This window comes from Laspinema olomoucense D3b, assembly GCF_025370785.1.
GTDB lineage: Bacteria > Cyanobacteriota > Cyanobacteriia > Cyanobacteriales > Laspinemataceae > Laspinema > Laspinema olomoucense.
Genome location: NZ_JAMXFA010000017.1, coordinates 1 through 57,671 on the forward strand (window position 1 = coordinate 1; position 57,671 = coordinate 57,671).

At 48.4% G+C, this 57,671-nt stretch carries 43 protein-coding genes (1 of these 43 running past the window's edge); 29 read left to right on the forward strand and 14 right to left on the reverse strand.

Going from position 1 to position 57,671, the window contains the following annotated elements:
- Nucleotides 1-194: 194 nt before the first annotated feature.
- Both NG792_RS14170 and NG792_RS14175 read right to left on the reverse strand, forming a co-directional pair.
- Nucleotides 195-488, reverse strand: a complete 294-nt coding sequence (locus NG792_RS14170) for a DUF3593 domain-containing protein (protein ID WP_261198303.1) — start codon at nt 486-488, stop codon at nt 195-197.
- Between the two features lie 79 nt (nt 489-567).
- Nucleotides 568-930, reverse strand: coding sequence for a DUF2499 domain-containing protein (locus NG792_RS14175; RefSeq protein WP_261198304.1), 363 nt, complete (start codon nt 928-930; stop codon nt 568-570).
- Nucleotides 931-1,101: 171 nt separating this feature from the next.
- Between NG792_RS14175 and csaB the strand changes: the two genes are divergently transcribed.
- The 5 genes from csaB (at nt 1,102) to NG792_RS14200 (ending at nt 7,028) form a co-directional block, all read left to right on the forward strand.
- A complete protein-coding gene (csaB, locus tag NG792_RS14180; protein WP_261235808.1) occupies nt 1,102-2,166 on the forward strand; it encodes a polysaccharide pyruvyl transferase CsaB in 1,065 nt (354 codons plus the stop codon).
- Between the two features lie 205 nt (nt 2,167-2,371).
- Nucleotides 2,372-3,022: a tRNA (guanosine(46)-N7)-methyltransferase TrmB gene (trmB, locus tag NG792_RS14185; protein ID WP_261235809.1), complete on the forward strand. Its 651-nt coding sequence runs from the start codon at nt 2,372-2,374 to the stop codon at nt 3,020-3,022.
- Between the two features lie 91 nt (nt 3,023-3,113).
- Nucleotides 3,114-4,535: an NCS2 family permease gene (locus NG792_RS14190; RefSeq protein WP_261235810.1), complete on the forward strand. Its 1,422-nt coding sequence runs from the start codon at nt 3,114-3,116 to the stop codon at nt 4,533-4,535.
- A 416-nt stretch (nt 4,536-4,951) separates the two neighbouring features.
- Nucleotides 4,952-5,839 (forward strand): DUF2382 domain-containing protein, encoded by an 888-nt coding sequence (locus NG792_RS14195; RefSeq protein ID WP_261235811.1) that lies wholly within the window; start codon nt 4,952-4,954, stop codon nt 5,837-5,839.
- Between the two features lie 256 nt (nt 5,840-6,095).
- Nucleotides 6,096-7,028, forward strand: a complete 933-nt coding sequence (locus tag NG792_RS14200; protein WP_261235812.1) for a YsnF/AvaK domain-containing protein — start codon at nt 6,096-6,098, stop codon at nt 7,026-7,028.
- Nucleotides 7,029-7,112: 84 nt separating this feature from the next.
- Here NG792_RS14200 and NG792_RS14205 read toward each other — a convergent pair whose 3' ends face one another.
- Nucleotides 7,113-9,923 carry a response regulator gene (locus tag NG792_RS14205; RefSeq protein WP_261235813.1) on the reverse strand — a complete coding sequence of 937 codons (2,811 nt, stop codon included), beginning with the start codon at nt 9,921-9,923 and terminating at the stop codon, nt 7,113-7,115.
- Between the two features lie 1,435 nt (nt 9,924-11,358).
- Between NG792_RS14205 and atpC the strand changes: the two genes are divergently transcribed.
- Complete coding sequence (gene atpC, locus NG792_RS14210) at nt 11,359-11,841, forward strand: ATP synthase F1 subunit epsilon (RefSeq protein ID WP_261198314.1); 483 nt, start codon at nt 11,359-11,361, stop codon at nt 11,839-11,841.
- A 99-nt stretch (nt 11,842-11,940) separates the two neighbouring features.
- Here the strand turns inward: atpC and NG792_RS14215 are convergent, their stop codons facing one another.
- The 4 genes from NG792_RS14215 to NG792_RS14230 form a co-directional block, all read right to left on the reverse strand.
- Nucleotides 11,941-12,951 carry a DMT family transporter gene (locus tag NG792_RS14215; RefSeq protein ID WP_261235814.1) on the reverse strand — a complete coding sequence of 337 codons (1,011 nt, stop codon included), beginning with the start codon at nt 12,949-12,951 and terminating at the stop codon, nt 11,941-11,943.
- 182 nt (nt 12,952-13,133) lie between these two features.
- Nucleotides 13,134-15,164: an NAD-dependent DNA ligase LigA gene (gene ligA / locus NG792_RS14220; protein ID WP_261235815.1), complete on the reverse strand. Its 2,031-nt coding sequence runs from the start codon at nt 15,162-15,164 to the stop codon at nt 13,134-13,136.
- Between the two features lie 231 nt (nt 15,165-15,395).
- Complete coding sequence (locus NG792_RS14225; RefSeq protein ID WP_261235816.1) at nt 15,396-16,085, reverse strand: ABC transporter ATP-binding protein; 690 nt, start codon at nt 16,083-16,085, stop codon at nt 15,396-15,398.
- 2 nt (nt 16,086-16,087) lie between these two features.
- On the reverse strand, nt 16,088-17,188 hold the full coding sequence (locus tag NG792_RS14230) for an ABC transporter permease (RefSeq protein WP_261235817.1): 1,101 nt from the start codon (nt 17,186-17,188) through the stop codon (nt 16,088-16,090).
- A 339-nt stretch (nt 17,189-17,527) separates the two neighbouring features.
- Between NG792_RS14230 and ribBA the strand changes: the two genes are divergently transcribed.
- The 6 genes from ribBA (at nt 17,528) to NG792_RS14260 (ending at nt 27,040) form a co-directional block, all read left to right on the forward strand.
- A complete protein-coding gene (ribBA, locus tag NG792_RS14235) occupies nt 17,528-19,219 on the forward strand; it encodes a bifunctional 3,4-dihydroxy-2-butanone-4-phosphate synthase/GTP cyclohydrolase II (RefSeq protein ID WP_263012756.1) in 1,692 nt (563 codons plus the stop codon).
- 66 nt (nt 19,220-19,285) lie between these two features.
- Entirely contained in the window at nt 19,286-19,513 is a 228-nt protein-coding gene (locus tag NG792_RS14240) for a hypothetical protein (RefSeq protein WP_261235819.1), read from the forward strand.
- A 34-nt stretch (nt 19,514-19,547) separates the two neighbouring features.
- Nucleotides 19,548-22,991 (forward strand): PAS domain S-box protein, encoded by a 3,444-nt coding sequence (locus NG792_RS14245; protein WP_261235820.1) that lies wholly within the window; start codon nt 19,548-19,550, stop codon nt 22,989-22,991.
- Between the two features lie 383 nt (nt 22,992-23,374).
- On the forward strand, nt 23,375-23,833 hold the full coding sequence (locus NG792_RS14250) for a response regulator (protein WP_261198329.1): 459 nt from the start codon (nt 23,375-23,377) through the stop codon (nt 23,831-23,833).
- 34 nt (nt 23,834-23,867) lie between these two features.
- Nucleotides 23,868-26,549, forward strand: a complete 2,682-nt coding sequence (locus NG792_RS14255; protein ID WP_261235821.1) for a response regulator — start codon at nt 23,868-23,870, stop codon at nt 26,547-26,549.
- A gap of 104 nt (nt 26,550-26,653) precedes the next feature.
- Complete coding sequence (locus tag NG792_RS14260) at nt 26,654-27,040, forward strand: four helix bundle protein (RefSeq protein ID WP_261198332.1); 387 nt, start codon at nt 26,654-26,656, stop codon at nt 27,038-27,040.
- A gap of 79 nt (nt 27,041-27,119) precedes the next feature.
- Here NG792_RS14260 and NG792_RS14265 read toward each other — a convergent pair whose 3' ends face one another.
- From NG792_RS14265 to NG792_RS14275, 3 genes are all read right to left on the reverse strand, one after another.
- The gene (locus tag NG792_RS14265; RefSeq protein ID WP_261235822.1) at nt 27,120-28,850 is read right to left on the reverse strand and encodes a class I SAM-dependent methyltransferase; all 1,731 of its coding nucleotides are present in this window, start codon (nt 28,848-28,850) and stop codon (nt 27,120-27,122) included.
- A 254-nt stretch (nt 28,851-29,104) separates the two neighbouring features.
- Nucleotides 29,105-30,271 (reverse strand): pyridoxal phosphate-dependent aminotransferase, encoded by a 1,167-nt coding sequence (locus NG792_RS14270; RefSeq protein WP_261198335.1) that lies wholly within the window; start codon nt 30,269-30,271, stop codon nt 29,105-29,107.
- Between the two features lie 83 nt (nt 30,272-30,354).
- A complete protein-coding gene (locus tag NG792_RS14275) occupies nt 30,355-31,440 on the reverse strand; it encodes a class I fructose-bisphosphate aldolase (RefSeq protein ID WP_261235823.1) in 1,086 nt (361 codons plus the stop codon).
- A 574-nt stretch (nt 31,441-32,014) separates the two neighbouring features.
- Between NG792_RS14275 and NG792_RS14280 the strand changes: the two genes are divergently transcribed.
- The 5 genes from NG792_RS14280 (at nt 32,015) to NG792_RS14305 (ending at nt 35,981) form a co-directional block, all read left to right on the forward strand.
- Complete coding sequence (locus tag NG792_RS14280) at nt 32,015-32,560, forward strand: general stress protein (RefSeq protein WP_261198337.1); 546 nt, start codon at nt 32,015-32,017, stop codon at nt 32,558-32,560.
- A 221-nt stretch (nt 32,561-32,781) separates the two neighbouring features.
- Nucleotides 32,782-33,648 (forward strand): SH3 domain-containing protein, encoded by an 867-nt coding sequence (locus NG792_RS14285; RefSeq protein WP_261235824.1) that lies wholly within the window; start codon nt 32,782-32,784, stop codon nt 33,646-33,648.
- Nucleotides 33,649-33,931: 283 nt separating this feature from the next.
- On the forward strand, nt 33,932-34,858 hold the full coding sequence (gene thyD, locus NG792_RS14290; protein WP_261235825.1) for a thylakoid membrane protein ThyD: 927 nt from the start codon (nt 33,932-33,934) through the stop codon (nt 34,856-34,858).
- A 552-nt stretch (nt 34,859-35,410) separates the two neighbouring features.
- Complete coding sequence (locus tag NG792_RS14300; RefSeq protein WP_261198340.1) at nt 35,411-35,599, forward strand: toxin secretion, membrane fusion protein; 189 nt, start codon at nt 35,411-35,413, stop codon at nt 35,597-35,599.
- A gap of 4 nt (nt 35,600-35,603) precedes the next feature.
- Nucleotides 35,604-35,981: a hypothetical protein gene (locus NG792_RS14305; RefSeq protein WP_261198342.1), complete on the forward strand. Its 378-nt coding sequence runs from the start codon at nt 35,604-35,606 to the stop codon at nt 35,979-35,981.
- Nucleotides 35,982-36,238: 257 nt separating this feature from the next.
- Here the strand turns inward: NG792_RS14305 and NG792_RS14310 are convergent, their stop codons facing one another.
- Nucleotides 36,239-36,430, reverse strand: a complete 192-nt coding sequence (locus NG792_RS14310; protein WP_015147765.1) for a hypothetical protein — start codon at nt 36,428-36,430, stop codon at nt 36,239-36,241.
- 542 nt (nt 36,431-36,972) lie between these two features.
- Between NG792_RS14310 and NG792_RS14315 the strand changes: the two genes are divergently transcribed.
- From NG792_RS14315 to NG792_RS14345, 7 genes are all read left to right on the forward strand, one after another.
- Nucleotides 36,973-37,626, forward strand: coding sequence for a COP23 domain-containing protein (locus NG792_RS14315; RefSeq protein WP_261235826.1), 654 nt, complete (start codon nt 36,973-36,975; stop codon nt 37,624-37,626).
- A 17-nt stretch (nt 37,627-37,643) separates the two neighbouring features.
- The gene (locus NG792_RS14320) at nt 37,644-39,305 is read left to right on the forward strand and encodes a WD40 domain-containing protein (RefSeq protein ID WP_261235827.1); all 1,662 of its coding nucleotides are present in this window, start codon (nt 37,644-37,646) and stop codon (nt 39,303-39,305) included.
- A gap of 26 nt (nt 39,306-39,331) precedes the next feature.
- Entirely contained in the window at nt 39,332-39,550 is a 219-nt protein-coding gene (locus tag NG792_RS14325; protein WP_261198345.1) for a hypothetical protein, read from the forward strand.
- 114 nt (nt 39,551-39,664) lie between these two features.
- On the forward strand, nt 39,665-42,187 hold the full coding sequence (locus NG792_RS14330; protein ID WP_261235828.1) for a trypsin-like peptidase domain-containing protein: 2,523 nt from the start codon (nt 39,665-39,667) through the stop codon (nt 42,185-42,187).
- Between the two features lie 58 nt (nt 42,188-42,245).
- Nucleotides 42,246-43,016: a pentapeptide repeat-containing protein gene (locus NG792_RS14335; RefSeq protein WP_261198347.1), complete on the forward strand. Its 771-nt coding sequence runs from the start codon at nt 42,246-42,248 to the stop codon at nt 43,014-43,016.
- Between the two features lie 205 nt (nt 43,017-43,221).
- A complete protein-coding gene (locus NG792_RS14340; RefSeq protein WP_261235829.1) occupies nt 43,222-46,431 on the forward strand; it encodes a CHAT domain-containing protein in 3,210 nt (1,069 codons plus the stop codon).
- A gap of 211 nt (nt 46,432-46,642) precedes the next feature.
- On the forward strand, nt 46,643-47,521 hold the full coding sequence (locus NG792_RS14345; protein ID WP_261198349.1) for an alpha/beta fold hydrolase: 879 nt from the start codon (nt 46,643-46,645) through the stop codon (nt 47,519-47,521).
- A 108-nt stretch (nt 47,522-47,629) separates the two neighbouring features.
- On the opposite strand, the gene NG792_RS14350 is transcribed toward NG792_RS14345, so the two are convergent.
- On the reverse strand, nt 47,630-49,282 hold the full coding sequence (locus NG792_RS14350; protein WP_261198350.1) for a DUF6930 domain-containing protein: 1,653 nt from the start codon (nt 49,280-49,282) through the stop codon (nt 47,630-47,632).
- A gap of 737 nt (nt 49,283-50,019) precedes the next feature.
- Between NG792_RS14350 and NG792_RS14355 the strand changes: the two genes are divergently transcribed.
- The 3 genes from NG792_RS14355 (at nt 50,020) to NG792_RS14365 (ending at nt 53,862) form a co-directional block, all read left to right on the forward strand.
- Complete coding sequence (locus NG792_RS14355) at nt 50,020-50,382, forward strand: HesB/IscA family protein (RefSeq protein ID WP_261198351.1); 363 nt, start codon at nt 50,020-50,022, stop codon at nt 50,380-50,382.
- 337 nt (nt 50,383-50,719) lie between these two features.
- Entirely contained in the window at nt 50,720-51,139 is a 420-nt protein-coding gene (locus tag NG792_RS14360; protein WP_261198352.1) for a tetratricopeptide repeat protein, read from the forward strand.
- 683 nt (nt 51,140-51,822) lie between these two features.
- Nucleotides 51,823-53,862, forward strand: a complete 2,040-nt coding sequence (locus NG792_RS14365; RefSeq protein ID WP_261235830.1) for an alpha/beta hydrolase — start codon at nt 51,823-51,825, stop codon at nt 53,860-53,862.
- Between the two features lie 339 nt (nt 53,863-54,201).
- On the opposite strand, the gene ispD is transcribed toward NG792_RS14365, so the two are convergent.
- The gene (gene ispD / locus NG792_RS14370; RefSeq protein WP_261235875.1) at nt 54,202-54,897 is read right to left on the reverse strand and encodes a 2-C-methyl-D-erythritol 4-phosphate cytidylyltransferase; all 696 of its coding nucleotides are present in this window, start codon (nt 54,895-54,897) and stop codon (nt 54,202-54,204) included.
- A gap of 193 nt (nt 54,898-55,090) precedes the next feature.
- On the opposite strand from ispD, the gene NG792_RS14375 reads away from it, so the two are divergent.
- Together NG792_RS14375 and NG792_RS14380 are read left to right on the forward strand one after the other, a co-directional pair.
- Nucleotides 55,091-56,065 carry a glycosyltransferase family 9 protein gene (locus NG792_RS14375; RefSeq protein ID WP_261235831.1) on the forward strand — a complete coding sequence of 325 codons (975 nt, stop codon included), beginning with the start codon at nt 55,091-55,093 and terminating at the stop codon, nt 56,063-56,065.
- Between the two features lie 195 nt (nt 56,066-56,260).
- Nucleotides 56,261-56,848 carry a D-glycero-alpha-D-manno-heptose-1,7-bisphosphate 7-phosphatase gene (locus tag NG792_RS14380; RefSeq protein WP_261235876.1) on the forward strand — a complete coding sequence of 196 codons (588 nt, stop codon included), beginning with the start codon at nt 56,261-56,263 and terminating at the stop codon, nt 56,846-56,848.
- 48 nt (nt 56,849-56,896) lie between these two features.
- On the opposite strand, the gene NG792_RS14385 is transcribed toward NG792_RS14380, so the two are convergent.
- Nucleotides 56,897-57,671 carry the 3' portion of a sugar transferase gene (locus NG792_RS14385; protein WP_261235832.1) on the reverse strand. Its footprint extends 653 nt past the window's final position, so only the last 775 of its 1,428 coding nucleotides appear in the window; its start codon lies off the right edge, out of view; its stop codon occupies nt 56,897-56,899.

Sequence of the window (57,671 nt, forward strand, 5' to 3'; positions counted from 1 at the left end):
GAGATGGGGGAGATAGGGGAGATGGGGGAGATAGGGGAGATAGGGGAGATAGGGGAGATAGGGGAGATAGGGGAGATGGGGAGATGTTCAACGTTACGACTTGCTATTGTTATCCTCCATCCACCCCATCTCCCCCATCTTCCCCATCCACCCCATCTCCCCCATCTCCCCCATCTTCCTCATCTACCCCATCTTCACCCCTCCTCAGGCGATCGCCCAAGTGCCTGCCGGAATCCCAAAACAATTAAAATATTAGAGAGGGTCAAAAATACCTCCGCCCCTCCATGTAACAGATCCACATTTGCTAAGGACTGGTGATAGACTTTGAGGGCATAAATCCCCACTGGAATGGTCACTGCAACAAATACCAACGTGCCGTAAAACCCAATTAATGCTAACCGGGGCATTTTCCCCGAACGAGTCATAAACCATAAAAATCCCAGATAGGGAAATAGGGAAACCGCAAACAAAGTATCTTTAGAAAGCATGGGTTTATCTTAAAAAGTTGTTGATTTTATATGGAAATTTCCGGGGAGAGAGTCAACAAATTCGCCCGGGTTGATTGGGTTATTTTTGAGGACCGATCGCCGGTTCCTGACTCTCCTCTATTACCGTAGAATCCTGAGATTTTTCCTGAAGTTTTGCCGATCGCCAAATCCACCAAGCGGCTAAACAGAGGGTACAGTTCCCCACCACCGTCATCGTCGCTTGTAGGGTTACCAACCAGTCTAAGGAGGTGGGATTATCAAAATAGTGCCAGGTACAAGCACACATCGCCCCCACCAATGCCGGAAGCATGGCAAAGGATAATCCTCGCCAATAGCGATCGCCCGTTAGTTCGCCATAGCGCCAAATCAGCCAAATTGCGGCGATCCACTCAATGACGCTGGAAACGTGAATCATCCAGGTGGGAAGAGAGAGGGCGTGCATGAATTTAATCGGTAAAAAATAGACAACACAATAGGCACTTCGCCCTTGTTGTGTTTTATTTTAACCCGATTGGGGAGGACTCCAACCTCTTGACAAGGGTGATGGGTTAATCCTGTTATGAGGTAAGCGCAGAAAATTTAATCCATTGCCGAGTTTGACAGGAGGAAGATTGTGGGGCCTATTCGGGCAGTCTGTTGTGGATATTATGGAAAAGGGAATGCCGGGGATGAGGCTCTGTTAGCCTCGTTATTGCAGATGCTGCCTGAAGGTGTCACCCCAGTGGTGCTCTCGGGCAATCCCCCCCAGACTCGCGATCGCTACCAAGTCTTTGCCTGTAATCGAATGTCTGCATTTTCCGTCTGGCAACTGCTGCGGCAATCGGATGTGTTTATTTGGGGGGGAGGCAGCTTACTCCAAGATGTCACCAGTGCAGTTAGCCCCTTATATTATGCCGGGTTGATGGGGTTGGCGCAGGGATTGGGATTGAAAACGATCGCCTGGGGACAAGGGGTCGGTCCTTTAAAACGCCCCTTCACCCGCCAGATTGCCAAACAGACTTTTTCTCGATGCACGCGGGTGAGTGTGCGCGATCGCGGTTCTGCTGCTTTACTTGCCGAATGGCAGATTCCCTTTACAATGGCACCGGATCCGGTTTGGGCGTTAGAAGGGAAACCCGTTCCCGGGTTGTGGGATTTACCCGCCCCTCGGGTTGCGGTAAACTTGCGATCGCATCCTCTCTTGACTCCCGCCCGATTAGACTGTCTCACCCGTGCCTTAATTTCTTTTCAAAAAGCCACTAATACCTGTCTGTTATTAGTGCCTTTTCAAGCTTCTCAAGATTTGGCGATCGCTCAATCCATTCAAGCTCAACTTCCCGGTCCTAATCATCTATTTATGCTTGAAGACCCCCGGGAACTCAAAGGACTCTTTCGCGGGGTAGAAATGACCATCGGAATGCGATTACATAGTTTAATTATGGCGGCTGCGGAAGGATGTCGCTGTTTCGCCATTAGTTATGATCCGAAAGTCACTCAACTCATGGCTGATTTAGAACTCCCGGGGTGGGAATTAGCTGACATCCCCGAAGACCCCCATATCATTAGTAAACTTTGGATAGAACACTATGCTAATGGTGACCCGCTTTCTGATATTTCCATTCAAGCCATTGTCGATCGCGCCTTGATTCATGAAGAACTCTTACATAATTTCTTTGCCAACTTTTTCACCAGTCTCTAGGGAATTTGCATCCGATGAGATACCCCGGCTCAGAAACCGGGTTCCTAGCCCAAATTTATGGTGGATTACTCCAGATTTTTTTACAGAAACCCGGTTTTTAATCCCGACATTTCCGGTCCTGAGCAGATTGTGCCTCTTGGCAACCTGAAGCAAAATGCGATAAAATTACACTCCCCATTGCCTAACTTTCTAGGAGGTCTTTAGATTGGTCCGAGTACGAGTCCGACAGCACGTTAATCCCCTCAGTTATGCGTATCAAACCCCAATTGTCCCCCCAACTTGGTCACAAATCTATACCAATCCAGCGAAACCTTTACATTTAGATATTGGCTGTGCTTGGGGGCGGTTTTTATTACAAATGGCGGCGATGGAACCCGATTGGAATTTTCTGGGAGTCGAAATCCGTGAACCTTTAGTAGAAACTGCAATCGCTGAACGGGATGAACAGCAATTAAGCAATTTACACTTTATTTTTTGTAATATCAATCACGCCTTGGCGCCCTTGATGGAAAGCTTACCTCCCGGGATTTTGCAGCGAGTTTCGATTCAATTTCCCGACCCTTGGTTTAAAAAGCGCCATCAAAAACGGCGAGTGGTTCAACCCGAGTTAGTGGAAAAGGTGGCAAAGTATCTCGTGCCAGGAGGGATGGTTTTTCTGCAATCTGATGTTCATGAGGTGGCGGTAGAAATGCGCGATCGCTTTGCAGAACATCCGGGCTTTGAACGACGAGGGGACGGGGAGTGGCTACGGGAAAATCCGCTGCCCGTGGCGACGGAACGAGAACAATCAACCCTAGATAAAGATGAGCCGGTTTACCGGGTTGTCTTTCTCAAAAAAGGGGAAATTACTGGATAAAAAGAGGAAAAGTATGGGGAGTTGCAATATCGGATGGGGCGGTCCTTTAGACTGGAAGCTGATTTTCTTTCTTTGAGGGAGGCTAAAAAATATGAATCCAGACGATCGCCCTAATCCGATTCCTCCCAACAGGAATCAGAATTTCCGAGTTGCTGTTGCCCGATTTTTCAAATTTCGGGAAAATCACACGAATTTTCGCACGGAAATCATTGCTGGGGTAACTACGTTTATGACGATGGCTTATATATTAGCCGTCAATCCAGCAATTTTATCCAATGCGATATTTTTAGAGAGTTCCGGGGATTTGTTTGGGGAGTTAGTCATTGCCACCGCACTGTCGTCAGCGATCGCCACTTTAGTGATGGCAGTGACATCTAACTATCCCTTTGCTCTTGCGCCAGGGATGGGATTGAATGCCTTTTTTGCCTTTTCTGTTGTCATCGGATTAGGCATTGAGTGGCGGGTTGCCCTAGCTGCCATTTTTATCGAAGGAATTTTGTTCATTCTCCTCACCCTTTCCAATGTGCGAAACCAAATTATTCAAGCGATTCCGGAATGCCTGAAACACGCGACTGCTGCGGGGATTGGCTTCTTTTTAGCCTATATTGCCCTGTCTGGAGATCCGGCAACGGGAGGGGCGGGAATTATTGTGGCAAACCCGGTGACGATTACAGGATTGGGAAATTTGAGGGAACCAGCAACTGTAGTGGCGATCGCCGGAATTGTGTTCACCAGTGCAGCAGTGGCGCGTCGCATCACCGGGGCGCTGTTGTGGGGGATTCTGGGGACTGCACTCCTGGGCTGGATTTTGGGCATTGTACCGCCTCCCCAAGGAATTGCGGCGTTTCCCCAGTTTCCCACACATTTGTTCGGACAGGCGATCGCGGGTTTGGCAGGGATTGGGAGTACCAATCTCTGGGATTTTATCGCGGTGACGTTTGTCTTTTTGTTTGTGGATTTGTTTGATACAATCGGTACTTTGGCGGGGGTGGGTATCCAGGCGGGATACATTCGGGAAAACGGAGAACTGCCCCGGGCGACAGAAGCCTTGATGGCGGATGCGATCGGCACAACTGCCGGGGCGATTCTGGGAACTTCTACGGTGACGACTTATATAGAGTCGGCGGCAGGAGTGGCGGAAGGGGGTCGCACAGGGTTTACCGGGGCAATCACAGCGTTGTTATTTCTCTTATCTATATTTTTTATTCCCTTGTTCCAAGCTATACCGGGGTTTGCCACGGCACCGGCTTTAGTGATTGTGGGGGTGTTGATGGCGGGAAATGTGAGGCGGATTCGGTGGGATGACCCCGCCGAGTCGATTCCGTCATTTTTAACGATTTTGGTGATGCCGTTGAGCTTTTCCATCGCAGAAGGGTTAGCGGTGGGGGCGATCGCTTATCCGTTGATCAAGACGTTTCAAGGAAAAGCCCGAGAAACTACTCTCACGCAATGGATTCTAGCCGGTATTTTTGTCTTACGCTTTGTTTATATGGCACTCACTCCCTCTCTGTAGAAATTCCCCTAGAGAGGAGGGGCATGGTATTTTGGTGCATTGAGGACCCGATAAAAGGGTGAGGGACTAACTCACCCTGAGTAACCCCCCCTTACTTTGTGTCAATGTCTTAAGAGAGAGGAAATTTTTGATAAATATATCTAAAGATACCTCATCGGATAGATGCAATTTAGCCGGGAATTAGCTGGAGTGCTGGGGTTCAATCCAGCCTACGGCGCGATCGCGAAGGAAAGAGGTTAAGAATTGACTTGAGCTAAGTAAATTAACTCAAAACCTGCTTTTTTTTATTCTTTTAAAAATTCTAAGTTAAATCGTTCAAAAGTTTAAGGAGTAGATCTCCCCGGAGGTAGAGGAATGTTTGGAACAATTCTACTTACAATAAAAGCGTAAACCAGAATGCAGGATACATTTTTATCATGGCTTTAGTGAAAATTCACGATTTTTATCCAAACTATCGAGACGAAATTTTTGGCGGTACAGATATTAAAGGAATGGATATCTATGCCGGTACAACCGATGAGAAAATCGGAACGGTTCACGACATTCTGTTAGATGATACCGGACGTTTCCGTTATCTGGTTGTCGATACAGGCTTCTGGATCTTCGGTAAAAAAGTTCTGCTTCCTATCGGTTCCGCTCGGATTGATTACGATGCTGGACGGATTTACGCGATCGGCTTAGTAGACAAGAACCAAGCCGAACAGTTGCCCGAATATGACGAACTGCAACCGATTGATTACGACTATGAAGAGCGGGTGCGGGGTGTCTACCGCGATCGCACTGCCGGAACTACTGCGGGAACGACCGCAGCAGCTACACCAGCAGTATCCGCTGCTGCTACCCGCAATCGCGATACCTACAACTACGATCAAGAACCTCATCTTTACGACCGCAACGATACCGACCACCGCAATATCAAACTCTATGAAGAACGTTTGATTGCCAACAAGAACCGTTACAAAGCTGGAGAAGTTTCTGTCGGTAAGCGAGTAGAAACTGAAGTTGCTCGCGCTGCGGTTCCCGTCGAGAAAGAGCGGATTGTCATTGAGCGCACCAGTGCTGGCATGAGCGGTGCCGAACCTGTGGCTCCCGGAACGGCGAATTTCCAAGAAGGCGAAATCGCCCGCGCCGAAGTTTACGAAGAAACCGCTGACATCCATAAAGAAGCCTTTGTCCGCGAAAATGTCGAAATCCATAAGGAAGTCGAACGCGACATGGTAGAAGGTCAAGAAACCCTGCGTCGGGAAGAACTGCAAGTCGATACCGAAGGTAAACCCGTGGTGGAACGACGCCCCCGCCAGTAAGATCCGGCTTTGCGATCTAACCCTAAACGGGTGCCGGTGAAAATCTCGGCCCGACCCCCTGAACCGGGGAATCGGGTCGGATACTTATCCGAACAGGTGCTCGTTTAATGAAATGGAAACCCCTCACCAGGGTGGCCTAATCTAACCTGAGTCAAGAGCCAATTACACCAAGGCTTTTGGCTCAGGTAGACTGACTAAAAATGGTTTTAAAATTTTGACAAGATTTTTCAAATAACACTAAAGGAATAGTCAAGTTATGAATGATCAAGTAAGGGAGAGAGGCGATAACCTTCAGTCGGCTCACAGCCTCGGCGAACTTCCCGCTCGATTGGATAACCTCAAAAGTCAACTCCTAAATTTTACCGTCCGAGATTCCGAAGGACAACCACTGGGTCGAGTTACGGATTTAACGGTAGAACCGGAGAACAAACTCAACTTAATTGTCTCCCGGGGAGACGATCGCCCCAGTGGGTTGGTGAAAGTGAGTAGCGATTTGATTGAAAAAATAGAATATGCCACCAATACAGTCTTTGTCTTACTGACAAGAGAACAGTTAGACGCCCTACCCGAATATCAAACTTCGCCCTACCGAACCGAAATTGACCCCTCGGAGTTACCCGGAGAGTGGGTAAACCCAGTTTCCTCGCCTCCAAGTCCCGGTACACTTGCCCTTGAGGAGCGATCGCATCAAATCGACTCAGCGAGTTCCTTAGCGGACTATAACCAAATCCGCAAAGAAGTGATTGCCAGTAATATTCCCTTACACGAAGAACGATTAGTGGTGAATCGCCACAAGCGGAAAGTCGGTGAGGTGGTGGTCCGGAAAGAAATTGAAACCCGGATGATTGAAGTCCCCGTGCGTCGGGAAAAGTTAATTGTTGAGCAAGTCAGCCCCGAGTATAAAAAATTAACTGAAATTATTTTAAGCGAGGCAGAGGGTTATCCCATCCGGTCCGATGAAGCGCCCGGAATCCTGCCTACCTCGTCAGTTATGCCCCAAGGGCAAGCCCAGAACCGAGTCAGCGGAGAATTTGACTCCCCGGAAATTGCTGCTCGAATTTTAGAAGAAATTTCCCAGCGACAACCGAACGGTTGTGGAAAAGTGCGGATTGAACTGGTGGTGGAAGAAGAACGGTTTCTCAGTACCTATCAGTCTTGGTTGGATAGCTATTCCAAGCCGCAATCCTAAATTCCCAGGAGTGAGTAATACAGCTAAGAACGGGCGGGGGTTTGAACCTCCGCGCGTTTTTTTTGCGGCTGGAATGGGGGGGTATTAACTCGCTGGGGTATAATCGGCCATCGCTTCCCCTGAAGGGTTATAGGCGATGATGCGATCGCGACCGGCAGTCTTGGCTTGATAGAGTGCTTGATCCGCACAGCGATACAAGGTATCCACCGTTTTCCCATCTTCGGGATACTGAGCCACCCCGCCACTAAAGGTTAGGTATAGACGCTCCTCCCCGATTACAAAGGGTTCTGCATGGAGGATTTGGACGACCTCACTTAGGCGTTTGGTCCCGGACTCCTTGTTAATGCCATACATTCCCACCACAAATTCTTCCCCACCCCACCGCGCGACGATATCCTCACTCCGAAAGGTGTTCCGTAAGAGCTTGCCAAATTGCCGCAGCACTGCATCTCCCATTGCATGACCGTGGAGATCGTTGACTTGCTTAAAGCGATCGAGGTCTAACATCGCCAGACACATCGGTTGTCCATGCAGTTGGCACAGGTGCAGGAACTTGTCAAATTCGGTGATAGATTTGCGCCGGTTCGCCACGCCGGTGAGCGGATCAGTTTCGGCCATGTTTCGCAGTAAGTGAATGCGTTCAAGACGGTTGAGGAGGCGGGTAACCAGTTCCGGGCCGACGATGGGTTTACTAATATAATCATCGGCACCGGCAGCAAACACTTGATGGACAATATCCGGACCCGTGTGGGCGGTCAGAAATAAGACCGGCAGACTGTTCCATCGCGGATCGTTGCGCACAACCTGACACAGTTCAATCCCGTTGAGGTGGGGTAATTCGATATCCAGAATCAGCAGATCTGGGGATGAGACTTCTAGGGTTTCCCAGAAGCGCTCGGAGTCAGAGAGGGTGATGGTTTTCATGCCCCAAGGTTGGAGGAAATGTTTAACCAGGGAGAGGATTTGGGGGTCATCATCCACGACCATGATTTTAGCTTCCGTGGTCTGAACTCCCTGCAAAACCTGCACAACCGCTTCCATGATTTGAGCGGGTCTCACAGGTTTTTGTAAAAAAGCACGGCCTCCGAGTCGAGCGACTTCTAATCGGTCTTCTACCCGACTTTGGTCGGCAACGACCAGAACGGGGAGAGGGGGGAACCCATTGGCGAGTTCGGAGAGTAAGGTTAATCCCTCTTCTTTATTGTTGGGGTTGATGGTGAGGGTGTCTTGGGCGGATAAATCTAATAAGACGGCATCGGGACGGCGATCGGCGATCGCCGTTCGGGCGCTGGCGATCGAGTCACTGTTGACCACCTCCATTCCCCACCCTTTGACCTCCAATCCCATCTGTTGGGACAGTTCCTGGTCCCCCTCAATCATCAGGAGCAGGGGTAGATCGTTGAGGGGAGTTCCCCCCCGGCGCTCGCTCTGGATGGGCGCTTGGTCGATCTGCGATCGCAGGGCCTGAACTAAGACCGCTAGATGCGCAGATTGGCTGGAATTGAGGGTGGGATTGTGCAGCAACTGCTCCACTTCCCGCGCAATTACTGAACCTTGAGTCAACCCAAAGGTCCCTAAAGACCCCGCCAATTTGTGCGCTTCCTGTTTTGCCTTAGCGTGCAATTCCTGGGGAAGTTCGCCATCTTCCAGGGCCTGGGTTGCCTGCTCGATCGCCGTTACTCGGTCCGCAATCCGGTCTTTGAACCGTTCCCAGACTTGGCCAATGGCCGCCACAATAGTCGGATCCTGTTTCGGGGAGCCTTGGGGATCTGATAAGTTCAGATGCAGGAGTTTAGCGACTTCACGAGCGAGTTTCTCCGCATCCAGGGGGTGATAGAGAAAGGAGGTAACCCGATCTAGGGTTTCCGACTGCTGTTGGGTGGTTGAGCTATTTCGGGTTTCGGGCAGTTTTCTCCCTTTGCCCAAGGGGGCGCGGGGGTAGCTGTCTACCCCTTTTACTCCACAGTAAATCACCGGAATCGGGGGAGCAGATTGCCCTTTATTGCCGATATGTTTGAGCAGTTCTGCCGGTCCGGGATGGCGCAGGTGTTGATCTAAAATGACTAGGGACCATTGGCGATCGCTCAGTTCCGTTCGCGTATCTTCTCCCGTATGAGTCACCCGGACCACCGCATCTCCCAGGCGCTGTTGCAACCAAAACCCCAACTCGTCCGAGAACCCCCCCATCAGGATGCGAGGCGTTTGTACTACTTTCTCCTCACTCTGGGGTTTGAGTCGATACCCCAACCCATAGACCGTTTCGATCGCATCTGCCGGAGCCCCACTGCATTTGAGCTTTTGCCGCAACCCTTTGATATGGGCGCGAATCGTATCTTCCGAGGGGGGTTCATCAAAGGACCATAAATGATCCAGAATCGCACTGCGACTATAAACCCGGGTGCTATTTCGCATGAACAGTTCCAACAGGCGATATTCCGTCGGGGTCAAAGTTACAGGTTGGTTGTTATAGGTAACGTCACAGTTACTCGGATTAAGTTGTAAAGCTCCCCACTCTAACACGGGGGGTAATGGAGCTGTTCCCCTGCGTAATAAGGCCCGAATTCGGGCTGTAAGTTCCGGTAAGTCAAAGGGTTTGACGAGATAATCATCGGCCCCGGCATCGAGTCCTTTAACTTTATCTTCTGTGCTGTCTTTTGCCGTAAGCAATAGGATGGGCATTTGATAGCTTAAGGTGCGTAACTTCCGGCATAAACTAATTCCATCTAATTTCGGCAGCATGACATCCAGCAACAGCAGGTCATAGTCAAAGGCTTCCGCTAATTCTAAGCCCAATAGCCCATCAGTGGCTACATCTACTACATGGTTTTGGTGTTTCAATGTAGTGACAAGTGCTTGGGCGATCGCTTCGTCATCCTCCACCAGTAAAATTCTCATAGCAGTTTATTGTAAGGGTATGAATTGGACTCCTGATGAGTCAGCCGCATAAAAAAGCATCTATTGTTAATCCGGGGGTTGCTTCCGGCAATTTTAAGTAAAAATTAGTAGTCAATCACCCCCCCTCCCAAAGAGGTCTCAGAATAAAAATCTCCACTGGAGGAGCTTGGCTGAAAGGGGATCGCACCGTTAAGTTGAGGGCTTACGATTGTCCCGGACGGTTCAAGCCTGGGGCTATTCTCAAGATATACCTGAGACTCTCTAATCCATTCCTGTCACTCCTCCAGAAAGATAGCCTCTGCTTCCATTGTAAGCTAAAGTCGCCTCATTTCGAGAAATTACGGGGATAAAATCTATCCCAAGTATCAGAAGAATTTTGAGTGTCAAGGAAATGAAACAGCAACTTTTAAGGGGAATTACGGAGAGATTTGGAGGAAGCAGTTTAAGGCAATTCACCCTCAGCAATCCTTTCTCCTAGGGGTTTTCCTTTTATCATTAGGTGATTGCCCCCTCTCTTTCCGGGACTGAGTTCACCCCTTCCCGTGAAATTACTAAGTATTCAACAGCACTGTTCATAATTATTAACACTTATCCTGGTCTTTCAAGGGTTGACTTTTAATTCACAATATAGATTTGCCTACATTAAGGGCGTTTATAGCACCTCTTGCAGCAGTTTGGCCTAAAAAGGGGAGGTAGATGCAAAGCCTGGGGCAGGGCTTGGCTCGACGGTACTCCAAAGCTCTCCTGGCGGGACCGATTGTCCAATCCATTTAGGGTCGCTATAGACTGGATGGGTAAACCCCGCCGAGGTGACCCGGGCAGACATTGTTCCCTTAATTTAAAGGCTCTGTCTCATATTTTATTGTTAAACAATAGACCTCTTGCCAAATTCTTTAAAGCCCCCCTTATTAAGGGGGGGAAAGGGGGATCAATCCTTTTTTTGCAAGAGGTCTAATACTGGGGTTAAGGTTAAAATTTTTAATAAAATTCACTGCTTAACTGAATGGGAAAGCAGCCCCGAGCGATCGCCCTATTCACCAGAGTTGAGCTGCTATGGGATCAGAGTGCGGTGACGGTACTCAGACAGGTCCGGGCATCTTTCTGAGCCTTCTGGTCAAGTTGATGGGGCTACATTCGAGCAATCTCACCTTTAGCCCACTCTGGATCCACAAAATCCCCGGCAGCCGGAGGCGGTCCTTACAAGAGTAAGTTTTTTACGCTTCACTGCACCTGCGGTCCCCGGACCAAGACATCGGGAAAGGTGAGGGTGGGGTGTCGGCGGTGAGGGGGCGATCGCCAATCTGCCCAGGGATAGTAGACATTTTAGGTCCCGACTGGATTCCCCGGACCGAACGGAAAAGCGCTATAATATCGCCGTTGACACCCGAGAACGTTGAAATCATTTGCTTATAAATATAATAACCCTCCCAGTCCTATGATTTTGAACGTTTATGTCATCACTCCCTCAAAAACCGTCTGGAATGCTCCGAGTCCCGAGGTGATTTTGCCCACAAGTACGGGTCAAGTCGGGATTTTGCCCGGTCATGTGGCGATGGTTACTTTTATTAAAGTCGGGGTCATGAGAATCCGCTATCAAAAAACTTGGATTCCGGTTTTTGTCCAGGCAGGATTTGCAGAAATTGAAGGGGATATTGTGACAGTTTTAGTGAATGATGCCGAACGGGGCGATCGCATTGGTTTAGAAAGTGCTCACTCTGAGCTAGAAAAAGCAGAGGAACAGTTGAATCAGGCTCAAAATTCCCTAGAAAAAATCCGCGCCCAACTTTTTCTAAAACAAGCTCGTGCCCGGGATGCTGCCGCCCGAGACTTTCCTTATTCATTGCAACTGGATATCCCGGATCCGATAGCTTTAAAAAAGGCACCCGTTTCTGCTTTGACAATGATTGAACATTTATAAAGGCTTTCAAAAACCCAGGATTTAGAGACAGTAAAAAGCCCACACCCTCAAGGGTGCGGGCTAGGCTGAAAATGAGGGCTTTTAAAACTCGATAGGGGATCATCCAGATTTTTGCGAGAATTGGCCCGGTTTTCTAGGAGAATGAGGGCGTTTTCCCAAGGCGATCGCCACTGAACCACTGACCACTAGCATTGCTCCAATTACGGCTAAAACCGTTAACTCTTCCGGCGTAATCGGCAGGGGAATTCCCCGGGAAATCACCCAGACTGCTATTAATGTAACAATGGGAGTGGTTGCCATAACTGCGCTGAGTTTAGAGGCATCCCAATGGGCCAAAGATTCCGCAAAAGCTCCGTAAGCCACTACGGTATTTACCCCACAGAAAATTAACATTCCCCACTCTAATGGAGTCAGGGTTAACAGGTTGATGGGGCTAGAAAAAGGCAGAAATAAGAGGGCGCAAATTCCATATAACAACAGCATGATCTCAGAGGAGGATAACTGTTGTAAGAGTTGTTTTTGGGCTAGGGCATAAACTGCCCAAGCTGCGGCGGCTATCACCAGAATGATATTGCCGATTAAATAAGTTCTGGGTGCAGCTAGGACGGTTTGTAATTGTTCATGAAAGAACACTGCAAAGCCGAGGGTTAAGATGCCTAATCCGGCCCATTGGCGCAGGGTATAGCGTTCCTTGAAAATGGCGATCGCCCCTAATCCCATTAACACGGGTGCTAACTGAATAAAGACTTGAGCATTGGCGGGAGAAGTTTGGGCTAATCCTTGTAAGTAGAGGGCATAATTAGCCGATAAAAAGCCCGTGGCGATCGCCAGTAATTTCCAGGAAGTTCCTCGCAATTTTTCCAGGGAGGGAAGTTGCTGACGCAGCCCTAAAATACCAAATAATATCCCAAATGACAAGGAAAACCGAAACCAAGTCACGGTGTAAATATCAAGGGCCTGAACGGTTATTTTAAGGGCGATCGGTAGCACTCCCCATAAAATGACCGTCACCAGGGACAGACCCAACCCCAACTGCCAACGCCCGGAACTTTCATGGAGTTTCATAGGGGATTGAGTCGGCAGGGGAGTGGGTTGATTTTCTAAACTCATTACGTTGATTTAAGGATGGGAAAAAGATGTCACTCTTCTATTATGCAACAAAAACCCGCACCCTAAAGGGTCTCGCTATACGGACAAAGCCTGCCTACGCAGGCTAATCTATATTTATAAAGCCGATTGGCGTTTTTAAGGGGGGTTGGGGGGATCTCTCCTAGAAAATTCTATTTTTTGGACTACCTCAATAAATCCAGTAACTCAGCTTCCGAGAGTTGTTTAATCCCTAATTCTTGGGCTTTTTTCAACTTAGACCCGGCCTCTTCCCCGAGGAGTAAATAATCAGTTTTCGCACTCACGGATTCTGTAACTTTTCCTCCAGCATTTTGAATTAAATCTTTGGCTTCATCCCGTTTGAGAGTGGGAAGCGTTCCCGTAATAACAAAGGTTTTACCAGCAAAAATAGCGGCAGATTGACTGGCTGGTTTTTCTTTAACTGGCGTGGCAGAAAATTGTAAGCCAGCGGATTTGAGTCGGTCAATTAAAAGTCGATTCGCGGGAACTCGGAACCAGTCAGCGACAGAATTGGCAATTTCTGCCCCAATCCCATAAACGCTTTCAATTTGGGCCGCCGATGCAGCAGATAATTGGTCAACGGTGGGAAATTTTTCGGTTAATAATTGAGCATTCACACTGCCGACATGACGAATGCCTAATCCATAGAGGACGCGGGACCAAGGTTTTTGGGTGGATTGTGCGATCGCCTCGACTAATTTCTGGGCGGATTTTTTGCCAAATCGTTCTAATTGAACTAAGGTTTCTACATCCAGTTGATAGAGTTCTGCTACAGAATGGACTAATTGACGATCGACGAATTGCTGGACTAGCTTTTCTCCCAATCCGTTAATATCTAAAGCATCACGACTCCCCCAATGAATGAGAGCACCGCGCAAAATTGCGGGACAAGAGAGATTGATACATCGGGTGACAGCTTCTGAAACGGGTTTAACCACAGGTTGTCCGCATTCGGGACAGTGAGTAGGCATTTGGAAGCGTTGAGCACCTTCGCGGCGTAATTCGGGCAGAATCCGGACGACTTCGGGGATGATTTCTCCGGCTTTTCTCACGATCGCCGTATCTCCGATATGCAGATCTAATTCGGCGAGGCGATCGCTATTATGCAAGGAGGCGCGAGAGACGGTGGTTCCCGCTAATTGCACTGGGATTAATTCCGCAACCGGAGTTAAAGCCCCCGTCCGTCCGACTTGCACTGTAACAGCTTCAATTTCCGTCGGCGCTTCTTCTGCGGGATATTTGAGGGCCACTGCCCATCGGGGGAATTTTTGAGTAAATCCCAGTTGTTTTTGCAGGGGGATAGGATTAATTTTCACCACCACCCCATCAGTCATATAAGGCAAATCTTTCCGTCTGATATCCCATTCATTATAATAAGATTCTACCGCCTCCAGGGATTGACATAAAGTGCGGTTAGGATTGACTTTAAACCCCATTTCTTGTAAGAGTTCCAGGGATTGCCATTGGGTATGGGCAACATCATCATCATCGATTCCCGGAATTTGCAAAGTATAAGCAAAAAAGTCTAATCGCCTTTGGGCAACAATCCGGGAATCCAGTTGTCTCAAAGTCCCGGCTGCTGCATTTCGGGGATTAGCAAATTGGGCTTCCCCCGATTGCGATCGCTCTTGATTGATTTTAGCAAAAACATCTAATCCTAAAAAGGCTTCGCCGCGTACTTCAACCAAGGGAGGCGGGTTTTCTAAGGTTAACCGTAAGGGAATTGCCCGAATGGTTCTAACATTTTGGGTAATTTCTTCCCCTTCTATGCCATCTCCTCGGGTTGCACCTCGGACTAATAAGCCATTTTGGTAGGTTAATGCTAAGGCTGATCCATCAATTTTTAATTCTGCCACATATTCAAAGTTAGGGGGGGTAACAATCCGTTGCCAGCGGTCCTGCCATTGGGAAAATTCTTGCAGATTAAAGGCATTTTCTAAGCTGTACAGGGGAATGTTATGGCGGACGGTTTGAAATTGGGTGGCGGGTTTTTCTCCTACGCGCTGGGTGGGACTATCTGGGGTGATGAATTGCGGATATTCTTGTTCGAGTTGTTGCAATTCTCGATAGAGGCGATCATAAACGCTATCCTCCATGAAAGGATTGTCTAGGACATAGTAGGCATAGCTGGCTTTTTGGATTTGTTGGCGGAGTTGTTCGATTCTCTGTTGTAGTTCTAGGGTTGGTTCTGGCATGGGTTTTTTAGGATTTATTGTTGTGGATTGTGATTTGGAAATATAGTAATTTTCACATTCATGATCTACGTCGATGGGATCCCCCCTAGCCCCCCTTGGAAAGGGGGGAATCTGGAAAGCCCCCCTTGGAAAGGGGGGAACCTGGAAAGCCCCCCTTGGAAAGGGGGGAATCTGAAAAGCCCCCCTTAGTAAGGGGGGTTGGGGGGATCAATCCATAATTTTGCAAGAGGGCTATTCTCTCGTTGTTAGATGTCCATCTTCCATTTTAAAGATGCGATCGGCGTAATGTTCAATGCGGGGGTCGTGGGTGACGATCGCCACGGCTTTTTGATGGGTTTTGGCAACGTTGCTTAATAGCTGAATCACTGATTGTCCCGTTTGGTAATCTAGGCTGCCGGTGGGTTCATCGGCTAAAAGTAAGGGGGGGTCGTTGGCGAGGGCGCGGGCGATCGCCACCCGTTGTTTTTCCCCGCCACTTAAGGCGGGGGGAAAGAAATTAGCCCGATGGGCGATGTTTAACTCCTCTAATAAAGTTTTAGCCCGTTGATGGGCGGCTACTCCCGATTTTCCATCTAAATTTAAAATCAGTTTGACGTTTTCTAGGACCGTTAGAAAATTAAGCAGGCGGAAGGTTTGAAAAATGAATCCAATGTTTTTCAATCTAAAGTCGGTGAGTTCAGTTTGCCGCAAACAGGTGACTTCGCAATCCAGAATTTTTATAGTGCCTTCTGTGGGTTTTCCCATACAACCTAACAACGAAAGCAGGGTAGTTTTGCCACTACCATTGGGTCCGCTAATCAGGACGAGTTCCCCGGCTTTTAACTGTAGGCTGACATCTTCAACAGCTTGCACAAAGTTAAGATTTTTTTGTCCATATATTTTGTGCAGATGTTCGGCTTTTAAGATAGGAAAATTGGGCATAATTAAGCTCTAAATACTTCTGCGGGATAGATATTTTTCAAAGTTCTAATCGGGGCCAAAGTGCCAATTGCTCCCAGGATTAAGCAGGCAATTAATACTCCAGCCGCATCCTGCCAGGTAAAGACCAATAATAACGAAGGAATCACTTCACTGAGCAATGGGGCAAAGGTAATATCCACAATTAATCCTAGGGAAAAGCCCAATAATGCGGCTAACATGGATTGTTTTAAGACGAGGCTTCCTAAAAAGTTTTGGGAGGCCCCGACGGCTTTTAACATGGCATAGTCTTCGCGTTTTTCGAGGACTGAAGTGTACATCATCAGGACAATTACTGTTCCTCCAGTAATTGCGCCAAATAAGACGATGGTCCAGAGAATAGGAAGGACGCCGATTTCCATTTCTTCCACATTATTTTCGGCAAATTTAGCTTTAGGAATAAAGACTAAATCAGGGAATTGCGTTTCTAAGCGAGAGAGGATTTCTGGGGAATCCGAGTCAAGATTGAGTAGGAAGAAGCTGCGGACATTTCGTAAGCCGAGTAAGCGAGGAACATCATCCAGGCGAGTAAAGGCAAATTGGCCGACAATTAAGTTGGTGCCTCGACTAATTCCAACAATTTTAAAGGGATAGCCTTGGAGGGAAATAGAATCACCGAGTTTGAGGTTATGGGTAGCGGTAAACGCTCGGTCTAAAATAATTTCTTGGGGTTGGAGATTGGAGGTTCCGGAACTAATTTCCGGTGCGCCCATTTGACTTTGAGGGTCAAAGCCGAAGAGATATAAGGTAACTGTTTTATCGGGAAATTCGGCGGGAGCAATGGCGCGCAGGAGACTATCCACGCTTTTGACTCCCTCTACTTGTAGCAGGGAATTGCCGAAGTTTTCGGGTAAAAAGGAAGAGGTTTTAATTAAATTTCGAGTGTTACGTTGACTGACCCAAAGTTCAGCTTGGGTGTGTAACACATAACTTTTGGAGCCAAATTTTACCCCTTGGTAAACCCCAAGTAAAAAGAGCATCAGCATGACGCTAAAGGCAATCCCCAGAACGGCGATCGCAAAGCGTCCTTTCGCTTCCCAAATCATTCGCAGAGCAACGGGAACCATAATCGAGTATCCTATCTAATCGCTGAAGTATTTATAACTCACCCGTGAAGGCTATCATAACGCGATCGCCCCGGAAATCCGACTCTCTCCCCAATAGCGCCCCCCCTTGCCCCTAATTTAAACCCGGAAGAACCCGCCTGATTTGCCCCCAATCCTGCTCAATCCGCACCGAGTCAGGGATTGACAGGGATTCAAAATCATGCTTAACCCTCCATCGCCCCAAACCATTCCGGTTTAATCCAAATCAGTCCAAAATTTCCGGTCGGGAAACGGGCTACAATAAACTTAGCTTGCCTAAATCAAAACATTACATTTACGCGAAAGATTTTATCTGTGGAATTGCCAGAAACCGCCGCAAAACAATCGTTTGAGTTTGACTCGATAGAAGACGCCCTTGCTGAAATTGGAGCAGGACGCTCAATTATCGTGGTCGATGATGAAAACCGGGAAAATGAAGGGGATCTGATCTGTGCGGCTCAGTTTGTAACACCGGAAATCGTCAATTTTATGGCGGTGCATGGTCGAGGGTTGATTTGTCTGGCGATGACCGGCGATCGCCTCGATCAGCTCGACCTCCCCTTAATGGTAACCACCAACACCGACACCAATCAAACCGCCTTCACCGTCAGTATCGATGCCTCTCCTCAGCAAGGAGTCACCACGGGCATTTCTGCCGAGGACCGCGCCCGAACCATCCAGGTTGCCATAAATCCCAACACCAAACCCAAGGATTTGCGCCGTCCCGGGCATATTTTTCCCCTGCGGGCCCGGTCTGGGGGCGTCCTGAAACGGGCGGGCCATACGGAAGCAGCCGTAGACTTAAGTGAACTCGCTGGACTCTATCCTGCCGGGGTGATCTGCGAAATTCAGAATCCCGATGGCTCAATGGCACGATTGCCCGAACTCATCGAATATGCGGCCAAATATAACCTAAAAATCATCAGCATCGCTGATTTAATCGCCTATCGCCTTCAACATGAGCGGTTTGTGATTCGGGAAACCGTGGCGGCATTACCCACGGAATTCGGCCAGTTCCAAATCTACGCCTATCGCAATACCCTGGACAATAAAGACCATGTGGCGATCGTCAAGGGAGACCCAGCCAATTTTACCGATAAAGCGGTGATGGTGCGGGTCCATTCCGAATGCTTGACCGGGGATGCCCTCGGTTCCCTCCGCTGTGACTGCCGAATGCAACTCCAAGCCGCCCTCAAAATGATTGAAAATGCTGGGGAGGGGGTGGTGGTGTATCTACGTCAGGAAGGCCGGGGAATTGGCCTAATTAATAAACTCAAAGCTTATTCTCTGCAAGATATGGGCTTGGATACGGTGGAAGCCAATGAGCGCTTAGGCTTTCCTGCGGACTTGCGCAATTATGGCGTAGGGGCGCAAATTCTCAATGATTTGGGGGTCAGCAAAATCCGCCTGATTACCAATAATCCACGTAAAATTGCGGGATTAAAGGGATATGGCTTAGAGATGGTCGATCGCGTTCCTCTGCTGATCGAGTCCAATCCGTTTAATTGCACCTATTTGGCAACCAAAGCAGAAAAATTAGGGCATATGCTCTTACAAACCTATTTGGTCACCGTGGCAATCCACTGGCAAGAATCGGAGCTAGAGGAGGGTCCTCCAGCCCAGGTCCAAGCCCGGTATGAACATTTAGAAAAAATCCGCCAACTCGCCGATGAGCACCATTTGGTGCTACAGGAGGAAAAACGCCCGGTCACGGTGGCCTTATTTGGCAAACCCCAGTTAACGTTTCACCTGGGATTTGACCAAGCGCATTTAGCGACAACGGATTGGTTTACCCATGCCGAACATCCATACATCCAGGCCACATTTCGGATTCTCGATCGCCTGATCCTCTGGGCAGATATTGACCAACTCCAGTTCCTCGTCTCCACCGGCGTCGATCCCCTGACCAATCTGGGGGTGCAACTCCAACGCCAGTCTTTTCCCTTGAGCAAAATGCCTTCGGAATTGTGCGATAGCTTACATCCTCAAGTGATCTATTGCTTTAAGGGGTAAGAGTAAAAACTGCCGGAATTAGGCGGGAGAAATGAGGGCGCAAATGAGTGAGGTTTCATTTTTAAAATGGAACTCGAATTGATGCGCAATCATGTAGTGGTCGCTACAATTAGGGGAATAAATCTCCCAGGTTTTCTGGAGGTGATTAAAGGGCTTTCCAAATTCTCACCTTCCTCCTGCATCAGCCGGTTGGGCGGAAGTCTTGATCATTGGGCAAGCCGTGGGTTGAACCTCAAAAAAGATTTGGGTAAAAATGCACGCTTTTCTTGTTACTTTAAAACTATAAGTTTTTGAGTAAACTTCCTTTATCCGAGTGTAAAGAGTGTCAATGGTGCGACCCATCCGACGATCGCCGATTTTCTTCTATAGCGTAGCTGTCTTAACTGTCATCATTGCCTTACTCCTGACCCTAGTCTTTAAACCCCTCCTGGCTTCAACTCTGTTTGTGTTCTTTTTTGTAGCCGTGACGGGGATGACATGGTATGGAGGAATTGGTCCAGGACTGGTGACAATGGCACTCTCTGTGTTAGCCCTGGACTATTTTGTACTCCTTCCCCTCCAGAGCTTAACACTGTTCAGTGGCAGCAACCTGTTGCGAATGGGGTTGTTTGTCTTAGTGACCCTGGCGATCGCCCAGCTAAATACCAAACTCCATCAAACAAAACGGCAGTTAGAAATTAGCTTGAATCAGCTTCAACAGAGTGAGGAACGGTATCGCCGGATTGTAGAAACCGCCTCGGAAGGCATCTGGATTTTGGATGAAGCAGGGCGAACCCGCTATGTGAATCAGCGAATGGCTCAAATGTTAGGCTGTTCTCCCGAGGCGATGCTCGATCGCTCCTTTTTTGACTGGTTTGACCAAGGCGATCGCCCCGAGGGATACAAGACCCTGACCCAACCCTATCCCGGATACGCCGAGCAATGGGATGGGCGATTTCGTCGTTCAGATCAGTCCTTGCTCTGGGCGATCGTCTCCATGAATTCCATTTTTGATGACCAGGGTCAATTTCAAGGGACCCATCTGATGCTCACCGATGTTACCGATCGCCAACAAACCCAAGAACGTCTGCAACTCTCTTTAGAAGCCGGAAGGATGGGATTTTGGGATTGGAATCTTCTCACCAACGAACTCGTGAGATCAGACAATCTGGAAGAAATTTATGGGGTGAGTCCGACTCAGGTAAAGGAGACATTGGAGGGGTCTTTAAACCTGGTTCATCCCGAGGACCGAGAACGAGTCAAAGCGGCGATCGCCCAGGCTGTGGCAGAAACCACCCCCTACAGCCTGGAATTTCGGATTCAGCCCTCACCCGACCAGATTCGCTGGATCTTAGGCAAAGGACGAGTCTTTAAAGATGCTCAAGGCAGAGCACTGCGAATAACCGGAATTGCGATGGACATCAGCGATCGCAAGCAAACTGAAGAGTCCCTGAAGCAGACTCAACAGCGCTTCGAGACCTTTATGAACTATAGCCCCGTTGCCGCTTACTTTAAAGACGAAGCGGGACGCTATATTTACGTCAATCCCATACTAGAACGGCTGTGGGACCGTCCCGAGGAGGAATGGCTGGGTCAAACTGACGCGGACCTCTTTCCCCAGGCGATCGCCCAGGAACTACAAGCCCATGACCGGGCAGTATTAGAAACTGACCAGGCCCTGGAATTTGTAGAAACCACCGAACAGCGCGACGGGATACATTATTGGATTTCCTGGAAATTCCCCATGCGCGAACCCTCCGGCAGACGGTTGGTGGCCGGAATTTCCCTAGATATCACCGATCGCAAGCGCACTCAAGAAGAACGGGACCTCCTCCTAGCGGACCTCGAATCCCAACAACAACTCCTGAGTGCCGTGTTGCAGCAAATGCCTGCCGGGGCGATCGTTGCTGAAGCCCCCTCCGGGCAGTTAGTCTTAATGAATCAGCAAGTTCGAGAAATTTTAGGCATTTCCGTCACTCCCCTAAACACGATCCCGGATTATCTCCATACTTCCTATCAAATTTTTCACCCCGACGGTAAACCATATAACCCTGCAGCATTACCCTTAGCCCGATCCATCTCTACCGGCGAGATGGTGGTTGAAGAAGAAATGGAAATCACCCGCACCGATGGGACCCGGGTCACTGTCCTCGCCAACTCCGGCCCGATTCGCAACGCCGAGGGCAAAATTGTCGCCGCAGTGGTGACCTTTTATGATATCACCGCACAAAAATACGCCCAAGCTGAAATCAACGGCTATGCCGATATAGTCAAAAATATTCAAGTCGGCTTAACAGTCTGGCAACTCACCCCCGGAGAAGAACTCCCTTCCTTTGAGCTGATTAGTGCTAATCCTGCCGCCAGTCAAGTGGCCGGAAGAGATTTAAACCGTGCTGTAGGAATGCGCATTGAGACTTTATTTCCCCATCTGGTGAAAACCTCACGACTTTTCGAGTTAAGAGAGGTTTTAAATAGCTCATCGGCGCGGGATTTTCCCGAAGTCATCTACAGGGACGATGCCGGAGGGGAACGCTATTGTTCCTTGAAAGCTTTTCCTCTCTCTAGTCGCTGCCTGGGGATAGCCTATGAAGATATCACCGATCGCAAACAAGCACAATTTGCCCTCCGCGAAAGTGAACAACGGTTTCGGACGATGGCCGATGCCGCCCCGGTTTATATTTGGTTATCCGGAATCGATCAGCAGTATTATTACTTTAATCAACCCTGGTTGGAGTTTACAGGGAGGACTTTAGAACAAGAAATTGGCAAAGGTTGGCTTCAAGGAGTACATCCCGAGGACCGGCAATTTTGCATTGATACTTATTGTCAAGCTTTTGAACTTCACCAATCCTTTGAGATAGAATATCGCCTGCGTCGGTATGATGGGAAATACCGTTGGATGTTAGATCGAGCAGTGCCTCGCTTTTCCCCGGATGGCCGATTTGAAGGCTATGTAGGTTCTTCTATTGATATTAGCGATCGCAAAATTTACGAAAGTGAAATTAAGCGTCTGAATGCCACTCTGGAACGCCGGGTAAGTGACCGAACCGCCCAACTGGAAGCCGCCAATCAGGAACTCGAATCCTTTGCCTATTCGGTATCCCATGATTTGCGTGCGCCCCTGCGACATATTAGCGGATTTGTGAACTTGCTCCGCAAACGGATCGAACCCTCTCTGGATGAAAATAGTCAGCGCTATCTCAATATTATTGTCCAGAGTACCCACCAAGCTGAAGAGCTGATTGATAATTTGTTAGCCTTTTCACGCATGGCCCGTTCTCAGATGCGCTTCATCAAAATTGATACGAATCAACTGGTGAAAGAGGTCTGGCAGAGTTTGGAGATGCAAAGAGGCGATCGTAAAATTATCTGGGAAGTTGCCTTCTTACCCCCCGTGAAAGGGGAACCCACCATGTTAAGACTGGTGTTCCAAAATCTCCTAGATAATGCCATTAAGTACAGCCAACGACGACAACGGGCTGAAATCACCGTCGGGTTCAATGAAAGTGACCTCGAATTTATCTTTTTTGTGCGAGATAATGGCATTGGATTTGATATGCGCTATGCTCACAAACTCTTCGGGGTTTTTCAACGCTTGCATAGCAATCCCGATTATGCGGGAACGGGCATCGGGCTGGCCAATGTTCGCCGAATTATCCATCGTCATGGAGGCCGCACTTGGGCCGAAGGTGAGGTAGATTTCGGTGCAACCTTTTATTTTTCTCTTCCTAAAGAACCCGAACAAGAGCAATTGGAATCCCCCTTTAATCCTCTCGGGTCAACCTCATCCTAGTCGGGTTATATAGCATTTTCCATCGTTAAGAGGTACATTTTTGGAGTGCATTAGTGAAGCCTGTAGTCACGTACAGGCTTCACTAACGCACTCCTTTAACTATCTGGACCTCATCGGAGTTGCTTGCGCTAACTGCCCCGGAAACCGAGTTTCGGCTCAGAAGCAGCCGGAACGGAAACCTGCGTAAATTTGAGAGAAGACCGCTGAGCTATCGGCAGAAACCCTTGGTAATATCTGGAGCGGACTCAGGGAACGAATTTGGGTAAAATTTTCAATCTTCTATAATAAAACACAATCATTGATTATTGTCTTCCCGGCAAAATCAGATAAAATTCGAGCGTCATATACCACTTAAACCCATCATGAACAAAGGAGAAAAAACGATGGACATCAAACGTATTCTACTGGTAGAAGATAATGCCAATGATATAGAGCTAATTTTAACGGGACTGGCGGAAAATAATCTAGCCAATGAAGTCATCGTTGTGCGCGATGGCGAGGAAGCGTTAGATTATCTCTTTCGGCGGGGTATCTTTAGATTGAGGCGAGAAGGGCATCCCATCCTCGTGATGCTCGACCTCAAACTGCCCAAAATCGATGGACTGGAAGTGCTGGCACAAATGAAGTCTACCCCGGATTTGCGGCAGATTCCCGTGGTGATTTTGACCGCTTCTCGTGAAGAATCGGACCTGATTGGCAGCTACAATCTAGGGGTGAATGGCTATGTCATCAAGCCCTTAGACTTCCACGAGTTTGTGGATGCTATCAAAAGCCTAGGACTATTCTGGGCCGTAGTCAATCAACCGCCTCCAGGCTCTTTGCCTGCGGTAGTGCGAGAATGAGTAACCCAACTAAACATAAAGATGGACGGTTAAAGTGCTGCATATCCTACTGCTAGAAGATAGTCTGCTGGATGCAGAGCTAATTGAGGCCCACTTGCAGGAGAGTGGTCTCAAGGTGGCCTTGAAGCGGGTAGACACCTGTGAAGCCTTCCAAGATGCTCTGGAAAGCGGGCCGTTTGACGTAATTTTGGCGGATTATTCCCTCCCCTCTTTCGATGGATTTTCAGCCCTGAAAATGGCGCAAATGAGATGTCCGGACCTGCCTTTTATCTTTGTGTCGGCGACGTTGGGGGAGGAAGTTGCCCTAGAAACCCTGAAAAGTGGGGCTACGGATTATGTGCTTAAGCAGCGGTTAGAACGATTGGTTCCCTCGGTGCAGCGAGCAATTCGAGAGGCGAGAGAACATCGCGATCGCCTCAAGGCTGAAGCAGCCCTCCAAGAAAGCGATCGCCGGTTTAGAATGGCCCTGAAAAATTCATTTATCTGCATTTTTCAACAAGACCGGGACCTGAAATACCAATGGATTCACAATCCCCAGGGAACCCAAACAGCAGAGGAAATCGTTGGGGAAACCGACTACTTCTTATTTCCCGAAGCGGATGCGGACTACCTCAGCGCCCTCAAACGAGAGGTGATTGCCACGAGAACTCCCACTCGCGTCGAAGTCTCGGTCACCGTGTTGGGCGAACTCCGGGACTACGACTTAATTTTAGAACCTGTATTTGACCAGCAGCCAAATCAGGACAATCCCCAGGTGGTGGCGTTGATGGGTACCGCCTTGAATATTACCGAACGCAAGCGATCGGAACGAGAACTGTATCGTCGGGAACAACAATTCCGAGCTTTAGCAGAAAATGCACCAGATATTATCACCCGCTTTGATCGACAACTCCGCCACATTTACATCAATCCGGCGATCGAAAAAGCCACCGGAATCCCTCCCCAGGAGTTTATCGGCAAAACCAATGCCGAGTTAGGATTTCCTGAAAAACTTTACTTACAGTGGTCCGGACATTTAGAACAGATTTTTGCCACCGGAGAACCGGGTTTTCTGGAATTTAATTTTCCCTCGGCAACAGGAACCCGAACGTATCAATCCCAGGCGGTTCCAGAATTTGACTTAGAGGGCAATGTGGAGTCTTTACTATGCATTAGTCGGGATGTGACGGAAAGCAAGAAAGCCGAGCAAGTGCTGCGAGAAAGTGAGGCCCGGTTCCGACGCTTGATGGATTCCAATACCATTGGCATGGGATTCTGGCAGGGGAATTGCATTACGGTTGCTAATGATGCCTTTTTGGAAATGATGGGTTATTCCCAAGAGGATTTGCAAAGGGAACCGTTGAATTGGCGCACTATCACGCCGCCGGAATATGCCCATCTGGATGAAAACGCTAGTCGGCAAGCGCGTCAAAGGGGCTATACCGAACCCTTTGAAAAGGAATTGTTTCACAAAAATGGCACCCGGATTCCGGTGATTTTGGGAGGGGCGATTTTTGACAATAATGCTGATGCGGGGGTCTTTTTTACCCTGGATTTGACCGATCGCAAACGGATGGAAGAGGCGCTACAGCAACAAGCGGAGGCGTTAGAACGGGCGAATCAGGTCAAGGATGAGTTTTTAGCGGTCCTCTCCCATGAGTTGCGATCGCCCCTGAATGCGATTCTAGGATGGTCTCAGTTACTGCTGACTCGCAAATTTGACGAAGCTACGACTCGCCGTGCTTTGGAGACAATCGAACGGAATGCGCGATTTCAAACCCAACTGATTGAGGATTTGCTAGATGTCTCTCGCATCCTCCGTGGCAAGCTGACTCTGAAAGTCACGCGGGTGAATTTAGCGACCCCAATCTACGCGGCGATCGAAAGTTTGCGTCTGGCGATCGATGCCAAATCCCTTCAACTGGACTATTCCCCAGATCCCACTGTCCCCCCGGTGATGGGAGACTCCAGCCGCTTGCAGCAAGTGGTGTGGAATCTGCTGTCTAATGCGGTGAAATTTACCGAACCCGGGGGTCAAGTCCGCCTCCGCCTCACCGGAGACGATCGCTGGGTGATTCTCCAACTCCAGGATACCGGAGTCGGCATTTTGCCGGAATTTCTCCCCCATTTATTTGAATATTTCCGCCAAGCGGATGCTTCTAGTACGCGCAATCATGGGGGTCTGGGGATTGGTTTAGGACTGGTGCGCCATCTGGTGGAACTGCATGGGGGAACGGTGAGTGCAGAAAGTCCGGGGGTAGGACAGGGGGCGACTTTTACCGTAAAACTCCCGGCGATCGCCCTCAAACCCAACACTGAAACCCCCTTGCCGCAGTCCTCTCCCCAGGGGGAACTCACTGGAGTGCGGGTCCTAGTGGTGGATGACGATGACGACTCCTTGGAGTTTATGCAGTTTGTCTTAGAACAGTCGGGGTGCCAAGTCCGGGCGATCGCCTCCACTATGGAAGCCCTCGCTGTGTTTTCTGACTGGCAACCGGATCTGGTAATTAGCGATATTGCCATGCCAGAGGAGGATGGGTATAGTTTTATCCGCAAAATTCGGGCAATGGAGAGAAACGCCGGAGGACAAATTCCTGCTGTAGCCTTGACAGCTTATGCCCGAGAAGAAGACCGCAATGCGGCATTTTTAGCCGGATTTCAAGAGCATTTAAGTAAACCCATCGACCCCAAAGCATTAATGGCGGCGATCGAATTGTTAACCCGACCTATTGAATAGTTTTAGATGGGGGGGATAGGGGAGATGGGGAGGATGGGGAGGATGGGGGTGATGGGGGTGATGGGGGTGATGGGGGTGATTAAGGCGATTGGGGAGATTGGGTGATGGGGAAAGAATTTATTAGGAGTCATGAAGATGTCGTTGTGTATCAAATGTCATTTGAGGCGGCAATGAGAATTTTTGAATTATCAAAGAGCTTTCCGGTAGAAGAACGGTACTCTCTGACGGACCAAATCCGTCGTTCTTCACGTTCTGTTTGTGCAAATTTAGCTGAAGCTTGGCGAAAAAGAAGATATAAAGCTGCTTTTCTTGCCAAACTTAGCGATTGCGAGGCAGAGGCCGCCGAAACTCAGGTATGGTTGAAATTTGCCGTCAAATGCCGATATTTAGAGATAGAGCAAGGAAGAGAACTCTACAGAATCTACAATCAAGTTCTAAGCGGATTAGTTAATATGATTAACAATCCCAATCCCTGGCTAATAGGCAAGTAAAGAAACTCCCCATCCTCCCCATCCTCCCCATCCTCCCCATCCTCCCCATCCTCCCCATCCTCCCCATCCTCCCCATCTCCTAATGAGAGAGTTTCTCTAGAAAAATCTGCCGATCATCGCGGTAGATGACTTTGAGTTTTTCCTGGAAAACTGTCATGAAGGCATCAATCCCTCGTCCGGTATTACAGTGGGGGCGATCGGGAAATTCAAAGTGATAGTCATCAAAAATAATCATGCCGCCTTCCTTGATAAGTCCCCAACTTAACACGGCATCTTGGAGGACATCAATGGCAAAATGAGAGCCATCAATATAGACGATATGATAGGAATTTAAGGGGAGCGATCGCAATACTTCTTGGGAGAATCCCACTCGTTTATCGACTTTGTGTTTGGCTCCACTTTTTTCGATGTTTCCGTCAAATCTCTCTTCTACTGATTTCTGTACCGTTGGGTCATTCTTTTTACTGTCCACTACCCCTTCAAAATTATCAATACAGGTAATCCGCGCCGTTTCATGGGTCAGAATATTATCCAACAACCAACAACTCGCCATGCCTTCAAAACAGCCCACTTCTATCACTCTCAAGTTAGGCGTATTCGCATATTTCCGGAAATTCTGTTCCCATATTGGCATGACTCCAGTAAAACAATCGGCGCTGATGTTATAGCCTTTTTGAGCAAATTTGAGGGTATAGGGAATCGTAGATAGTTTTTTCAGGAGTATTTCGTTATTGGGCTTAAATTCTAGGGCTTTCTTTAAAGCAATTTCAGCTTGATAAACTTTTTCGACGTTACTGGTAAATAAGCCTTGATAGTACAGGGACATCCCCAGGTTATAATGAGCATGACTGGAACTTGGCTCAAGTTCTACCATTTTTTTTGCGGCATTGGCGGCTTGGGCATATTTGCAATTCGCCCAACTTTTTTCAATAACACGCTGGTAAATGGTGCGGATTACTTCCTCAGATTGGGGGGTATAAATGGCGGATAAAATATAACGAGCGGAACCATATTCTGGATGATGGGGGGGGATTTGGCTTAAGAGTTCGGCGGCTTCTCTCAATTGCCCTTGGGCCAAAAATGCCATTCCTAGGGGGTAGGTGATAGAAATTTCAGGAACGAGTTCTTGAGCTTTATAGAAGCAGAAAATTGCGTCTTGAAATTCTCCATAATCGCAATGTTTTTGGGCTTTATTGCGATAATAATTTCCATAGGTTTCTTGGAGGGTAATATTCTGGTTCCAGTGGGGATGGTTTAAGAGGTTTTGGGTTAAAGCTGCTTCTAATAGGTTGAGGGATTTAACATGAAATATGGGGGTTAAAGCGAGTTGGCGTAAGACTTCGATGAGCAGGGGTTGGTTGAGGTTAGAAGAGTTGGAGGAGGCGAGTAATTCGGCAGTGGTGATTAACCGTTCGCTGAGGGTTGAGTCCAGGATGCCGAGGTGCAGGTAAAGTTGCAGACGGGCGAGGTGGTTATTGATATCATTGGGGGCGATCGCACTGATGCGATCGCGCAAGACTAAGGCACTTTGCCAGTCCCTGACGGATTCCTGCTGGGTGGCGATCGCCCCTAAAAGCTCATAAATCTGCTGTGCCCATTGTTGAACTTGAGGCGGTGTTCCCTGGGACAATACCGCATTCCAACACTGTTCGGCTTCTGTTTGCTTTCCTTGCAGTAACAAGGCAATCCCTAAATACCAGTAATTGACAATTACCTGGGGCTGCGCTTGAATGTTTTGTCGGGATATGGCAATTGCACCCTCATAGTCTTGCTTTGCGAAATATTCCGTAACCATCGGTTGGACTTGCATGATTTCTCTTCCTATCTGTTCTTAATCAAGGGTTCAGGTTTCTACGATGAAATTTCCCCTATCCTCCAGGGATTTTTTTGAGGTCCTTTTTTTTAAGGGAACGATGTTCTGGCAGATTCAGGAAACACCCGCCTCCAAAAAATGGCCTTTAGTGAATTTTGGGGAATTCTCTAGGATACAAAATAATCCCAAAGAATCCAAAAAAAAACCGGGCTTTTGGCAAAACCCGGTGGATTCAAAACCTGGATCAGCCCTTACAAATGTTGCTGCAAGAATTTTTCCAATCTATCCAACCCCTTCTCAATGGTGGGTAAATCAGTGGCATAAGATAAGCGGATGCAGTCATCATCCCCGAAGGCAATTCCGGGAATGGCAGCAACCTGGTGAGATTCCAGTAAGGCATCACAGAATTTCAGGGATTTCATCCCGGTTTTAGTGATATTGAGAAACACATAAAAGGCACCTTCGGGTTCGGGACAACTGATATTGGACATCCCCCGAATTCGTTCTAAAACCGCTACCCGGCGCAGGGCAAAGGCTTGGAGCATTTCTTGGACACAATCTTGCGGGGATTCCAAGGCGGCGATCGCCCCATATTGAGCAAAGGTACAGACATTGGAGGTGCTGTGACTTTGAATGGTACTCGTTGCCTGAATCAGTTCCGCATCCCCCGCCAAATACCCAATCCGCCAACCCGTCATTGAGTATGCCTTGGCGAACCCATTACTGATAATGGTGCGTTTGAAGACTTCTTCGGAAACCTCACCGATACTCAAATGCTGGACATTGTTGTAGAGGATTTTCTCGTAAATCTCGTCGGAAACCACTAAAATATCCTGCTCAACCACCACAGCAGCTAAGGCACGAATCTCGTCGGGGGAATAGACCATTCCCGTGGGATTAGAAGGGGAATTGAGAATAAATAGCTTGGTTTTTGGGGTGCAAGCGCTTCGCAGTTGGTCAGGGGTAATTTTATACCCACTTTCGGCAGTGGTGGAGACGATCACCGGGCTACCCCCGGCTAAGGTGACCATTTCTGGATAACTCAACCAGAAGGGGGCTGGGATAATCACCTCATCCCCGGGGTCGAGAAGGGCCAGCATGAGGTTAAAGAGAGAATGCTTGCCGCCATTGGTAACGATGACATTTTTGGCGGAATAGTTAAGATGATTATCGGTTTTGAGCTTCTGGGCGATCGCTTCTCGTAACTGGGGTTCACCGGCAGCGGGTCCATATTTGGTTTTCCCGGCATTCAATGCTTTTTCTGCTGCAATTTTGATATGGTTTGGGGTATCAAAATCCGGTTCACCCGCACTAAAACTACAAACATCTATCCCATCGGCTTTCATCGCCTTAGCTTTGGCGGCGATGGCCAAGGTCAGGGATGGCGTTACCTGTCCAACTCTTGCTGCCAGCTTCATTTGCCTACTTCAACTGAGAATAAATTTAAGGATATGCTTCAAAGCTCAGAATATCCTACTCTACCCACTCTGAGGCAAGGATGTCAGGCGATCGTGACATCGGAGGACAGATAAACTTCTTGGATGGCATGAAACAATTTGACGCCTTCCTCAAAGGGTCGTTGGAAGGCTTTGCGTCCGGAAATTAACCCACAGCCCCCAGCCCGCTTGTTAATCACGGCGGTTCGCACGGCTTGGGCGAAGTCGTTGTCCCCGGCAGAACTGCCTCCGGAATTAATCAATCCGGCACGTCCAGCATAGCAGTTGAGCAGTTGGTATCGGGTCATGTCAATGGGATGGTTTGAGGTTAAATCGGTCTCGACTCGCTGATCGGTGCGTCCGTATTTTTCGCCCAAGGCTTGGGAAACTGCCCCATATCCGCCATTGCATTCCGGTTGTTTCTGTTTGATGATATCGGCTTGGATGGTGACTCCGAGGTGATTGGCTTGTCCGGTGAGGTCAGCGGCGAGATGATAGTCTTGGTCTTGTTTAAAGGCGCTATTTCGCAGGTAACACCAGAGGATGGTTGCCATGCCATATTCGTGCGCTTGGGCGAAGGCGGCGCTAACTTCCTGGATCTGCCGGGTGGATTCCGGGGACCCAAAGTAAATGGTTGCGCCGACGGCAACGGCCCCTAAGTTCCAAGCTTGTTCGACGCTGGCAAACATGATTTGGTCATATTGGTTGGGAACGGTGAGCAGTTCGTTATGGTTGAGTTTGAGGATAAAGGGGATTTTGTGGGCGTATTTGCGGGAGACGCTGCCGAGGACGCCTAGGGTGGTGGCAACGGCGTTACAGCCTCCGGCGACTGCTAATTTAATAATGTTTTCGGGATCAAAGTAGATCGGGTTGGGGGCAAAGGAGGCGGCGGCAGAATGTTCGATGCCTTGATCGACGGGGAGAATGGAGAGGTAGCCGGTATGGGCGAGATTTCCGTGGGAATACAGTTGCTGCAGCGATCGCAATACGGGCACTGGGCGATCGCTACTGGCTGCCACTCGGTCAATCCAATCCGGTCCCGGCAACTGAAACATCTGTTTGGGAAGTTTGGCCTGATATGTGAGCAAATCTTCTGCTTCATCTCCCAGGATCGAGGCGATCGCCGAGGGTGTTGATAGGGTAGTTATCATGGTATTTTACCTCACAATTTTCTAAACTCCACTGTTTTATCCTATCGTTTCCTTCTGGAGACTGTGGCCTGATGCAGTCATTAATAAGGCAGATTTTTCTGTTAATAAATCCTCTTTTTTGCCGCAACTGTAGCAACTTCATCCGGTCTGATCCGAGGATTGAGTCGGTGCTGATTTATGTCATTAGATAGAACACAACTCCCCAAGGTGAGGGGTAAGATGGACCCTGTTATCCAGCTAAAACCAGCCAAATTTAAGAAGATTTAGGCATGGAATTAAGGCAAGGAAGGTTAAGCGGACTTGTGCAAATATCGGGGGAAATCACTTATTAAAATCGGGAAAACTCAGGGGCGATCGCCAACTTACCGGGGCACATTTTAGCCACCCTAAAACAATTGGCCAATTATATCATAAGCTGCCCAAGAGCGCCCCAGGAAAGGTAATGGGCTACCCAGTGAAAAGACAATCCCTTGGGGGGATTACTTCCCGAGAAAAGGTCCTATTGATTTAGACCCCTTCGGAAAATAAATCAACCCTCACAGAACAACAATCAAAGATAAATCAGGAGAAGATAATGGCTTTAGCATTACAAAAACGGGCGATCGGTGTATTTGAAGATAGCCAAACCACAGAAAATGCCTTGAATGCTCTCCGGGAGTCAGGGTTCTCAATGGAAAACATTTTAGTTGCTACACAAGATAATATCCCCGATGATATGGAGAGTCCCGATAGTGAATTTTTGGAAAATCGCACTGTTGAAGGATTAGGAAAGGGGGTCTTGAATGGAACGGTTTTCGGGGCGATCGCTGGTTTATTTAGTGGCCTGACTACCTTATTTCTCCCGGGACTTGGGCCGATCGCCATCGTCGGTCCAGTTGCCACCATCGCCGGTTTGACCGCCGCAGGCAGCTTTTATGGGGCGCTAGGGGGTGCGATCGTCGGGACGGTTGCCGGAGACAAATTGACCACAGGTCAGGCCAATATTTATCACCAACATTTGACCCAAGGACATTATTTAGTCCGGCTAGAAGGGACTGATGAAGAAATTAGTCAAGCTGAAGCTATTTTGAGCCAGCATGATATTCAAGAATGGCAACGGTATCAATCCAACGACACTTGATGATTTTTGAGTCAAGCCCCACTTTCATTTTTTTCAAATTATCGTTCCCTTTTTTGTTACTACAAAGGCTTTGGTTTTGTAAAATTTTCTCTATCAAAAGTTGAAAAAAAAAGGAAAGGAAAATCATAGTATCTCTTTCATCTGATAGAGGATGAACTCTCAAATTTGCTCGACCATGTTCATTAATTCAAGAGAGCTTAAATATCAAAGGAGAATAACTCATGAGCAGCACACCGATAAATAATATCCAGAAAATCCTCGGCCTAGGTGCCGCCGTATCATTAGGCGCAGCGGTACTTCCTGTAACCTCGATCGCAGCCCCAGAGGGTGCACCCCTTGACCAGACGCAAGCTCAAATTGCGCAATCCCCCGCTTGCCGTGCAGTCGATGCAGACCCCGGTTTAAACATTCGCTCCCAACCTGGGGGAGAAATCATCGGGAGTGTCGAGAATAACAACCTGATTGCTCTACAAAACCCGAATCCCCAAGGTCAAGACTGGGTAGAGATTCAAGCGCCTATGAATGGCTATGTGGCCGCCGCTTATCTGAACTACTGTTCAGAAGCAGCAGCTCAACAGCAACCCATTGCGAGAGTTGACCAGCAAGGAACAATGAGTCAACAACCCGCACAAACCCAACCGGTACAAATGAATCAACCGGGTCAAATGAATCAACCCGCACAAACCCAACCGGGTCAAATGAATCAACCGGCACAAATGAACCAACCCATGAACCAACCGGGTCAAATGAACCAACCCATGAACCAACCGGCACAAATGAACCAACCGGGTCAAATGAACCAACCCATGAACCAATCGGGTCAAATGAATCAACCGGATCAAATGAACCAACCGGGTCAGACTCAAGAATCCCGGACCCAGACGGAAGGTGAGAGTTGTCGGGCAATCAGTTCCGATGATGGATTGAACGTGCGATCGCAACCCGAGGTGGAAAGCGAAGTCATCACCACCTTGCCTGATGACACCCAAGTGCAAATTCAAAATTCCGGTGAAGATGGATGGGTGCCGATTTCCGAACCCATTCAAGGGTATGTTGCCGCCGAAAACCTCATTATGTGCGGTCAGTAGAGGTAGATTTTCAAATCCCTGACTAAATATAACTAAACTCGGGGAAAGAGCGAGTATAAATCCCCAATGTTATCTCATTCTTTCCCCGCAAAATGCCCCTTTCTGTTTGCAGAAGGGGGTAATTTGCCGTCATTGCAGAGGGCTTTCCAGAAAGGGGCGAAAACGCCGTTTCTGGCCCCTGAACGCTAAAACCATACCCGCATCCTAGTCCAGAAGGAGCAAACCGCCTACTATAGTTAAGAACCATTCAGTAAATCTCAACCTAACCTAAAACCTAAAGCTTATGAAAATTGCGATCGCGGGTGCGACAGGATTCGTCGGCAGTCGATTAGTGGAGAGACTCCAACAAGCGGGTGATCAAGTCTTGATATTAACCCGCAATCCGACCAAAGCCAAGCGCGTCTTTCCCGATGCCGCCTTCCCCAATTTAGAAATCGTTGCCTATACCCCCACGGAATCCGGTCCCTGGCAACAAGCACTCAGCGGGTGTGATGGGGTGGTGAATCTTGCCGGTGCTCCCATCGCGGACGAACGCTGGACCCCCGAACGCAAACAGGAGATTCTCCACAGTCGCAAACTCGGAACGCGCAAAATTGTCGAGGCGATCGCCGCTGCCAATCCTAAACCCTCGGTCCTCGTCAATTCTTCCGCCATTGGATACTACGGTAGCAGCGAAACCGCCACCTTTGAGGAAACCAGCGCATCCGGTAACGATTTTCTCGCCCAAGTCTGTCAGGAGTGGGAAAACGAGGCGCAGCAGGTGAAGCAATCCGGGACTCGTTTGGCGATTATTCGGACCGGCATCGTGGTTGGCAACGGGGGGGCGATCGCCAAAATGCTCACACCCTTTCGACTCCTCGCCGGAGGCCCTCTAGGCAGCGGTCATCAATGGTTTTCCTGGATTCATCGTGAAGACTTGGTAAACCTGATTCTCTTAACCTTACAACGGTCCGATATCCAAGGCATCCTCAACGGAACCGCCCCCAACCCCGTTCGCATGAACGAATTATGCCACATTCTCGGACAAGTCCTCCATCGCCCCTCCTGGCTACCCGTCCCCGATTTTGCCCTTCACCTTATCCTCGGGGAAGCCGCACAAGTCGTCCTTGAAGGACAGCAAGTGTTACCCAAACGCCCCCTAGAATACGGCTTCGAGTACCGCTATCCCACAGTAAAACCGGCTTTAGAAGAGGTTGTATCTCACGGGTAACAGCAAGGACAAGAATAAAAGCTAAAATTCTTCGAGGGTTTGTAGTAACGACTGAAGTCTTTATCCCCTGTTCGTCGGATAGATCAGGACTTACCCAGCTTTTGAGAATCTACCCTAAATTGTAGAGGCGATTCGTTTGGATGCCTCTACATTTAGCGCAGTTCTTGATAAATTAAAGCCGTCTCAACCTCTGGGAGTAAAATGTTTGGGTAGATGGACTTATATTACAAAAACGACGCAGGCGAGTGGTTGATTATCAACTACAAAGCAGGGGACAGAATCAAACTCAAAAGCATTAACTTAAGTTTCTCGATTGAACAAGTCTATCGCGGGCTTGATCTAACCCTAGACCTAAAAACTTGAGTTCAAACGATCACCCTCAACGAACTAACCCCAGACCTCAAATTCAGGAACCAGAAAAAATAGCCAAATTTTTAATTATGATTGACCCAAATTCCCAGCCCTCTCTCGCCCAATGGAGCAAAGCGAAATATTTAAAAAATTCTTACTCCAAAAACTGTTGATGTAGGTACTAAAATAAAGGCCAAATTTATGGAAAAAGTTATTCACAAAACCACGAAGAAACAACAAACTAGCGACTTTCAATACTGGCAAAATCAGCCCCCCCTTAAACGCCTCGAAGCCCTAGAACAAATCCGCCGAGAATACCATCAATATAAATACAATGCTGAACCCCGACTTCAAAGAGTTTATACAATTATTAAACGCCAATCAAGTTAACTATTTGATTATTGGGGGTTATGCCGTTGCCATTCATGGACACCCTCGCTACACCAAAGATATAGATATTTGGGTAGAAATGTCATCAGAAAACGCCGATAAAATCATAACGGCCCTTGAGCAATTCGGCTTTGGTAGCCTGGGCTTATCTGCCCAAGACTTTCAAACCCCGGATCAAATCATTCAACTGGGTTACCCCCCCAATCGCATTGATCTCATTACCACCCCTGACGGCATTGATTTTGAAACCTGCTATCGTTCAAAAACTGAGGTTATTGTTGACGATATTCCGGTTCAATTTATCGATCTGGACAATCTAAAAAAGAATAAAAAAGCATCTGGCAGACTACAGGATCTAGCCGATCTAGAAAATCTGGAATAATATTGAGCGAGTCAAGGATACTGCTTGCTAAAAACGGCTCTATCTAGCATAACAGGGTCTCAGACAAAACCCTCACCTCGTTCTTTCCAAATACAACCCCTTGATCTACCCCGATCGCCCTTACCCCACTGCAACCCCACCCACAACCCCCAAGAAAGAGTTGTTACCCCCCAAAAAAAATGTGGCTGTACCTGAATTCAGGACAGCCGCCCAAGCTTACTATTCTGGGTAGAATGTGAAGTTTTCTTAACTTCCTACTAATCGAGGGCGTCCCCTAATTCGGGATCCGCTTCCAAATTATCCGGATCGACATAGTGGCAGGAATTTTCGACGCAAATCAGCGCCCAGCCAGAATCTTCAATGCCCATCAGCTTATAGGAGGCTTCTTGAACGAAAAATCCTTTATGATTACGGGTTTCGGGTTTGACAGTAACGTTATCCATAGTCATTTCTACTCAACTCCTTGTTTAAAATGCAGATTTGCGATTAACCTGTTTTTAAAGGTTTATCGCTAAGTTCATCAAATCTTATCATTAAAATAACCTTTTTTTTATTAAGTTTTTCAAAAAAACATTAATAAATATAAATACTCATCGGGTCCGGGGTTTAGATAACTTGAGGTTGATTACCCAAACTTAGGGATATAGAACAAAAGTGATCGATTAAAGGGACATTTCCGTTCCACTCTGGGCCGATCGCCGGGGCTTATCGGAAATCTTAAAACTTTGTTAAAACTTGAATGAGCATTGTCCAGGGGCTGAACTGGCAAAGGGTTGTCACCCTTTCTTGGGGTCACGTGCTTCAGGGGAGTGGTCCTCAATTTGTCCGGAAAAAATCGCCGTGGGAACGAGTTGGGAGGCGGGGGAGTCGGGAATGCTCCAGAGGGGGAACTATTGGAGTCACATCCGTGATTACGAACTTAAGTCACAAGGGTATCATTTCATGTTAAACCTAAAATTAAGATCGTGCAGGAGAGGGGATGCCGTAACTGATGAAGAGGCCATTATTAACAGTAGTAATCCGAGGGAGTAAGGTCAGGACGATCGCACCCTTGCAAACCCTGACCACTCAAGCATTAATACCTGTCATCCGAGGGAGTCAAGTTGGGGCGATCGCCCTCTTGCAGACCCTGACTGCTGCGACCCTGACCCTCGCACAACCTCAACCCCCGGTAGAAACGACTAGCTTTTTCTGTGGGACCGTTGAAGGAATTCCCGCCACAATGGCACGTACCCCTAACGGGGAAATGCCGATGGTGATTTGGGATAAAAATGCCATCAAAGACCCGGAGATTAACGCGCAACAACAGTGTGAGGAAGTCTCCAATCGCTTCCAAACCTACTATGACAACGGGACCCTAAACTATATCACCAGTGGGATTATGAATGGGGAACTGGTCGCCTGTGTTGCACCGGGAGAAAATGCACCCTGTAGCGGGATCTTGTTTCCCCTCAGCGGTGGCAGCAATCCCCGAGGAATGTTGCAACGGATGTTCCGAATTCGGGTGGCATCCGCCGGACCGATCGCGGAAACGACCGATCGCCTGTACATCAGCTTTGATAAGTATTTAAACGGGGAATATCCTCAACTTCCTTCCTTGGGAAGTCGGACCCCCCCAGTCCCCCGTCGAGATGTTCCCCAATAACCGGGAGGCAAAACAGTATGCAATGGTCTAAGGCGGGTCTATCAGCGGCAATCCTGGGGGTAGGGGCCGTAATTTTAGTAGCACAGGCCCCCATTTCCCTACCCCAAACTCAGGGCATGGAAGAACAGGCGATCGCCGCAATGGGTCGCGATGTGTCGGTAGTGATTAATGGCCAAAATCCTGGTTCTGGGGTGATTATAGCCCGCAATGGCAATACTTACACCGTACTGACGGCCAAACACGCGATCGCCACCCCGGATGAATATGCCATTCTCACTAGCGATGCTCAAACCCATCCGGTCGATTATGGCACGGTCAAAAAACTGCCCGGGGTTGATTTAGCAGTGGTGGAATTCACCAGTCCCAACCGCTACCGAGTCGCACATTTCGGCAATTCTGATGAGGCAATGGAAGGGGCGACCATTTATGTGTCGGGTTGGCCCCATCCGGGACGAGTGATTACAGAACGGATTTATCAGGTGGCAAAAGGGACGATTTCCGGTCGTCCTCTCACGGCATTAGAGGATGGGTATGGGTTGATTTATACCAATATCACCCGTTCGGGAATGAGTGGCGGTCCGGTGTTTGACAATCAGGGCCGGTTAATTGGCATTCATGGACGTGCAGAAGGGGAACCGATTTACAATCCGGATACGGGAGATACGGTGGATGTCAAATCCGGGTTTAATGTGGGGATTCCGATTAATACCTTTGTGAGTCTGGCGGGGGAAGCAGGGATAAATTCACCTCACTTAGGAGATAATTTTGCCCCGGCAAGTCTGACTCTCCCGGCACATTCGTCTTTGGTTTTGACGGTGGCGGTGGCCCCGGACAATCAGACGATCGCCAGTGGGAGTAAAGATGGCATCATCAAACTTTCCAATGGAAATACCGGCGCAGAAATCCGCACCCTTACCGGCCATACCAATGCAGTAACGGCTCTCACGTTTAGTCCCGATGGGCAAATTTTAGTGAGTGGGAGTGAGGATGGAACGGTCAAACTGTGGAACCGGCAGTCTGGGGAACTGGTGAGAAGTTTCCAAGGCGATCGCTCCTTTGTGAGGGCAGTGGCCTTTAGTCCCGATGGCACTCTCTTGGCGTCCGGCAGTGCGGAAGATACAGACATTAAACTTTGGAATCCCCAAACCGGAGAGTTAATTCGCACCCTCCCCGGACATGGGGACTATGTGAATAGCGTGGTCTTTAGTAACGATGGCAAACTCCTAGTGAGTGGCAGTACGGATAAAACCATCAAACTCTGGAATCCCGACTCGGGAGAAACAATCCAGACTCTCACGGGGAATGCCAACCGGATTACATCCGTTGCCACGACGTCTTATGGCAACCTCCTCGCTGCCGCCAGTGCAGAAGATGGACTGATTAAAGTGTGGAATCTTCGTACCGGGGAATTGCTACAGACGTTAACGGGTCATACGGGAACCGTTTATAGTATTGCTATTGACCCCTACGGTCATATTCTCGCCAGTGGCGGAATTGATGGGACGATCCAGATGTGGAACCTTTATACGGGGAACCGGGTGCGAAATCTGGAGGTGAGAAATTCAGGGATTAGCAATCCAATTCCGGTGTTTTCCGTCACCTTTTCTAGGGATGGTAAAACCCTGGTCAGTGGTGCAGAGGATGGCACGGTTCAAGTGTGGCAAATTCCCCAACGTTAACTGTATTTTAGAATTGTTTTAATCTCATGGTTGAAAATGGGTATTCGGTCATTTATTTAGTTTTATTAAGGTATGCAATTGTAGCAATTTTTCCTAATTTGTTGAACTCCAAACGGTGGCGAAACGAGGGAGAGTCTCGTTGCCAAATCCATGAATTATCTGTGGTAATGGGGAATGGGCAAACGGGCAATCGACTGTTTTTACACCAGGGAAAACCCTTAGCGGCATCCAGTCCTGACGGCTAAACTTTTGTGACAGGTAGCTACGTTCCAGGGGGTTCTGGTGGGGGTGGTCAATTTTTGAGCGGTTGGCGATCGCCTCCTTAAATCCTTAAATTCAACTCGCTTACAAAGGAAAACATGAGTCGCACTTTTAGTCTGCATTTTCATCAAACCACAGCAGCAATTATCATTCCCGCTGTGATGTTCAGTGTCATTCCGATCGCCTTGAGTCAAGTTACGCAAGCTGACATTGCCACCCCTACGCAGGAAGTTACAGTAGTCATCAACGGCCAAAATCCCGGGTCGGGAGTGCTGATTGGCAAGCAGGGTAATACCTATACGGTATTGACTGCAAATCATGTGGTTGCCAGTCCTGATGAGTATCAAATTGTCACGGCAGATGGGAAACAATATCCGCTCAATTATACCACAGTTCGCAGATTGCCGAATTTAGATTTAGCCTTGGTTGAGTTTACCAGTGACCAACAATATGCGATCGCCCAGATGGGAGATTCCCATATCGCTCAACCGGGAACTTCCGTGTATATTGCAGGATGGCCCCATCCGGGAATTGCCATTACAGAACGGATTTTTCAAATGACACCGGGTCAAATTTCCGGGCGATCACCGTCGGAAACCGAGTCCGGATATGAATTGATTTATACTAATATTACGCGATCGGGCATGAGTGGCGGTCCCGTTTTAGATACTTTGGGGCGTCTGATTGGGATTCATGGACGCGCTGAGGGACAAGCAATTTATAATCCCGATACGGGAGATACGGTGGATATCAAATCCGGGTTTAATTTAGGCATTCCCCTGGATACTTTTATAGAATCGATTGAAGCGATGGACTCCACGGTTTTATCCACCAACCCTTCCTTTGCTTATCCCCTTTCTAAACAGGGCGATCGCCTGTTAGCTGCTAACCAAATTCAACCGGCAATCGCCCAATATCAAAGAGTTTTAGCCCTAGATCCGAATTATCTACCGGCGGTATTAGGGATGGGACAAGGGCAGTATGAAGCGGGAGACAGTTCAGGGGCGATCGCCCAATTTCAGAAAGCCATTAATTTAGCAACGGAGGCGATTTCCCAAGTTCAATCCAATCCTAACTCCTCCCCTCAAGAGCAACTCTTATTAGTACAACTCAACGAAGTCCTAGGGAACGCCCAAGTTGCACTAGCGAGTGCCTTATATGCCAGTGGCGAGCAGGAAACAGCCCTTTCCCTCGTCTTTGAACTGTTGAAAAGCCCAGAAAATTGGCAGGGGAGAGTAACCTTGTTGCAACCCAATTTTACCGGGTCTCGCCTCCAAGCTGATGCCCAAGCTGTTGCCGCTGCGGGGCAACAAATTGTCACCCAAGGAGTAGATTATTTACCCACAAAATTCAACCTTGCCCAAGCGCTTTATGAGCGGGGTCAAGTGCAAGAGGCGATTCCGTATTTAGAAACTTTATTTCAGGAAAACCCCCAGGACGCGCCTGGAAAAATAGCTTTAGCAGCAGCATTAAATGCTACGGGAAATCGGGAACAGGCAAACCGTTTGGTTTCTGAGTTGCAATCGGAATATGGGGGTCAATTTCGAGATGAAAATTTCGAGTTTTTGTTGATGGGACTGTGGAGTAGTCGCCTCCGGGAAGATGTCACAGAAATTTTAGCGTACTATCGCCCCAGTGGAACCCGCGCAACTTCTCCCGAATTTTCTAACAGTACCCTGTTACATTCTGCCGAAGATAGCGATCGCGCTTATATTGAGTTTCTATCCCTCTCGCGCGATGGAAAAATCCTCGTCAGTACCAATGGCGAAGGCACGATTAACGTCTGGGACATTGAAAAAGGAACCATTCGTCATACATTCTCCTGGACAGGCAACATCCGGGATGCGATCGCCCTGAGTCCTGATGGAAGGTTGCTTGCTGCGGGCATCTGGGACGATACCGATAATACACCGAAAATTCAACTGTGGGATACTGACACCGGCGAAGCAGTGCGAACCCTCACTCACCCCGGCACTGACGGAATTAGCGCAGTCGCCTTCAGTCCCAACAGTCAAACCCTTGCCAGTAGCGGCAAGAACATCATTTTATGGAATGCGAATACCGGACAAGTGCTAAACACCTTGGCGGGGAACTCACCTTACTCTAGCTATTCCCTCGCCTTCAGTCCCGATGGCGAGATGATCGCCAGCAGCAGTGTAGAACTGATTCAACTTTGGAATTCCAGCAGCGGCGAAGAGGTGAACCGAATCGAACTCTTAGGGGAACATATCGTCAATGGACTGATATTTAGTTCCCAGGGTAATCTCCTCCTCAGTCAGACGGATAGCGGGATTCAGTTTTGGAATCCCAGCAACGGGAGTGCAGTCACTCGCATCCCCCAGGGTCAAAAATACGCTTTGAGTCCTGATGGGCAAACGTTGGCCCTTTGTGCGGGAAGCGAAATTTCCCTCGTCAATGTCGCCTCAACCCAGGTGGTTCGGACCTTGCTGGCCCCCTCAAGTTGTTACCAACTGGTGTTTTTACCCGACGGCAAAACCCTCGTCAGTGGCGGAGATGGCGGTAAAATTGAGCTATGGGATCTCAATACCCCAACCACCCGGAACCCCACCCTAACCCTCCCCAACGCACAGGGGAGAGGACCCCAGGGAATTGTATCTTAAATAAACTGAAATAAAAATGGATCTATCGGAGGTATAATGATTAGTCATGAGCAGAAAAGTGAAACCAAAACTATTCGTTTTGACGGTTCTGTTCCTATCCCTGGGGTGGATGGGACTCACTCGCGCCGAAAATGCGACTCACCTCCAGCAATTGCGGCAAACAAATCAATGTCCCAATTGTGATTTGCGCGGAGTCAATTTGTCTCGGGTTCAACTCAGAGGGGTGAATCTCACGGGGAGCAATCTCACCGGGGCCGATTTCAGCAATGCTGACTTAGAAAATAGTGATTTACGCGGGGCGAATCTCACCGAAGTTAATTTTAACGGAACTATTCTCTCCGGTGCTCGCCTCGATAGCACTACCCAAATTGATCGTAAATGGCGAATGGTGTGGGAAATCGTCTCTCAAGGGGCGCGGGAACGGGATATTTCCGGGGCAGACTTATCCTATGCCTATCTCCAAAATGTCAATTTCAGTGGGGCAAATTTGGCGGGGTCTAACTTAACTCAGGCTGAATTAAATGGCTGTAACTTAAATAGTGCGAATTTAAGCCATGCTAACCTCACCAACACCAATTTAAGCCGCGCTAATCTCACGAATGTCAACTTAAAAGGGGCAAATTTACAGAATGCCAATTTACAGGGGGCTGATCTAAGTGCGACAGACTTAAGCGATGCGGATTTGCGGGGGGCTGATTTAACCCGTGCCGACTTGCGAATGGATTCGGTTTGGGGATATACTCGGTTACGCGGGGCCAATCTGGATGGGGTGAATGTCTGTGATGCGGTGATGGATGATGGGCTGAAAGTTGAGTTAAATTGTCGGTAAGGTCATTGAGGGGCGATCGACGCTATAACAGAATAACCGAAATAGAATAGACGAGGAGGGCGGTACAAGATTGGGAAGAAAAACGGGTTTTTTTTACAAAATTTCTGCCAATCTCCACCCCAGACAGGGCCAAAAACCCGGGTTATTGTCCCTGAGATCTGATACTATCCCGATGCTCTAGTCATGTTAACCTCAAGGTAGCGAAATGCATTTCCCATTCAGTCGTCTCACTCTCATTCCGGCGATCGCCTTGCTGTCGGTCCCTGCATCTGGATTCTCTGCGCCTCTGTGGGCGCAAATCCCCCCAGTGAACAGGTCCGAACCCTCCAGCGAACTTCTCAATGATACCCCGCGCCTCCTGGAACAGGGAATCGAGCAATTTCGCCAGGGAGACTTTCAAACCGCCTTGCAAACCTATCAACAAGTCTTACAGCGACATTCCCTCGAAGGCGATCGCCTCCAGATGGCGGCTGCCATGACTCAGATCGGGGAAGTTTATACTGCCTTGAGTGATTATACTAAAGCCTTAGAACAATTAGAAGCTGCCTTAACCATTCGCCAGGAATTGAACGATCGCCCCGGGGTGGGAGAAACCCTCAACCATATCGGTTTTGTGTACAGTCGCTTAGGAGACTATCCCCAAGCACTACAACAGCATGAACAAGCGTTAGAAATTGCCCGAACCTTGAACCAGCGCTCCATTGAAGGGGAAGCATTACATCACATCGCGGCAGTGTATGCCGCAACGGGAGAGTATCAAAAAGCCGTGCAATTGTATCAAGAAGCCCTCGTGATTCGCCAGGAAGTCGGAGACAAACGAGATGAAGGACGGACTTTGAATAATCTCGGTGGCGTGTATTATAGCCTGGGAGAAGCCCAACGTGCTTTAGACTTGTATGAACAAGCGCTAAAATTGCGAGAAGAAGTTGGCGATCGCGCGGGAGTAGCTCGGTTATTAAGTAATATAGGACTGTTATATCGACAATTTGGCCAAGGCGATCGGGCCTTGTCTTACTATGAACAAGCCTTACCTATTTTAACAGAAATTGGCGATAAATCTAGCTTAGGCAATACCTTAAATGGATTAGGGGTACTCTATGAAGAACGAGGAGAGTATCAACAAGCCTTGTCCGTTTACAATCAATCTTTAGCCCTTGCCGAAGAAATAGGCGATCGCCCCGGCATGAGTAAAACCCTCGATAATGTAGGGGGAATTTATTATAGCCTCGGGCAGTATCCCCAGGCTTTAACTTTCTATGAACGGTCCTTAAGCCTCCGCCAAAGCCTGGGCGATCGTCCCGGCATGGGAACGATTTTAAATAATTTAGGCGGGCTTTATTACAGTTTAGGAGAGTATCCCCAAGCCTTAGAATTATTGCAACAAGCCTTAACTATTCGCCAAGAAATTGGGGATAAATCAGGAGAAAGCCGTAACCTAGATGCCATTGCGATCGTCCATGAAAAGCTCGGTCAATATACCGAAGCCTTAGACAGCTATCAACAAGCCTTAGAGATTGCCAACGCTATTGGCGACCCCACCGCCCAAGGCAATGCTTTAGAACATATTGGCGGTGTTTACCTGAGTTTAGGACAAACTGCCCAATCCCTAGAATTTTTACAACAAGCCCTACAAACCTTTCAACGCATTGGCGATCGCGTCGCCATCGGACGGACCCTCAATGGCATTGCTTCCGTCTATTATCGCCTGAAACAATATCCCCAATCCTTGGAATTTCTGCAACAAAGTCTCAAAATTTTAAGAGAGACGGGAGATAAAGCAGGAGAAGCGATCGCCCTGGCTAATTTAGGGAGAATTTTCCAAGAACAAGAAGATATACTTTTAGCCACCGCTTTTTATAAAAAAGCAGTTAACCTTCATGAATCCACCCGTCAAAACCTCAGAGTTCTGTCCATAGAACGGCAACAATCCTTTACCGAAACCGTGGCCGATACCTATCGTCATTTATCCGATTTATTGCTGCGCCAAAATCGTATCCTTGAAGCACAACAAGTTTTAGACTTATTAAAAATTCAAGAACTTGACGAATACCTCCAAAATGTACAAGGTAACGAACAAACCGCCTCCGGAGTCCAGTTTTTACCGGAAGAAGAAAAACTCGCTGAGGAATATCTCACCCTTCAAGAACAGGCGATCGAACTCGGGCAAGAATTAAGTCAATTAAAAACTATTCCCGAAACTGAACGCACCCCCCAACAGCAAGAACGAATTGCTGAACTTGAGGGCATCCTGCAAACCCTGCGCCAAAAGTTTGACCGCTTTATCGAAAGTCCCGAAATCATCGAAATTGCCGATGAAATTGCTCGCCAAACCAGTGGAGAGAACCTGGACTTAACCAATATAGCCCAATTGCAAACGGCATTGCAGCAGTTAAATCAAAAGGCAGTCTTACTCTATCCCCTCATTTTGGAAGACCGCATCGAACTAATTTTAATTACTCCTGATACTCCTCCGATTCATCGCTCAGTTGCCGTGAATAAAGCCAATTTAAGCCGGGGTATTACCGAGTTTAGAACCGCCCTCACCGTTCCCTCTAAACGAGCTAATTCGGGTATCCCTAAAATAGCAGGAAAGCAGTTATATAATTGGTTAATTCAACCCTTTCAAAGTGAACTCGATCGCCTAGAAGTCGAGACCATTATTTATGCTCCTGATGGACTTTTACGTTATATTCCATTAGCCGCATTGTATGATGGAGAAAAGTGGCTGGCCCAGCGGTATCAAATTAATAATATTACGGCAGCTTCATTAACCAACTTCAATGTTGCTCCTCCAGAACAACTCAAAATTTTAGCCGGTGCATTTACCCAAGGAACTTATAGCGTTGAAGTGGGAACGCGACAATTAGCCTTTTCGGGGTTACCTTTTGCCGGAAAAGAAGTAGAAAATTTGGCGGCGACTATTCCCGGGACAATGAAACTCATTGATTTGGACTTTAACCGAAGTGCTACCACATCGGGAATGAGCGATCGCAATGTGATCCATTTAGCCACTCACGCCGCCTTTGTCAACGGGCAACCGGAAGATTCATTTATCATGTTAGGCGATGGCGATCGCATCACCTTGCGCGACTTAGAACAGTGGTCCTTACCCAACGTCGATTTAATCGTCCTCAGTGCCTGTCAAACCGCAATGGGAGGACAAATGGGCGACGGAACAGAAATCCTCGGATTTGGCTATCAAATGCAAAAAGTCGGTGCCAAAGCTGCAATCGCCTCTTTATGGTCCGTCGATGATGGCGGAACCCAAGCCCTCATGACCGCTTTTTATAATAGCTTAAAAACAGGAGAAAACAAAACCGCCGCCCTTCAAAAAGCTCAACTCGCGTTACTCGAAAGTGATTATAGTCATCCTTATTACTGGGCTTCTTTCATTCTAATTGGTAATGGATTTTAAGGGAATTCAATAATTAGACCTCTTGCAAAAAAAAGGATTGATTTCTCCAACCTCCCTTGAAAACGCCCAATCGGCTTTTTAGAATTTTTCAACTCGGTGTAAGTCCTGAAAGTGTCCAGTTTTACAGACAGAATGATGACCTTAATGGGTATAATTTTAGACCCGATATAGATTACACTGACTGAATCAAACTTACAACCGGGATAAAGATATGACCAGTGCCGTAGAAACTTGGACTCACAACACGATCGCCGTCAATGGAATCACCCTGCATTACGTCACCCAAGGGGAAGGACCCTTGATGCTAATGCTCCACGGCTTTCCCGAATTTTGGTATTCCTGGCGACATCAAATCCCCGAATTTGCTCAAGATTATAAAGTCGTTGCCGTGGATATGCGCGGCTACAACGATAGCGATAAACCGCAAGATTTATCAGCCTATCAAATCCAAGAATTAATCCAAGATATTGAGGGAATTATTACTGGATTGGGGTATGAAAGCTGCGTCTTAGTCGGTCATGATTGGGGAGGGGCGATCGCCTGGTATTTTGCCTACAGTTATCCCCAGTTAGTCCAAAAACTCATCGTCCTTAATATTCCCCATCCTGCCAAATTTGGCGAAGGACTCCGCAGCAACCCCCAGCAAGTCTTCAAAAGTTCTTATGCTTTTTTCTTTCAGCTTCCCCTTGTCCCCGAATTGCTCATTCAATTCAATGATTATCAGGCCATTGAAACAGCATTTCAAAGCATGGCTGTGAATAAAAACGCCTTTTCCCCCGCTGATATTACCGCCTATAAAAATGCCGCCGCCAAACCCGGTGCCCTGACTGCCATGCTCAACTATTACCGTAAAACCTTATGGGAATTAGTCTCTGATAAAGAGTGGAACCTCTTAGAAGTACCCACCCTAATGATTTGGGGGGAAGATGATACCGCCCTCGGGAAAGAATTAACCTATGGGACTGAATCCTACGTTCGGAACTTACAAATTCGTTATATTCCCAATTGTAGCCATTGGGTACAACAAGAACAACCCGAACGGGTGAATCAGTATATGCGGGCATTTTTATCCGAAAGCCTGGAAAAATAACAGTTCAAACCACTCCCATCAGTTTAGGGTTAAAGCATCCCCTAGAAGGATATAACCCCAGGGATAGGGGAAGTACAGCCACTGCCCCTATCCAGGTGTAAGACCCATTTAAAAGGGCATAGGCATCAATTGTAGGGTTCCCAGATTGATATCTTTTGGGGAGAGCGATCGCACCTCAAACAATGCCAACATATCCTTCTGTTGAGGATTGCCACGGCTTGCTCCCGTCAACCCCATTGCAATCACCAAACCACAATATCCCTTTGTTTTCTTACAGCGCCCATCCCATTTTTTGCGCGCCGCCACGTGAACCGGGTCATCTTCCATAAACTCCCCAAACAGATGGAGATCCCCATTTTCAGTTTGTAAAATGCCCAAATCAAAGCGATTACCGCCCATAGGGTCTTCACCCGGATTAAACCCGATTCCCCTCACTCCCCCAGCTTTTTTTAAGGTTTCAATCATCGTTTTAGCCTTCGGTCGAGAGGTTTGAATCAAGATAATCGGCAAGCCATCTCCACTGGCATGAACTTGAGCTGATTGATAATAAGAAGCGGAAGCCTCTAGGTCTTTCAAAACTTCCCAAGGAACCACCCCGAGACTGAGAAACGAGTTCGGTGGCACCAAATCATCGCGTAACAAGGGTTCATCATCATCCTCGTCATCCTCGTCATCCTCGTCATCCTCGTAGTCCCTGGCACTAACACTCATCTCAAACAGTTTGGCAGCCAGTTCCGGCATGGTACTCACCGTCACTGCCACATTCTCGGGACCCTGGCGAGCGCCCCCTTCGGGAACCGGAATTTGATAGCGTTGACTTAAGTTAGGGAACTTTCCGCCAGTCAGCTTGCGGCGGACACTGCGGAAGAAGCGAGCAAACGCATCCAGGGCCAGAATCGTCAGCAGCGCCTCCTCATCATAGAGAATCGCTCGCATTCCTTCTAAGGGATGAAGATTGCCAAACGTCGGCTTGATCTCGCTGGGGGGGAGGTCCGAGAGGTCGATCTCGTCATCTTCTTCAGCGCTTTCAAAGGTAATAAACAGACAATCTTGGGATAAAAAGGCTTCTTCTAACCGTTCCGGGGAGTCATTGGCAATCACCCGCTTTCTAAACTGCGTGAGGGATTCTAGGGACCGATATAAGAGAATTCCATAATCTAATCCCAGCATACCCATGACACAGGCATACAGGGTTCCCATGTCCCACCCTTCCAGTTCAATCGAGATAATTTGATGATCCGCCAGAGATTGCCAGGGACCTGCCTGCCAGACTTGATGGGCTTTTTCTTCTAAACTCTCCACATACTGGGGGGGTAACAGAGGCGGTTTGCGATCGACCACATCCTGAAACCCGCGAAACAGTTCATCAATCAGGGGTAGGTCCGGCACATACTCAATGGAAATGCCAAGGTCCTTAAGGGCCCCCCTCAGAAAAAACTGGATTTCCCGGTCCTTGACTACGATTTTCTGGGGCCGCCCCGGAAGGGCGGGACTGTGAGGGTGTTCCATTGCCCTAAGCAAGGTGCGCACCACCGCTTCGGGACCCGTATCGGGGGATACCACATCCATCGAACGAACCATTCCTTGGGATCCATCCACCCACATAATGCAGTCCCCGCCGTTTTCTGAATCAAAATCCGATAAAGCCGAGGAGCCAATGGGAAGAGGTTCGGACATCGGACGGCGATCGCCTTCCCAGACCGAGGGAATTTGTTGAAGTTTTTGTAAGCGACGAAAGGTAGAGGGGTTTAAACCTGCCATAAACAATTCAGTATAGGGTGTACACACAGAGGGTTAAAATAGCCACTTAACAGGTCAATCAGTGAATCTAAATCAATTTAAAACGAGCTTGAATTCTCTAATCCCCGGCCCTAGGGCTTCGGTAGAGTCTTCCATAAAATCGGACAAAAAACCCGGTCTCTGGCTCTAATTGCCTGCTAAATACTACAGAGGAGGACAAGAAACCCGGTTGTCTTTCCTCTACTGTACCGACCTCTTCAGATAGGGGCAGCGTGAGCAATTCCCTCCTTCCCGTCAAGATATTTCTTCCTGATTCCCCGCCTAGGTAAGGGAGAGATGGGGAGGGGAGTTAGGGGGTTTAAGTCCATCTGATGGTTAATTCTCTTCACCAACTTCCTATCATTCAAAACAATTCAAAACAACAATAAAAACTCCTTGAATGTCTCAATACCCTACAAAAATTAGGGGGGAGGTGGGAACATAGGCAGGACTAGGCATCCATTCGGAATTCACACCACATTGAGAACACTTCCCAGCTTGTTAGGAACAGGCTGATTTTGTCTTTTTTATCCTTGCTCCTTTCTCCGGTGTGTTATCCCATAGTTACCCTATCCCTAGGTTCCCCTACTGCCATGCTGCATTCCTCGCTACAATGAACTCAGAAGAGACTAAAGCCCTCTCAGTATAGAACAGCAACACAGACAACAGCATAGCTAGAACAGCACAGTTAGAACCGGAATAAGGAGACCAGTAAACTCATGACACAAGCAACACAACCTCAACAACGCGGAATTCTCGTCACCGATTCTGCCATCAAGCACATTAAGTCCCTGCAAAGCCAACAAGGGGGGGAAAACCTTTGTCTACGAGTTGGGGTGCGCGGGGGTGGCTGCTCAGGGATGTCCTACACGATGGATTTTGAACAGCTCGATAATATTCAACCCAACGATGAAGTCTTCGAGTATGAAGAAGGCTTCAAAGTGGTTTGCGATCCCAAGAGCTTGCTTTATATCTATGGCATGGCCCTTGACTACAGCAATGCCCTGATCGGTGGTGGTTTCCAATTCACCAACCCCAACGCCACTCAAACCTGTGGCTGTGGCAAATCATTTTCTGCCTAACTGGCACCTCCCCATTTTAACTTCTTTTGCAATCGCCACCGTCGCTCCTCATTCTCGTAGACTCTAAGCACCCAGGTCAGCCTTCTGACCTGGGTTTACTATTTTCGGGCTTCAGTCGTCTCCTTGTCAAAGGCAGAATCAACCCAGCACAGAGAAACGACTAAAGTCGTTACTACAAACATCTCCCCAATCTCCCAATCCTCCCCCATCCCGATGGCGGTCCACCCAGGACCAAGGACATAAGACCAATGACATAAGACCAATGACCTCTCCCCGGAATTGAAAAACCAGGCGGCCTTTTGGATACAATCGAACAACTGCATGAAAAGAACCGCTTATGACTGAAACCGTTGAATCTCAATTTACCAGTGGCGTGGAACGCTACAAAGCTGGTGAAGGCCCAGACACCCTGATTCCGGTGTTCCGGGATATCTGCGATCGCGCCCCGAAAAATAGTCCCGCTTGGACTTGTTTGGCGTGGCTGTATTTATTAGCCGATAAACCGACTCCGGCATATAAGGCAGCTCAAAAAGCGGTCAAACTCAATCCCCAAGATGCTCAAGCTCAGGTTAACTTGGCCGTGGCGATGCTCGATAGCGGTCAAAAAGGCGTCCGCACTCACATCGAAATCGTCCAACAACTGATGATGGTTGCCGCTGAGTTGCGCGATGAGGTGAAGGACAATATCGAGGAGGGATTGAACCGAAAACCGGATTGGAAGAGTTTACAACGGGTCAAAAACTGGCTGTTTGAATAAGCTTCCCTTTTGGACTGAAGTGCTAAAGGCGATCGCACTATCCTAGACCCTTCATTTAATTTTTAACCTTCAATGCCTGCATGAGAACCCTCTCCAATCTTCATGCAGGCTTATTTATTTTTACCCCACTCCTCATCCGGGTAGGAAAAGTCGTTTTGAGCCAGTAGCCTGCGCTTCTCAGGCTTTGTCTGTATAGACCCACCCTTGAGGGTGTGGGTTTTTGCAGACCTTTGACTACTGGATTTAGTATGAAGTCTTCACTACGAACAAAAGAAGGCATTTCTTCCCCTCTAACGTTTGTAGAACTGACTCAAGCTTGATGGTGCTTCACTCCCGTGGGAAATCAACCCTCCCCCACATCCTCCTCAAGGGACCTAGGCTATTTTCCTTTTTTCCCCCCTAAAAAACTGTCCACTACCCTGGTTTTTAACCGGATATCTTTCTTTTGTAGAGTAGAACAATTAATAACCCTCAACCCAGGCTGAATTTTCGGTTAAAGAATCCTATGAACTAATTCTTTAACTCAGTCTTTGCCCTCCTGGATTAACCTCCCTCATGGAGTTTATAAACTTTTCGGAAAATTTAGGTCAGATTAAAAAGGTTTTTCCGTGCATCATTTCCTTCAAACTGCCCTAAATCACTCCCATCGATATCACTTCATCAGCATTTACCCCCTTTATCTTATGATTCTTTCTCGCCAATATAGTGATTTGCCCTTGACTTGGGATACAAAATCCTCAGAAACTTTACAAAATGACTGTCAGTGGCTTGAATCCCTTGTTAAAAATTCGCCTCCTTTTTCCGACGGATGGGTGAAAGCCCGAATCGTGCAGCTGGCCTATAATTGCCCGAACTTTCTGGATTTTCCGGTACCGAAAAACCGGGTAAACTCTTCCCAGCGCCCGACCATGACAACGGCCCAGCTTTTGGCCTACGGCGGCAAGCTTTCAGAAAAAGAAATTGTTGAGGCGTTACAGTGGGAATGTCTTCAATACTGCCAAACTCACCCCGTCGCCGACTTTCCTTGTTTTCGGGCAACGGTGGATGAAAACTATGTGATTGCCACGCTCAATAGCTGGTGCGATCGCCATTTTTCAGAAAAGTCGGCTCGTAATTTTGAGGTCTACCAAGACTTAGTTTACCCTAATGTCTTTTTAGTCATTAGCACGGCTCCCATTTCCCTCTATGTAGACCGTCAATTACCTCCCCCCGACCGATTCCGGGCCTTATTTAATGTGGATGAATTCGCGGAAATTGTCGGGGAGGGATTTTGCGATCGCATGACTCTGCGCACCCACGGATATGCCACCTCTGCCGCCACGTTTTATGATTTATTCATGAAAGAGGCCAGTGCCTTAAATCGCGAAGAGTCTGCCCGAAATAGCCGATTAAAAGACAATCATTTTTATATCGGATATCATTGGCCAAGTGAACAACCCTTTACCAGTCCGGGATTATGGAGTGATTTCTCCAAAAATTGGGGCGTTGTTTTGAAATTCTCCTTTGTGCTTTCCGGATTTGCTGGCATTATTGGCACCGGATTATATGGGATGGTCAAACTGCTGGGCCTTCCGTTGTTTAAAGGGTTAGAATTCCTCCCCCTGATTGGTCCTATTTGGAAGGGGATTCAGTTGAGTGCGATCGCCCTGCAATGGTATTGGGTGGTTCCTCCCCTGTTTATCCTCTGGGTCATTTTGATGCAGTGTTTGCGGGTGCTGGTTTATCAGCGCGATCGCTACCGGGCGATTCACTATGGTGCCCCGGATTTAGCCGAATTCTTTTGGCGCTTAGACCGCGCTCTGAATCGAAAAGCTGAAAAAACAAAGCAAACTCCCAAAAACGGAGCATTCACGCCGGTACTAGGCTCGATGGAAACGGAAAATCAGGGTTCTCTCTCCCTGCCGAATCAGGCTGTTTCCGGGTCTCCCTCTGGGATTGCGGTGAATTTGGTGGGTCACAGCATGGGGGGACTGCTGCTGGTCAATACCTTGCGAATTTTGTCCGATCGCTTTGGCAAGGATGACGGGGACATTGAGGATCCAGATGGGTTAGAGTTTAGCAAGATTGGCGATCGCCTCCGCCTGGATAAATTAATTTTGGCCTCCCCAGATATCCCCCTAGAATTCCTCCGCGAGGGTCGCAACAACTACGTGCGGTCCGCCATACGTCGTTGCCGTCAAATTTACCTGATGTCGAGCGATCGCGATATTATCCTGCGCTATATGCCAACCCTCGGCAACTGGTTTAGTGAACCCAGTATCGAAATGTCCGCCTATCGTCTGGGAAATGTCTACCTCAAACCCTTAGACGATCGCTACCCTAACAGCAATTACCGCCCTTACATTCGCAATGTCTTGGTCTCCCACGAAGCGGCAAGTCCCACTTCCGCTTATGACCTATTTGAGCGCTTTAACTATATCGACTGTTCCGAGACCATTGGCGTGAATGGCATCTTTTGGGCGCTTAAGTCTCATCGAGGGTTGGCGATCGACCTGATCAATACCCTGATGTTTGTACTCAGTCTGAGTTATAGTCGTCTCTTCGGCGAACTGGATTTACATGGCGGCTACTTTTTAACCCACACGGACACCTTCAAAATTTTGAAGCTGCTGATCAGTGTCAATGGCGAGTCTGAAGCAGAAATCGCAGCGGGGATTGAGGAGTTGATTCAAGGTACCCGAATCCGGTTTTTACCCCGTCAACCCTTTTTGACGAAGGATTAATCCACAATCCGGTTGTGATCGGGCTATAAAAACCCGCACCCTGTTCGCGCAGCGTTCCGTAAGGAAAGGGTGGGTCTACACGGACGTAGACGCGCTAGCGGCTTCGGTGAAGGGTAGCCTGCCTAAGCGCTATCGCGCAGGCTGCGCCAAACGCAGGCTAAAAGCGAAAACCACCTTTTGACAACCGGATTTGAAATTAGCCCGCGCAGGCGGGCTTTGTACGCTTTCCTCCCCACCCTTCAGGGTGCGGGTTTCTTTTGACAACCGGATTTGGAATTAGCCCGCGCAGGCGGGCTTTGTACGCTTTCCTCCCCACCCTTCAGGGTGCGGGTTTCTATGTTATTTGAGTTCAGGACGTTGTTGACGCAGGATAAATTCAGCGATCGCCAAATCCATTGGAGTGGTCACTTTCAAATTAGTCTCTTCCCCCGGGACAATTTGCACCGGCAAGTCACATTTTTCAAATAATGCCGCATCGTCGGTAACCTCCCATCCCAGGGATTTTCCGCGATCGTGGCACTGTTTTAATAAGGCGACGTTAAATCCCTGGGGAGTTTGGGCGGCCCAAAGTTGCTCGCGATCGGGGGTCTGTTCAATGGTTTGGGAGTCCCGGGCGACGATTTTAATGGTGTCTTTGACCGGAATCGCGGCAATTAACCCGGGACAATGGCGAAGGGACTCGGCACAGCGATCGAACAGGTCTGGGGTTGCCAGACATCTGGCCCCATCATGAATTAACACATGGGTGGCTTCTGGGGGAAGTCCCTGTAACCCGTTATAAACCGATTCTTGGCGGGTACTGCCGCCTTGGATGAATTGGACAGGTTTGCTGAGGGGATTGGCGGCTAAAATCGCTTCAAAGTCGGGCCAGTCTTCCGGTTGACCGATTAACCCAATCCAATGAATTTCGCGGGAGGCATCCGCCGCCTCTAGGGTCCAGGCAATCAAGGGGCGATCGAGCAATGACAGGAGGAGTTTATTGCGGTTGCTGCCCATTCGTCGCCCCATGCCAGCGGCGGGTATCAATAAATGCACGGTGGTTCCTCTAAAGCGTTTGGTTACAAAAATGGCGCGTGAATCATAATAACTAGAGTAGAGGCGTAGGGGCGATCGCGACGTTTTTTTAGGCAGTTTCTGGCCGGTGGTAGGGTTGAGTCCGAAGATTGCGGATCGGATTAGGTCTCTCATCGCGTAGAATGAGTCTGTTTAGTAAGCTCAATCAATTGAGATGCGAATATTGGCCCTTGTCCCCGGCGGAATCGGCGACCAAATTTTATTTTTCCCGACGTTGGATAGCCTGAAACGGTTATATCCCAACGCTTACATAGATGTTGTTGTGGAGCCACGGTCGAAAGGTGCCTACCGGGTATCCAAGTTTTTTCATGACAAGTCCCTCCAGGTGCTGCCGTTTGATTTTAAGGATCGCAACGGGTTGGCGGATTGGGGGAATTTGCTGGGGATCATGCGCGATCGCGAGTATGATGCGGTGATTTCCCTTGGACAGCGTTGGGTGGTGGGGTTATTGCTCTGGTTAACAGGCATCCCCATCCGGATTAGCTACTCGGATCTGGGCAACTCCTGGTTGCTCACCAACCCAGTCCCCCTGAAAACTGAGCAATATGCTGCCGGTATGTACCACGACTTGTTGCAGGGTTTTGGGGCATCTATGCCTTGTCCGGAACTCTCGGTTACCCTGCTCAAGGAGGATTTACGCTGGTCCGATGACGAACAGCAAAGATTGGGCGTCAAAGACAGCGGTTACATTCTGATTCATGGGGGGGCCAGTCAACTCTCCCAAATCAAAGGATTGGATAAAATCTATCCCGTTGAAAAATGGCAGCAGATTATCCAGGACCTGCAAACCCGTCAGCCCCAATTGCCGGTGGTCTTGATCCAAGGGCCCGAGGATAAACCCTTATGCGAGCAATTGGTTAGGTCCTGTCCGGGCATTAAGGTGACTTCCCCCCCAGATGTGGGTAAATTGGCCGCAACGATCGCGGCGGCGAATTTAATGCTCTGTACAGACAGTGCGCCGATGCATCTGGCGGTGGCGGTACAAACCTATACCATTGCCTTGTTCGGCCCCACGGACCCGGCCAAACTGCTACCTCCGGGCGATCGCTATATCGGCATTCAATCTTCTACGGGCAGAATTGCTGATATTTCACCTGATAAAGTCCTAGAAAAAGTTTGGGGAGGCTAAACCAAAGATTCAAAATGGGGAATTAAGAATTAATAATCTTTCATAACCAGGTCTGACCCATAACCACCGAGGGTAGGGGCAGTTCATATACTGCCTCTACCCTCTACAGTTACATCCCCCTATGTAAGCCTCAGTCCTGATAAAATTCGGATTGATTAACTTTTAATTCTTGTGGACTCTTTTCAAACATCCCTGATGAAACCCGCAGTATTCCTGGACCGAGATGGCGTTTTAAACCAAGAAGTTGGATATATTCACCGCGTTGAAGACCTGAATTTGATTCCGGGTGTGGCCGCTGCGGTCCGCCACTTAAATGACCGAAATCTCTTCTGTTGTCTGGTTTCAAACCAATCGGGTCCGGCGCGAGGATATTATCCCGCTAGTCATGTGGAAGCGCTACACGATCGCCTGTGTTACTTATTGGACCAAGAAGCGGGTGCCCGATTGGATGCCCTTTATTATTGTCCCTATCTGAGTCCTCCGGAAGGGGGGACAGATCCCGAGTTTACCCGGTGGACCACCTGGCGTAAACCTAATACGGGAATGTTAGTGGCAGCAGCTTGGGAACATGATTTAGACCTGAGTCAGAGTTTTATGGTGGGAGATAAAGCAACCGATGTAGATATGGCCCATAATGCCGGTTGTACAGGGATTTTGGTGAAAACGGGCTATGGCGATCGCGTGTTGGGGGGAAAATATCAACACCACACCCATCCCGATTTCATCGCCTCCGATTTAGCCGAAGCGGTGGATTGGATCGCTCAGCATCCGCCCAAATCTTGAAGTAAAGAGGGTTGAACTGTCCGGGGTTTATCCGGCGGTTCCCCTTTTTTAATAGGCCCCCTCTTTGGCAAACACCACCTTCACCGTCTGGAATAAAATCTGAAAATCCAGAGAAACAGACCAATTTTGAATGTAGGTCATATCCAGGCGGAAGACTTCCTCAAAATCGACAATATCCGATCGCCCAGAAACCTGCCATAATCCCGTAATACCCGGTAGGACTTCATGGCGCATAAAGTGATGTTCCGAAAAGCGTTCCACATCTCGCAGGGGGAACGGACGAGGACCCACTAAACTCATCTCCCCATTTAAAACATTAATAATTTGTGGCAGTTCATCCAAACTGTAGCGCCGAATAAACTTGCCCACTCTGGTGATCCGGGGGTCATCCTTCATTTTGAACATAATGCCCCCGGCCATTTCATTCTTCGCTTCCAAATCCTTTTGTAACTGTTCGGCATTCGTGACCATTGTCCGAAACTTCCACACTTGGAAATGACGGCCTTTTAATCCCATCCGCACTTGTTTATAAAAAATTGGACCGGGTGAATCCACCTTAATCAGTATTGCCAACAACAGCAACCCCGGACTAATTAAAAAGATGATGATCCCCGCCGCGACTAAATCAAATCCCCGTTTGATCCAATAATCCCCCCCCACAATCGGCGGTGATCTAAATCTCATACTGGGGATGCCGTTGACCATCTTAATCTCAGACCACTGAATCGGCAGTTCCAGTCCCAAGGGCAGAATTCTCAGGTGAATCCCGGCGCGTTTCAATTCCCAATAGAGGTAAATTTGGTCTCGGACTGAGAGTTCAGAA

Bases quoted from the DNA above. Each gene is read 5' to 3' on its own strand.
- NG792_RS14270 (WP_261198335.1), bottom strand. From the start codon at position 30,271: ATGAAGCTGGCAGCAAGAGTTGGACAGGTAACGCCATCCCTGACCTTG.
- NG792_RS14320 (WP_261235827.1), top strand. From the start codon at position 37,644: ATGCAATGGTCTAAGGCGGGTCTATCAGCGGCAATCCTGGGGGTAGGG.
- NG792_RS14360 (WP_261198352.1), top strand. From the start codon at position 50,720: ATGACTGAAACCGTTGAATCTCAATTTACCAGTGGCGTGGAACGCTAC.
- NG792_RS14230 (WP_261235817.1), bottom strand. From the start codon at position 17,188: ATGGTTCCCGTTGCTCTGCGAATGATTTGGGAAGCGAAAGGACGCTTT.
- NG792_RS14310 (WP_015147765.1), bottom strand. From the start codon at position 36,430: ATGACTATGGATAACGTTACTGTCAAACCCGAAACCCGTAATCATAAA.
- NG792_RS14245 (WP_261235820.1), top strand. From the start codon at position 19,548: ATGGTGCGACCCATCCGACGATCGCCGATTTTCTTCTATAGCGTAGCT.
- NG792_RS14345 (WP_261198349.1), top strand. From the start codon at position 46,643: ATGACCAGTGCCGTAGAAACTTGGACTCACAACACGATCGCCGTCAAT.
- NG792_RS14330 (WP_261235828.1), top strand. From the start codon at position 39,665: ATGAGTCGCACTTTTAGTCTGCATTTTCATCAAACCACAGCAGCAATT.
- NG792_RS14265 (WP_261235822.1), bottom strand. From the start codon at position 28,850: ATGCAAGTCCAACCGATGGTTACGGAATATTTCGCAAAGCAAGACTAT.
- NG792_RS14325 (WP_261198345.1), top strand. From the start codon at position 39,332: ATGGTTGAAAATGGGTATTCGGTCATTTATTTAGTTTTATTAAGGTAT.
- NG792_RS14170 (WP_261198303.1), bottom strand. From the start codon at position 488: ATGCTTTCTAAAGATACTTTGTTTGCGGTTTCCCTATTTCCCTATCTG.
- thyD (WP_261235825.1), top strand. From the start codon at position 33,932: ATGAAAATTGCGATCGCGGGTGCGACAGGATTCGTCGGCAGTCGATTA.
- NG792_RS14275 (WP_261235823.1), bottom strand. From the start codon at position 31,440: ATGATAACTACCCTATCAACACCCTCGGCGATCGCCTCGATCCTGGGA.
- NG792_RS14365 (WP_261235830.1), top strand. From the start codon at position 51,823: ATGATTCTTTCTCGCCAATATAGTGATTTGCCCTTGACTTGGGATACA.
- ligA (WP_261235815.1), bottom strand. From the start codon at position 15,164: ATGCCAGAACCAACCCTAGAACTACAACAGAGAATCGAACAACTCCGC.
- NG792_RS14175 (WP_261198304.1), bottom strand. From the start codon at position 930: ATGCACGCCCTCTCTCTTCCCACCTGGATGATTCACGTTTCCAGCGTC.
- atpC (WP_261198314.1), top strand. From the start codon at position 11,359: ATGATTTTGAACGTTTATGTCATCACTCCCTCAAAAACCGTCTGGAAT.
- NG792_RS14375 (WP_261235831.1), top strand. From the start codon at position 55,091: ATGCGAATATTGGCCCTTGTCCCCGGCGGAATCGGCGACCAAATTTTA.
- NG792_RS14380 (WP_261235876.1), top strand. From the start codon at position 56,261: ATGAAACCCGCAGTATTCCTGGACCGAGATGGCGTTTTAAACCAAGAA.
- NG792_RS14300 (WP_261198340.1), top strand. From the start codon at position 35,411: ATGGAAAAAGTTATTCACAAAACCACGAAGAAACAACAAACTAGCGAC.
- NG792_RS14200 (WP_261235812.1), top strand. From the start codon at position 6,096: ATGAATGATCAAGTAAGGGAGAGAGGCGATAACCTTCAGTCGGCTCAC.
- NG792_RS14250 (WP_261198329.1), top strand. From the start codon at position 23,375: ATGGACATCAAACGTATTCTACTGGTAGAAGATAATGCCAATGATATA.
- NG792_RS14190 (WP_261235810.1), top strand. From the start codon at position 3,114: ATGAATCCAGACGATCGCCCTAATCCGATTCCTCCCAACAGGAATCAG.
- NG792_RS14355 (WP_261198351.1), top strand. From the start codon at position 50,020: ATGACACAAGCAACACAACCTCAACAACGCGGAATTCTCGTCACCGAT.
- NG792_RS14240 (WP_261235819.1), top strand. From the start codon at position 19,286: ATGGAACTCGAATTGATGCGCAATCATGTAGTGGTCGCTACAATTAGG.
- NG792_RS14340 (WP_261235829.1), top strand. From the start codon at position 43,222: ATGCATTTCCCATTCAGTCGTCTCACTCTCATTCCGGCGATCGCCTTG.
- NG792_RS14285 (WP_261235824.1), top strand. From the start codon at position 32,782: ATGAGCAGCACACCGATAAATAATATCCAGAAAATCCTCGGCCTAGGT.
- NG792_RS14350 (WP_261198350.1), bottom strand. From the start codon at position 49,282: ATGGCAGGTTTAAACCCCTCTACCTTTCGTCGCTTACAAAAACTTCAA.
- NG792_RS14260 (WP_261198332.1), top strand. From the start codon at position 26,654: ATGGGGAAAGAATTTATTAGGAGTCATGAAGATGTCGTTGTGTATCAA.
- NG792_RS14195 (WP_261235811.1), top strand. From the start codon at position 4,952: ATGGCTTTAGTGAAAATTCACGATTTTTATCCAAACTATCGAGACGAA.
- NG792_RS14280 (WP_261198337.1), top strand. From the start codon at position 32,015: ATGGCTTTAGCATTACAAAAACGGGCGATCGGTGTATTTGAAGATAGC.
- NG792_RS14215 (WP_261235814.1), bottom strand. From the start codon at position 12,951: ATGAGTTTAGAAAATCAACCCACTCCCCTGCCGACTCAATCCCCTATG.
- NG792_RS14205 (WP_261235813.1), bottom strand. From the start codon at position 9,923: ATGAGAATTTTACTGGTGGAGGATGACGAAGCGATCGCCCAAGCACTT.
- NG792_RS14315 (WP_261235826.1), top strand. From the start codon at position 36,973: ATGAAGAGGCCATTATTAACAGTAGTAATCCGAGGGAGTAAGGTCAGG.
- NG792_RS14225 (WP_261235816.1), bottom strand. From the start codon at position 16,085: ATGCCCAATTTTCCTATCTTAAAAGCCGAACATCTGCACAAAATATAT.